This window comes from Paraburkholderia phenoliruptrix, from assembly GCF_902859825.1.
Taxonomy (GTDB): domain Bacteria; phylum Pseudomonadota; class Gammaproteobacteria; order Burkholderiales; family Burkholderiaceae; genus Paraburkholderia; species Paraburkholderia phenoliruptrix.
Window position 1 is genome coordinate 1 of the sequence record NZ_CADIKB010000046.1, and the last position, 41040, is coordinate 41040.

Annotated in this window: 61 protein-coding genes; 16 read left to right on the forward strand and 45 right to left on the reverse strand. The window is 61.1% G+C overall.

The genetic code is table 11. The annotated features are described in order from the left end of the window. Nucleotides 1–192 precede the first annotated feature (192 nt). The 23 genes from HV711_RS28505 to HV711_RS28615 form a co-directional block, all read right to left on the reverse strand. On the reverse strand, nucleotides 193–402 hold the full coding sequence (locus tag HV711_RS28505) for a hypothetical protein (protein WP_035482922.1): 210 nt from the start codon (nucleotides 400–402) through the stop codon (nucleotides 193–195). 140 nt (nucleotides 403–542) lie between these two features. Beyond that, the gene (locus HV711_RS28510) at nucleotides 543–848 is read right to left on the reverse strand and encodes an H-NS family nucleoid-associated regulatory protein (RefSeq protein ID WP_035482924.1); all 306 of its coding nucleotides are present in this window, start codon (nucleotides 846–848) and stop codon (nucleotides 543–545) included. 42 nt (nucleotides 849–890) lie between these two features. Further along, nucleotides 891–1178 (reverse strand): hypothetical protein, encoded by a 288-nt coding sequence (locus HV711_RS28515; RefSeq protein WP_035482926.1) that lies wholly within the window; start codon nucleotides 1176–1178, stop codon nucleotides 891–893. Nucleotides 1179–1218: 40 nt separating this feature from the next. After that, a complete protein-coding gene (locus HV711_RS28520) occupies nucleotides 1219–1656 on the reverse strand; it encodes a MerR family transcriptional regulator (protein WP_035482927.1) in 438 nt (145 codons plus the stop codon). A 1042-nt stretch (nucleotides 1657–2698) separates the two neighbouring features. After that, nucleotides 2699–3118, reverse strand: coding sequence for a hypothetical protein (locus HV711_RS28525; protein WP_175145433.1), 420 nt, complete (start codon nucleotides 3116–3118; stop codon nucleotides 2699–2701). Then, a complete protein-coding gene (locus HV711_RS28530) occupies nucleotides 3115–3498 on the reverse strand; it encodes a hypothetical protein (RefSeq protein WP_035482934.1) in 384 nt (127 codons plus the stop codon). The genes HV711_RS28525 and HV711_RS28530 overlap by 4 nt, the downstream gene beginning before the upstream one ends. 13 nt (nucleotides 3499–3511) lie before the next feature. Next, the gene (locus HV711_RS28535; protein ID WP_175145435.1) at nucleotides 3512–3841 is read right to left on the reverse strand and encodes a hypothetical protein; all 330 of its coding nucleotides are present in this window, start codon (nucleotides 3839–3841) and stop codon (nucleotides 3512–3514) included. A 137-nt stretch (nucleotides 3842–3978) separates the two neighbouring features. After that, entirely contained in the window at nucleotides 3979–4296 is a 318-nt protein-coding gene (locus HV711_RS28540; RefSeq protein WP_035482938.1) for a hypothetical protein, read from the reverse strand. 29 nt (nucleotides 4297–4325) lie between these two features. After that, nucleotides 4326–4607 carry a hypothetical protein gene (locus HV711_RS28545; RefSeq protein ID WP_035482939.1) on the reverse strand — a complete coding sequence of 94 codons (282 nt, stop codon included), beginning with the start codon at nucleotides 4605–4607 and terminating at the stop codon, nucleotides 4326–4328. A 104-nt stretch (nucleotides 4608–4711) separates the two neighbouring features. After that, nucleotides 4712–5242 (reverse strand): hypothetical protein, encoded by a 531-nt coding sequence (locus tag HV711_RS28550; RefSeq protein WP_051224513.1) that lies wholly within the window; start codon nucleotides 5240–5242, stop codon nucleotides 4712–4714. Between the two features lie 67 nt (nucleotides 5243–5309). After that, a complete protein-coding gene (locus HV711_RS28555) occupies nucleotides 5310–5777 on the reverse strand; it encodes a hypothetical protein (protein ID WP_035482940.1) in 468 nt (155 codons plus the stop codon). 120 nt (nucleotides 5778–5897) lie between these two features. Further along, entirely contained in the window at nucleotides 5898–6758 is an 861-nt protein-coding gene (locus tag HV711_RS28560; protein WP_063826567.1) for a slipin family protein, read from the reverse strand. 93 nt (nucleotides 6759–6851) lie between these two features. Further along, complete coding sequence (locus tag HV711_RS28565; protein WP_035482941.1) at nucleotides 6852–7703, reverse strand: hypothetical protein; 852 nt, start codon at nucleotides 7701–7703, stop codon at nucleotides 6852–6854. Between the two features lie 81 nt (nucleotides 7704–7784). After that, nucleotides 7785–8165: a hypothetical protein gene (locus HV711_RS28570; RefSeq protein ID WP_175145437.1), complete on the reverse strand. Its 381-nt coding sequence runs from the start codon at nucleotides 8163–8165 to the stop codon at nucleotides 7785–7787. Nucleotides 8166–8206: 41 nt separating this feature from the next. Next, nucleotides 8207–9184: a hypothetical protein gene (locus HV711_RS28575; RefSeq protein WP_035482943.1), complete on the reverse strand. Its 978-nt coding sequence runs from the start codon at nucleotides 9182–9184 to the stop codon at nucleotides 8207–8209. After that, nucleotides 9171–9653, reverse strand: coding sequence for a ferritin family protein (locus HV711_RS28580; protein ID WP_035482944.1), 483 nt, complete (start codon nucleotides 9651–9653; stop codon nucleotides 9171–9173). The genes HV711_RS28575 and HV711_RS28580 overlap by 14 nt, the downstream gene beginning before the upstream one ends. Then, nucleotides 9650–10132, reverse strand: a complete 483-nt coding sequence (locus HV711_RS28585) for a hypothetical protein (RefSeq protein ID WP_035482946.1) — start codon at nucleotides 10130–10132, stop codon at nucleotides 9650–9652. The genes HV711_RS28580 and HV711_RS28585 overlap by 4 nt, the downstream gene beginning before the upstream one ends. Before the next feature lie 15 nt (nucleotides 10133–10147). Next, nucleotides 10148–10570, reverse strand: a complete 423-nt coding sequence (locus tag HV711_RS28590; protein WP_035482951.1) for a hypothetical protein — start codon at nucleotides 10568–10570, stop codon at nucleotides 10148–10150. A gap of 37 nt (nucleotides 10571–10607) precedes the next feature. Further along, a complete protein-coding gene (locus HV711_RS28595) occupies nucleotides 10608–11018 on the reverse strand; it encodes a hypothetical protein (protein WP_035482953.1) in 411 nt (136 codons plus the stop codon). A 68-nt stretch (nucleotides 11019–11086) separates the two neighbouring features. Next, on the reverse strand, nucleotides 11087–11512 hold the full coding sequence (locus HV711_RS28600; protein WP_175145439.1) for a hypothetical protein: 426 nt from the start codon (nucleotides 11510–11512) through the stop codon (nucleotides 11087–11089). Nucleotides 11513–11723: 211 nt separating this feature from the next. Continuing rightward, complete coding sequence (locus tag HV711_RS28605; protein ID WP_035482956.1) at nucleotides 11724–12161, reverse strand: hypothetical protein; 438 nt, start codon at nucleotides 12159–12161, stop codon at nucleotides 11724–11726. A gap of 37 nt (nucleotides 12162–12198) precedes the next feature. Beyond that, on the reverse strand, nucleotides 12199–12720 hold the full coding sequence (locus HV711_RS28610; protein WP_035482958.1) for a hypothetical protein: 522 nt from the start codon (nucleotides 12718–12720) through the stop codon (nucleotides 12199–12201). A 68-nt stretch (nucleotides 12721–12788) separates the two neighbouring features. After that, complete coding sequence (locus tag HV711_RS28615) at nucleotides 12789–13232, reverse strand: hypothetical protein (RefSeq protein WP_175145441.1); 444 nt, start codon at nucleotides 13230–13232, stop codon at nucleotides 12789–12791. A 125-nt stretch (nucleotides 13233–13357) separates the two neighbouring features. On the opposite strand from HV711_RS28615, the gene HV711_RS28620 reads away from it, so the two are divergent. After that, on the forward strand, nucleotides 13358–13561 hold the full coding sequence (locus HV711_RS28620; RefSeq protein WP_175145443.1) for a hypothetical protein: 204 nt from the start codon (nucleotides 13358–13360) through the stop codon (nucleotides 13559–13561). Between the two features lie 30 nt (nucleotides 13562–13591). Continuing rightward, entirely contained in the window at nucleotides 13592–15115 is a 1524-nt protein-coding gene (locus HV711_RS28625) for a hypothetical protein (RefSeq protein ID WP_035482961.1), read from the forward strand. A 3-nt stretch (nucleotides 15116–15118) separates the two neighbouring features. Here the strand turns inward: HV711_RS28625 and HV711_RS28630 are convergent, their stop codons facing one another. From HV711_RS28630 to HV711_RS28655, 6 genes are all read right to left on the reverse strand, one after another. Continuing rightward, nucleotides 15119–15421 (reverse strand): hypothetical protein, encoded by a 303-nt coding sequence (locus tag HV711_RS28630; RefSeq protein WP_035482963.1) that lies wholly within the window; start codon nucleotides 15419–15421, stop codon nucleotides 15119–15121. A gap of 38 nt (nucleotides 15422–15459) precedes the next feature. Further along, complete coding sequence (locus HV711_RS28635) at nucleotides 15460–15774, reverse strand: hypothetical protein (protein ID WP_175145445.1); 315 nt, start codon at nucleotides 15772–15774, stop codon at nucleotides 15460–15462. Continuing rightward, entirely contained in the window at nucleotides 15750–16376 is a 627-nt protein-coding gene (locus tag HV711_RS28640; RefSeq protein ID WP_051224516.1) for a site-2 protease family protein, read from the reverse strand. The genes HV711_RS28635 and HV711_RS28640 overlap by 25 nt, the downstream gene beginning before the upstream one ends. Before the next feature lie 61 nt (nucleotides 16377–16437). After that, entirely contained in the window at nucleotides 16438–16968 is a 531-nt protein-coding gene (locus HV711_RS28645) for a hypothetical protein (protein WP_035482966.1), read from the reverse strand. Nucleotides 16969–17600: 632 nt separating this feature from the next. Next, a complete protein-coding gene (locus HV711_RS28650; RefSeq protein WP_035482968.1) occupies nucleotides 17601–17891 on the reverse strand; it encodes a hypothetical protein in 291 nt (96 codons plus the stop codon). Nucleotides 17892–17898: 7 nt separating this feature from the next. After that, entirely contained in the window at nucleotides 17899–18192 is a 294-nt protein-coding gene (locus HV711_RS28655; RefSeq protein WP_035482970.1) for a hypothetical protein, read from the reverse strand. A 290-nt stretch (nucleotides 18193–18482) separates the two neighbouring features. On the opposite strand from HV711_RS28655, the gene HV711_RS28660 reads away from it, so the two are divergent. The 7 genes from HV711_RS28660 (at nucleotide 18483) to HV711_RS28690 (ending at nucleotide 23684) form a co-directional block, all read left to right on the forward strand. Continuing rightward, nucleotides 18483–18779 carry a helix-turn-helix transcriptional regulator gene (locus tag HV711_RS28660; RefSeq protein ID WP_279612671.1) on the forward strand — a complete coding sequence of 99 codons (297 nt, stop codon included), beginning with the start codon at nucleotides 18483–18485 and terminating at the stop codon, nucleotides 18777–18779. Nucleotides 18780–18861: 82 nt separating this feature from the next. After that, nucleotides 18862–20316, forward strand: coding sequence for a type II toxin-antitoxin system HipA family toxin (locus HV711_RS28665; RefSeq protein WP_244142753.1), 1455 nt, complete (start codon nucleotides 18862–18864; stop codon nucleotides 20314–20316). 191 nt (nucleotides 20317–20507) lie between these two features. After that, nucleotides 20508–21224 (forward strand): hypothetical protein, encoded by a 717-nt coding sequence (locus HV711_RS28670; protein WP_035482975.1) that lies wholly within the window; start codon nucleotides 20508–20510, stop codon nucleotides 21222–21224. A gap of 39 nt (nucleotides 21225–21263) precedes the next feature. Further along, entirely contained in the window at nucleotides 21264–22016 is a 753-nt protein-coding gene (locus HV711_RS28675) for a nucleotidyltransferase family protein (protein ID WP_035482976.1), read from the forward strand. Between the two features lie 4 nt (nucleotides 22017–22020). After that, the gene (locus tag HV711_RS28680) at nucleotides 22021–22740 is read left to right on the forward strand and encodes a DUF6602 domain-containing protein (RefSeq protein WP_175145449.1); all 720 of its coding nucleotides are present in this window, start codon (nucleotides 22021–22023) and stop codon (nucleotides 22738–22740) included. 160 nt (nucleotides 22741–22900) lie between these two features. Then, complete coding sequence (locus tag HV711_RS28685; RefSeq protein WP_035482979.1) at nucleotides 22901–23308, forward strand: hypothetical protein; 408 nt, start codon at nucleotides 22901–22903, stop codon at nucleotides 23306–23308. Between the two features lie 91 nt (nucleotides 23309–23399). Further along, a complete protein-coding gene (locus HV711_RS28690) occupies nucleotides 23400–23684 on the forward strand; it encodes a hypothetical protein (RefSeq protein WP_035482980.1) in 285 nt (94 codons plus the stop codon). A gap of 134 nt (nucleotides 23685–23818) precedes the next feature. Here the strand turns inward: HV711_RS28690 and HV711_RS28695 are convergent, their stop codons facing one another. The 5 genes from HV711_RS28695 to HV711_RS28715 all read right to left on the reverse strand — a co-directional run bounded on the left by HV711_RS28695 (nucleotide 23819) and on the right by HV711_RS28715 (nucleotide 26922). Beyond that, entirely contained in the window at nucleotides 23819–24394 is a 576-nt protein-coding gene (locus tag HV711_RS28695) for a hypothetical protein (RefSeq protein ID WP_175145451.1), read from the reverse strand. Nucleotides 24395–24629: 235 nt separating this feature from the next. Then, entirely contained in the window at nucleotides 24630–25067 is a 438-nt protein-coding gene (locus HV711_RS28700; RefSeq protein ID WP_035482982.1) for a DUF6166 domain-containing protein, read from the reverse strand. Between the two features lie 31 nt (nucleotides 25068–25098). Beyond that, on the reverse strand, nucleotides 25099–25695 hold the full coding sequence (locus HV711_RS28705; protein ID WP_244142754.1) for a rhomboid family intramembrane serine protease: 597 nt from the start codon (nucleotides 25693–25695) through the stop codon (nucleotides 25099–25101). 38 nt (nucleotides 25696–25733) lie between these two features. Further along, nucleotides 25734–26240, reverse strand: coding sequence for a hypothetical protein (locus tag HV711_RS28710; protein WP_035482984.1), 507 nt, complete (start codon nucleotides 26238–26240; stop codon nucleotides 25734–25736). A gap of 169 nt (nucleotides 26241–26409) precedes the next feature. Continuing rightward, the gene (locus tag HV711_RS28715) at nucleotides 26410–26922 is read right to left on the reverse strand and encodes a hypothetical protein (protein ID WP_035482986.1); all 513 of its coding nucleotides are present in this window, start codon (nucleotides 26920–26922) and stop codon (nucleotides 26410–26412) included. A 435-nt stretch (nucleotides 26923–27357) separates the two neighbouring features. Here HV711_RS28715 and imuA point away from each other — a divergent pair, with 435 nt between their 5' ends. Genes imuA through HV711_RS28740 form a run of 5 tightly spaced genes read left to right on the forward strand, consistent with a single transcriptional unit; the run spans nucleotide 27358 to nucleotide 33533 of the window. Then, nucleotides 27358–28065 (forward strand): translesion DNA synthesis-associated protein ImuA, encoded by a 708-nt coding sequence (imuA, locus tag HV711_RS28720; protein WP_035482987.1) that lies wholly within the window; start codon nucleotides 27358–27360, stop codon nucleotides 28063–28065. Next, nucleotides 27995–29467: a Y-family DNA polymerase gene (locus tag HV711_RS28725; RefSeq protein WP_035482989.1), complete on the forward strand. Its 1473-nt coding sequence runs from the start codon at nucleotides 27995–27997 to the stop codon at nucleotides 29465–29467. Before imuA ends, HV711_RS28725 begins: the two co-directional genes overlap by 71 nt. Nucleotides 29468–29470: 3 nt before the next feature. Beyond that, on the forward strand, nucleotides 29471–32617 hold the full coding sequence (locus HV711_RS28730) for an error-prone DNA polymerase (RefSeq protein WP_035482991.1): 3147 nt from the start codon (nucleotides 29471–29473) through the stop codon (nucleotides 32615–32617). A gap of 19 nt (nucleotides 32618–32636) precedes the next feature. After that, nucleotides 32637–32936 (forward strand): DUF2471 family protein, encoded by a 300-nt coding sequence (locus HV711_RS28735; RefSeq protein ID WP_035482993.1) that lies wholly within the window; start codon nucleotides 32637–32639, stop codon nucleotides 32934–32936. Nucleotides 32937–32993: 57 nt separating this feature from the next. After that, complete coding sequence (locus HV711_RS28740) at nucleotides 32994–33533, forward strand: hypothetical protein (RefSeq protein ID WP_051224524.1); 540 nt, start codon at nucleotides 32994–32996, stop codon at nucleotides 33531–33533. A gap of 160 nt (nucleotides 33534–33693) precedes the next feature. Here the strand turns inward: HV711_RS28740 and HV711_RS28745 are convergent, their stop codons facing one another. From HV711_RS28745 to HV711_RS28785, 9 genes are all read right to left on the reverse strand, one after another. Next, nucleotides 33694–34035, reverse strand: coding sequence for a hypothetical protein (locus tag HV711_RS28745; RefSeq protein WP_035482995.1), 342 nt, complete (start codon nucleotides 34033–34035; stop codon nucleotides 33694–33696). Between the two features lie 11 nt (nucleotides 34036–34046). Beyond that, nucleotides 34047–34322, reverse strand: coding sequence for a hypothetical protein (locus HV711_RS28750; protein WP_035482997.1), 276 nt, complete (start codon nucleotides 34320–34322; stop codon nucleotides 34047–34049). Nucleotides 34323–34333: 11 nt separating this feature from the next. After that, nucleotides 34334–34546: a hypothetical protein gene (locus HV711_RS28755; RefSeq protein ID WP_035482999.1), complete on the reverse strand. Its 213-nt coding sequence runs from the start codon at nucleotides 34544–34546 to the stop codon at nucleotides 34334–34336. A 13-nt stretch (nucleotides 34547–34559) separates the two neighbouring features. After that, nucleotides 34560–34991: a hypothetical protein gene (locus HV711_RS28760; protein WP_035483001.1), complete on the reverse strand. Its 432-nt coding sequence runs from the start codon at nucleotides 34989–34991 to the stop codon at nucleotides 34560–34562. 64 nt (nucleotides 34992–35055) lie between these two features. Next, nucleotides 35056–35403 (reverse strand): hypothetical protein, encoded by a 348-nt coding sequence (locus HV711_RS28765; RefSeq protein ID WP_035483003.1) that lies wholly within the window; start codon nucleotides 35401–35403, stop codon nucleotides 35056–35058. 86 nt (nucleotides 35404–35489) lie between these two features. Then, nucleotides 35490–35912: a hypothetical protein gene (locus HV711_RS28770; RefSeq protein WP_254604920.1), complete on the reverse strand. Its 423-nt coding sequence runs from the start codon at nucleotides 35910–35912 to the stop codon at nucleotides 35490–35492. Nucleotides 35913–36138: 226 nt separating this feature from the next. After that, the gene (locus HV711_RS28775) at nucleotides 36139–36771 is read right to left on the reverse strand and encodes a hypothetical protein (RefSeq protein WP_035483006.1); all 633 of its coding nucleotides are present in this window, start codon (nucleotides 36769–36771) and stop codon (nucleotides 36139–36141) included. Nucleotides 36772–36803: 32 nt separating this feature from the next. After that, complete coding sequence (locus HV711_RS28780) at nucleotides 36804–37442, reverse strand: RES family NAD+ phosphorylase (protein ID WP_082201526.1); 639 nt, start codon at nucleotides 37440–37442, stop codon at nucleotides 36804–36806. Continuing rightward, nucleotides 37442–38077, reverse strand: coding sequence for a hypothetical protein (locus HV711_RS28785; protein WP_035483008.1), 636 nt, complete (start codon nucleotides 38075–38077; stop codon nucleotides 37442–37444). The genes HV711_RS28780 and HV711_RS28785 overlap by 1 nt, the downstream gene beginning before the upstream one ends. A 225-nt stretch (nucleotides 38078–38302) precedes the next feature. Here HV711_RS28785 and HV711_RS28790 point away from each other — a divergent pair, with 225 nt between their 5' ends. Next, a complete protein-coding gene (locus HV711_RS28790) occupies nucleotides 38303–39115 on the forward strand; it encodes a DUF5677 domain-containing protein (protein ID WP_035483010.1) in 813 nt (270 codons plus the stop codon). A 212-nt stretch (nucleotides 39116–39327) separates the two neighbouring features. Here the strand turns inward: HV711_RS28790 and HV711_RS28795 are convergent, their stop codons facing one another. Then, complete coding sequence (locus tag HV711_RS28795) at nucleotides 39328–39711, reverse strand: hypothetical protein (protein ID WP_035483011.1); 384 nt, start codon at nucleotides 39709–39711, stop codon at nucleotides 39328–39330. A gap of 795 nt (nucleotides 39712–40506) precedes the next feature. On the opposite strand from HV711_RS28795, the gene HV711_RS28800 reads away from it, so the two are divergent. After that, complete coding sequence (locus HV711_RS28800) at nucleotides 40507–40797, forward strand: class I SAM-dependent methyltransferase (protein ID WP_175145453.1); 291 nt, start codon at nucleotides 40507–40509, stop codon at nucleotides 40795–40797. Here HV711_RS28800 and HV711_RS28805 read toward each other — a convergent pair. Next, nucleotides 40764–41040 (reverse strand): ATP-binding protein (locus HV711_RS28805; RefSeq protein WP_175145455.1); only part of this gene is annotated, 277 nt, incomplete at its 5' end. The genes HV711_RS28800 and HV711_RS28805 overlap by 34 nt on opposite strands.

The following is a 41040-nucleotide window of genomic DNA, read 5'->3' on the forward strand; positions in this document are numbered from 1 at the left end:
GCCGCCCTGAAGCGTTCGCCCTCGAAATCCAACATTGACCATGATCGCAAGGTCGCATAATCTATGCCGCACCCGCCGTCCCAACCTTCAACTGTCTGTGGGACATTGCCCAATTGAATGCCACGTGGGCGCCGTCATTCATCCAAACCCAATGTCGGGATGAATGACGACGCCAGCCAGGTTTACCCAGCCTTAAACGCTCGCGCGCAAGTTGCTGAACCACGCCGCGAAGTCAGCGGCATCCGTAAAGACATTCGTCAACGCCCCTTCGTTGCTGATCCCCACCGGGTAGCCGTCGTTGAGCAGGCCAACGATGTGCGTTTCAAAGAGCGCAGGATTCCCCTGTTTCGTGAGGGCATCGCTGATCGTTTCGACAGAAATGGTGACTACGGCAGTGCTCATGGTTTCCTTCGTTCGTTTTTTCCCGGCGGCCGGCCGAGTGCGGAGCGCTCACTGCGCCACTCTTTTTCGGGCATCCACGGCTGGCGCCGACCGGATACACCGTGTCCTCGGTCTATTCCGCGGACGGGTGCCAGACTGATCTACCGGAAGAAATCGAGTTGACGCGGGTCAATCTTCGGACCGTCGGCCGGCGTTGACTGAGTTTCGGCGATCCGAAAGAAGTCCGGATTCACGCCAGCGTTGCGCGCTGCAGTCAGCCAGCTCGGCATCACTCCCTCTCCATTCCATTCGTTGCCGCGTGCATCACGATACAGAGGCGGATGGTCAAGGTCGTGCTGGATCGATTCCGCAAGTGCCTGCGTGGTAATACCAAACTCTGCCATGCGCTTCCGTATCCAGATAATCAGCCGTTCGCGGGCCTCACCATCTGCAATTTTCCCCTTCATTTCAGTGCTTGTCCTTTTCGCCGGCTCAGCCGGTCTTCCCTGTCAATTGACGTTCTGTTCCTGCGCACCATTTTCTGGCCGACACCGGCGACCGAATCGCCTGCGAGCCAGCGCGATACGAAAGCGGCCGACCGTCATCCCGAAGACCGTATTATCGTGCCAGTGGCTAAACGAATACGAGACCCGCTCTTTGCCCCCTTCGTCGAGGTAGCGATTGCTGCTAATCTCGACGCGATAATGCGGCTCCGCCGGCGAGCGTCGCACCGAGATCCAGAGTGCGCACAGCGCAATGGCGAGTGCGATTAGGGAAATGATCGTCGTCGCATTCATGACCGGTGACATACCCACTGACGCGCAGAATGACTCAACCCTAACTGACCTCGTACCCGCCAGCCTGGGCCTGTCGGAAAAGATCTACAAACCGCATGGCAGTGCGCTGAACGTATTCGTCCGTCCGCCCGAGCGACACCATGCGAGGCCGTCTGCCGATCGAGACGACTTCCGCGGATCGGTCAACGATCCGCACCGCTCCTTGGGTAGCGAGTGTCTCGGACGTTGCGGGTTCACGCAGCGATTGAACATTAGCTACCTTCACCGCGCGGCGCAACATCTCCGCGAGCTCGCTTATTGCCCAGGAACCGCATTGATCGGGCGCGACACCGAAGGCCTCGAGCATTGCAAACGCATTGCTGTCGACCAGCTTGATCTCCGGCAGCAGGGAAACCTCTTCGGAGTACCCTTCGTACCCGTCCGGCTGATGAACTACTGTTCGCCTCGGCGCTGACGGCGCCCAAAAGGTGATGCTCACGTAACTTTCCCTCGCTGTTTCGCGCCTATCTCGTGCTGATCTGGCGGCTCGCTCGATCGCGGCGATGGTGAGCCTCCGGCCCTTCAGTTGTCAGCGTGCGAGCCACATCCGTTTGCACTGACGGCGACGATATGATCGTGCCGATATACGCACGCAACCAGCGCCGGGGCGTCCGGGTGCTCGGCGTGATATGCCTTGCTCACACGCGTGAACGCGTCGCTAAGTGTGCTCGCAGACTCCAGATGCGCCGTTTCATTGAGGCGCACGGCGTCATGAATGACGGGTGGCTTCGCACCAGTCTCCCACCGGGCCTGAAGGCCATTCGTTGCCGCCCACCGGGCGACCAGAGTGTACAGCGTGTCGTCGCTAGAGGTAGCCGCGTAAGGTGCAGCAGCACGTTGCTCCCGCCACTGCCCGTTTGCGCAAATGAGCTGATGGTTCGCGCCGCTTTGCGCTGTTACTCCATTGCTTTCACACGGCGACCCAGCAACGTGAGGACCCGCTTCGGCGTGGGCCAACGCGCTGACTGCTGCAACCGTTAGTGCAAGTACCAGTTTTTGCATTCTCGTAGACCTTTCTTATTGGCTTCCGTTACCAGTCGTATCGTTGAATGAAACGGGAGCCGGCACGCCGTCGCGAAGATCGTTCACAAAACCTCGCGTGTCTAGCACATAGCCCAAACTGTTCGAGACGCTTACGTTTCTCGCTTGAGAGTAGACCGTGTAGGTCAGTCCGGGCTTGGTATCAAACTTGATGTAGTAGTACTTTACGCAAAGGCCGCCTCCGCCTCCGTTGCAGACTCCAACTGTGTGGCTACCCGGCGCCACGTTGTACTCTTTCGAGAACGGACTTTTATGTCCGTCCACATTGCCAGTCCCGTCTGCCAGGACGATCTTTGAGCTTCCCCCAAGATCGCTCTGGGACGAGTGACCGCCCGTCGCGGCACATCCGGCGATGCAGGCAACCATAGTTGCTGCGAAAAATAACCTCGTCATACCACCCCCGCGAAAGAACGCATTGCACGCAACTTGGTTCCGTCTGCTCATGGCGTCGTTAGGAGGGTACGCCGGCGAGCAAACAACGTGACGAAGCCAAAGACGCTCATGCCCGTGAAGCCGGTCATCATCGCGCAGCCGACTTGCCAGCCGGGCGTGTCGTTCAGCGCCCCCGCCATACCCCACAATCCGGCGCCTGTTCCAACGATGAAGCCGAGGACTCGCACAGTATTGACCAGCCACGAGAACTGCCGCTCGACAGCGAGCGACGCGATGATGAGAGCGATGGTCGCCGCCAGTGCTCCGGTCAAAACCGCGAATAGCGCAACGCCCCCCAACACCTTCGCCAGCACGCTAAAGTGGTAGATGGAGCCAACGTCAACCACGAATGCGTAACTGGTATACGCGCCGAATATGGCGGCGGCGACATACGCCGCAGTTGAAATCTTTGTCTTCATTGCTTTCATGAGCGAAGAACCAGGCCAGCTTCGCGAGTAGCAGCACCGATCGAACCACGAATCCATGTCAGGTCACCGTCTCCGGGCATCATCGCCACGATGCGGGCCGCTTGTTGCGCGGACAGATCGGCCGCAGAGCGAAGGCTGCCGACCAGCTCGTCGAATCGTTCGCGCTGCGCCGCGGTCAGGCTCGCCTTCTCGAACGAGGAGCTTGTCCGAACGAATGCCCCCAGCCAACCCGGCCACTTGCGGAGGTCCACGAAGCCATTCGCTTCTGGCTGCTGCTGCTTCACCCATGCGTCCAGCGATCGCCTTTCTTCGTCGCTGAGGCGACTCAACATTGAAGCGGGTTCTGCGCCTGTGATAAGGCCCAAAGGGTCGTTCGTCATCGTCTTTTCGCCTTTACAGGGCCTTTTCCTCGTTCAGTGCGAGCACCGCCTTCACGCACGCGCGCTCAGGGCTTTCTGCATCGGCAGTTACGGTAGTGCCATAGCCTGCTGCATTCCTGATGCGGACCAGACATTCCCAGTTCTTGCCTTCCTTGAGTGCCAACTGGAAATCACCCGTCTTTCCAATGGGCAGAGCGTTCTGAATCAACTTTTCGGCGAACTGTTGCCCAGCCTGCATCTGTAACGTCGCCTCGCGCATATGGTCCTGCGCGAAGGCTGGTCCAGCCGATCCGATCAGCAAAGCCATGAGGATCGATGTCATATTTCGTGAACTACTGGCCATGTCTGGCTCCCTTTAACGCCCCCGTTTGGAGAGGGCGGTCCGGCTTACGCTCCCTGCCGGTTGCTTGCTGCCGACCGGCTCTGCGGCGCTCGCCCTCTCCAAACGCGGCGGGTTACGCTACCCGCCGTTCCGCGTGGCTACAGCATCTTGATCCGAGCAAGCTGCAGCATTGCTTGCACGCAATCGCGCTTCGGATCGGGGCCTGCTGCTTCGAGCTGGAGATCCCTATCGCCAACCTTGACACCACACTTCCAGTCACCGGCCCATGTCACCGTCGCTTTGACCTTCGCGTGACTCTTGTCTGCGGTTGCGGCGTCCGCGAGCGTATCGGCGAACTGTTGCGCTGCCTTCATCTGTTCATCGGTCGGTGCTGCCTTCGTATCCTGTGCATCCGCAATGGACGCCATGCCGAGTGCTGCGGAGGCTATCGCGATGGCAATGGTGAGCTTGATCATTTTTAAATATGGATCGTTGAACTTTCTGGTTATTCCGGGATGCGACCCTTCGCGCAATCCAGTGCGTTGACTCGCCAACCGTCCGGATTTGCAACGAAGTCCCGCTTGAGCTCGACCCTGCACTTCTGGTCTGCAACTTGCGCGTAGACAGTCGCACCCTCTCCGTGAACGTCGGGAGCGCCCATCACAATAAACCTGCGGGCGAGGAACGATTCGGCAACGCGCCCCGCACTGCCTTCCCCGTTTTCGTCTGCCGCGATCGCCCCAACCCACACACTCGCCAGTGCGAGCAACACAACCAGCTTCTTCATGCGATCATCCTTGTAGTCGTATCTGGTGTCCCTGCACCTGTTCCACCCATTCATCCTTGCCGTTTGGCAAGCGTTTCTATGCCCATTGGATCGCGGTCCGTCGCTCAGTAAATGTCGGGTTCGCTTCGCACCACGAGCACGCCGTCGCGAAAGGTAAACTCCATGTCCTCGAAACATCCGGGCGATGTCTCCAGTTGGAGGTATCCCCAGACGCCCCCATCCGCCTGCCGCCGCGCTGACCGGATCGCGACGACGCGCACGCGTACGGTTCTTCCGCTCGTGGTTCGCACGACCTGAAAATCGGTCGTCGCCGGCAACCCCGCCGCCTCGAGCATTGCCTTGACCTGATTTCGCGCCTCACTCGCGCTGTCGCGCAGGCATTGAGCCATACGCGCTTTCAGCGCCCGCCTCGCTTCCAGATAGCTGGAGATGAGCTCGCCGGACCCGTCACCCATCGCATTCCGGAGCTTCGCGTGGGTCACGTCGTCGGCGCCGCTCTCGTCGAGGAGGAGGCTCAAAAGGATCGAGGCGTGGAGATTCCGCTCATTTCTCGCGACTGCCGCGACCATTTCCCCCGGATCGAAATCCGCGGTTACAGGCTGCGTGACTGGAACGGCATCGGCGTCGGTGATCATTCTGTCCTCGGTGTTAACGGCCGGAATTGCCCGGCCTTGACCCACTCTATCAAGAGGAGGCCTTGATTCAAGCTGCCACGGACTGGCGTAGCTTGGACCGCGCGTATTCGGCCCAGGACTGGACCATCACGACCAGGACAATGGACTGAGCGGGCGTATCGCAGTTGTGAGGCGTGTAATCCACCTCGGGACCGATCCAGTCGAGCCGATCTGGTCGCTGCAGCCGGCTGAACGTCTCCGGATCGGCGCCCAGACTTCCGCCGAACATGGGATCAGAGACAAACGCCCGTGGGCACGCCGTTCCTTCGACGAACAGGATCTCGGCCTGCTGGCCAGCTTCGTGTGCGGAACCGCCCACCCTCACAATTCGCTGGTGGATACCGGACATCAGCCGCTCGAGTTCGATGGTCGGCACCTGAATCTGGATCAGATCGGCCAGCGCTTGGGTTGAAACGGAAAAGCAGAAACCGGCCGTCTTGTTGCCCGGCACGAGGTACAGACCGTCGATGCGATAGAGGAAGCGGTGTTTGTCCATTGAGCAGCCTCGCGCAAACTAAGCTTGTCGCGGTCGTTCGGGCGGGTCTCGCAGGTGCCCGCGCCGCCGCGAGCGTCAACTGTGCCGCACGGATAGCCGCATGGTCTTTCGTCCGCCCGATCAGCTCGCGGCCGGCGCCGAGTTCTGCCCTGCCGGCTGGGTTGGGCGGCTCGCGTGCCCCATCTGGTCCGCCAGCGCTTTCGCGATCGCGGCGGCGCTCAGGCCGCTGCTGTTGGTCGGCAACAGGGTTTCCTGCGCCACCGGGAAAATTATTACGCTGTTCTGTTCCGCACCGATTTCCTTGAGCGTAGCGAGGGTGCGCAACGTGATTGCGGCCGGGTTCTTCGCGAGGATATCGGCCGCCTCGCTCAGCTTCTGTGCTGCCTCGAACTCGCCCGAAGCGGTGATCACGCGGGCGCGGCGGCCTCGCTCGGCTTCCGCTTCCTGCGCCATCGCACGGATCATCGTCGCGTCGAGATCTACGCTGCGGATTTCGACGTGATCCACGCGGATGCCCCATTCCTTCGAACGATCTTCGATCGTTGCCCGGAGCGCGTCGTTGAGCTTCGCCTGCTGGGAGAGCAGTTCGTCGAGTTTGTGTTGACCGATCGTCGAGCGCAATGTGATCTGCGCCAGTTGGCTGATCGCGCCTTCGTAATCGCGCAAATCAAGCAGCGCCTTCCGTGCGTCCGTTACCTGATAGTAGGTGATGGCGTCGACCTTGACCGATACGTTGTCGCTGGTAATCACGTCCTGCGGCTTGATGTTTGTCGCCGTGATGCGGACGTCCACCTTCGTCATCCCCTGGAGCATCGGGATCAGAATGGTCAGCCCGGGTTCTGCGACGTGGCTAAACTTGCCGAGCGTCAGGACGACGCCGCGCTCGAATTGTCCCACGACGCGCAGACTGTTCACCAAGAACATGATTATCGCCACGACGGCGATGATCCACCAAAAATTTCCAGCGATAAATCCGAACATAGGTTCCTCGATACTCGTTTCAGAGAAATGGTTTGTACTTGTCCATGCGAATCTTTTGCGGTCCGCCACTCCCGCTACTGCTACGCCAAGCGACTAAGCGGGCCGCGGCGGAGGCGATACGATGTCGGTATCCGGCTGGTCCGTCCAGTGCGTAACGCGCCCGTACCGACGATAGTGCTCGGGCTCATAGCCGTCATACATGTCGGCGCGAACCCACCCTTTCCAGCGGTACGAGTACTTCCACGCCCAGATTGAGCAGACCACCCGACCCTCTTCCGTTTCCAGACGAACGAGCACGGGTTTCGAATGCTCGTCCCCGTAGAACTCGTCGCTCTGAACCTCTGGCAGTCTCTGCTCGACGCTGGTCCACCCCGGGTTTCCGACACATTCCGTCCTGGCGGTCGGCGCCCGAGATCTGGTCAAGTCGTTGAATGCGATGAAGTGATCGTGCCCTCCGTTTTCGGGCCGGCAAGCGCACGCGCGCCGCGGTGTATGTGCGCAGCTCACGCCCGCCATAACCAGCGACGGGGAGCAATGCACCCACTGCCCAGCGGGCGCCCCCGGCAGCGCATTCGCGTCGACGAAAGGACGCACCATCCAGTGCGTTGCGGCGCGACAGACTTCTGGTTGATCGTCCGGCGATTCGTACGAGTTCTCGTTGAGCGAGTCTGCACTCACGTCGAAGAATTGCTCGCCGTTGAAGTCCACACCCTCGGTGTAGATCAGTACGCGGGGATACCTGTCGGCATCCGGGAGGCTGTCCGTCAGGCGACGCCATCCTGCGCTCAACGTACGGTCCGGATCTTCGCAGACCGTCTCCGGCGCGGTGCTCTCATAAACTTCGAGCGCGCGGGCGCGTAGCTCGTGATCGTCATAGGTCTTTGCGATCGCGTACAGCGCACTGCGCGCCTTGGCGAGCAGCGACACAATATTGCCGTTCGACATAGTGTTCCTTGCAGGGAGTTGAGACTGCACCGGTTTTGAGTTCACTCTACTGAACGAGTCTTCCGATTCAAGTCCTGGCGCTCAACTGATCTGCCTCGCACGACCGCGCCGGCAGAGCTTGGCTGGCTTTCTGTCGGCAATCGTCACACCGTCCCGCTCGAGTTCACAGCGCGTCTTTCCGGTGTCGAGGTCGGTGACCAGCCATTTGCCGCGGGACAAAGCCGTGACGCGCGTGCGCGGATACCGCGCCTCGATCGCAACACGGCGGCGCTCGGTCCGAATCATCATGTAGGTGACAACGGGTCTCGCCGCAATTGCGATCAGGAGAAAGAGCGCAAACGGGCCGACGAGGAAACCGACCGCGATTTCCAGAGCCGATTTTGCGGACTGACCCATGTACGTGGCGACGCCGTAAGTAGCAACCGTTTCTGCGAGCCACCACAGCCCCACGAATCTATACATGCCGAATCCAACCATGCTCGACCTCCTGATGGACAACGGCCTCAGACCGCGAACACGTCATGCTCAGCCAGCCTTTCGAGACCGACCAGCGAGTAATAGGCCTCGTCGACCTCGGAGGCTTCAAGCCCGATGTCCCACGCTTCGCTCCCATCGGCTGCGTAGAGCTTGGTGCCGCCAGTGCCGTCGTCCTTGTTGAATCGACGGCCGCGGTAGAAGCATCCAAGAACCGTCGGCATCCCCGGATGTTCAAAGAGCGCATAGCTGGGCCAGCTATGGAGCTGATCGGCCTGCGCCGCCGGCTCTTCCGGATCGCAGGCGTTGAAGATCCGGTCCGTCTCGTTCCAGACGTACAGACGCACGAACCCAGCCTCACGACTGCCTTCCGGCGCATTCCGGTTCCACCACTCACAGAGATAATGGACAGCAGGATGGGCCTCATAGTCCTGCTTGTCGGAAGACCGCAGCAAACTTTGTTCGAGCAGGTCGATCGCGACCTCGAGCACCTGGTAGGGACCGGCGAGCGTCTTGTTTGCCCGCACCGAATCAAGACCCGGTCGCACGTCTCGTTTGGCGGCCGATACACGCGTGCCATGGAAATCCGCAACACTGCGGAGCTCCACGCCCGCCAGGTGCTTGAGAACTTCGCTGCGTTTCGGATGCTCCGGGTTGTTCCAGATTCCCCACACCCATTCGTTGCCCCGATACAGAAACACGAACTTCTGGCCGACAGAGCTTTCCGGGCTCGATGCGATCGCGTCGTCGAGCGAGGCCGCGTCGATGTCTAACTCCTTCTTCCATGTCCCGTATTTGTCGTTCTGCCCTAGCCGGCGCAGGATCTCGATACCCCGTTCGACCTCTTCAGGCTCGGTGAATTTGTCCGCGAAGGTCACATGGAACGAGGAGCGCATTTCGCGCATGGCAACGCCCGTCACGCGCCCGTCCGGCAATTCGCGCAGAACGAGTTCCGGATAGCCAGGAAATTCTTCGGGAGCGCTGGTCGGCGTATTAGTTTCCTGCATGGAATTCTCCAGTGGAGGTTTGGGGTTGCGACAGGCTGGACGGGGTATCGTGGGTTTTCCAGCGAGCCATCGGCGCCTTGTCCAGATCCGCTCGCACGTCGAACATGTTGGCGAACAGCGCATCGGCCAGCTTCCTGCGGAAGGTATCCGGGAAACCGTGCCAACCATGCTCCATGACGGCTTTCTTGAGGGCCAGCTCGGGCGGGTATCCCACTGCCCCGTTCTCGATCCGACCGTCATGGAAAACAAGCGCGATGCTATGCATCCGTAGGTATCGGAGCATCTCGTTGATGAAGTCCGGCACCAGATCCACCAGCGCCTCCTGCCTCAGACGATTCAACTCTTCGGCGTTCAGGTCCCGACACGGATCGGCGAGCCTCGCGCGAATCGCAACGTTCAACCGATTGCGCTCCTTGACCAGCTCGTCGAGGGTCTGTTCCGGAATGGATTGCTCCGCGCTCCCAGTCATGCGTCGCTCCCGTAGTAGCCGATCGACTCGTCCATCTTCGGCTCGATGACGGGCTGCCAGTAGCCGCCGTAGACGTCACAGTCGATCGCCGTAGTGATGCCGTATTGACCGATGCCGACGAAGCACTTTTTCGTACTTCCTGACCAGAGCACAGACAGCGGCACCGGTCGGGCGTCGAGGTCTCCGTTCCAGTGCCAGTACCGGCCCTGCTCGCTGGGCGGTTCCTTCGTCCAGGCGAACGCGGGCACATCGGCGCTCGCGGTCGCGCGACCGAACTGGACGCCGCGCGAAAAGCCTGCGCCAAAATCGACTTCGGCGGAGTCGCCCGGCTTTGCGCCGAAGTCACGGAGCGCCATCTTCTGCGCGTCATCGTCAGAACGGACCACGCCGGTACGGGTGAGCCCCCACGAGGGCATGAGTTGCCCGACAGCAGGCAGTCGTTTCACTTCCGACTCGTTGCTTGCTTCGACATTCGACATCGCACTCTCCTTCCTCTAGCGACTGCTGCTGGTTACGACGGCTTCGATGTGCGCCCGCATGCGGTCGAGCAGAAGTCTTGCGTTCTTATCGCCACTCATCTTCGACGTCGACATGTACTCGTCAGGAACGTGGAGATCTTTCTCGTACACTTGTCCGAACCAGCCGCCTGGGTATGTGGCGTAGCCAGAAGCGCGGAGTCCATCGGTCCCGGCCGAAATCTCCACCGCCTGACTGAACCTCTGCGGCGTCTCGCGCGTAAGGAGCCAGCGTCGCGCGCTCAGGAAGTTCGCCGGCGCTTCCTTGAGCCCAAAGCCTTGCCCTAGGAAACTAATCGTGAACTGCAGGCCGAGGATGTGCTCGGTCGAGTAGTCCCATCGACCGAGCGCGACGCGCCGCGCGACACCGCGCGGGCTCATGTTGTGCAGAACGTGTTTCATGACCGTTGCTCCGACACCGTGACGATAGCCCTGCGTACTACTTCGGGCAGGTAATACGCCCGCTGCCTTCGATCTTCACGCCTTCGATCGCGCAGTTCGGCTGCGCGACCAGGATCACTTCACGCTTGCCCTGTTCGAGGAAAATCGTCGACGGCGTCCCCGACAGCAGGTATTCCAGTCGGCCCTTTTCGGTCGAAGCGTAGAAGTCGACCGGCTTCTCGCGGCCGTCGTCGTCGAGCGACGACACCGCTGGGAAGGTGTCCGGATGCGCGAGATCGAACTGCCCGGGGCGGAACGCAAGATGGACGTGGCCGTCAGCGATGTTGGCGTCAACTGGCTGCAGGTCCGCAGCGCCCGTCGCCATGTAGTTCCGCTGGACCACATGGCCTTCGTCGGCGTGAGCGGCACAGGCAGCCGCGATCAGTGCAAGAGTGAGGATTTTTTTCATCGGAAGAATCCGTTCAGGAATGAGGGTTAGCCGGATCAACGGCGCGGGATCTCGATTTGCGCTGTCAGTCAAGCAGTCGAATTTCGGGTGGACAGGCGACTCTCGTTCACTAGCCCGGCGAGCAGACTCCAGCCGATCCCTGCGCATCCAAGCAGCCACAGGAGGTCGCCTGCATACATCCACACGACGACCGCATGAAGATCCGCCTGCATCCGACTGTCGTCGATGGGGACCGGTGTTTCGCCGCACGGCACGTCCTTGCCCGCCCGCGCGTGGGGCGTCAGGTCCGCAAACGATGTGCGCCATTTCACGTCGTTGGCCAGCAAGCGATCGCGGGCTACCGACCAGGTCATCTGATCTGTCTTTTCGACGTTCCAACGGCATACGACCTGGTAATCCGTGACCGTCTGGAGAGCGCGGAATGCAGTTGGCACCGTGATGCTGGGAACCGCGAGCGTCGCGTGGGAAGTGACATACGCGCCGAGAAAGAACATGGTCGATGCGAGGAAAGCAATGCCAGCGCGTCGCTTCGTATTCGCAGGCATTGACCGGGCCTGGTTGAGTACTCCTGCATATGCAAGAAGCGGCCCGAGTATCATCGCGACGACGGCAGTCAGATTCAGCGACAGCAGGCGCGGCCCGTGGGCCAGAACCGTCCAAAAGTTGTGCATGTGATTTCTCTCTCTTTTCGATTCCTGACCGGAATTACGCCGCCTTGCGGGCAGACTTGCGCCGGTCTTCTTCGCTTCGTTCCCTGACCCACGCTTCGATCTTCGGCAGCAGCGTTGCGAGGTCATCGCCGTACAGCCAATCCGTTCCGTAGTGCCCCCAGCTGAACGCGTAGCTGTTGCTGTCATCGCTCTCGGCGTACTCGCGCACGGGCGTCGCGACGTTGACGAGCAGCCCCATCAGATTCTTGTCAACGACGTACTCGACGAATTCGTCGGCCTCCATCAGAAGCGCTTTCTTGCCGGGAATGCCCACCGCCTTGGCGATCTCGACCAGTTCCTCGTCGATCGCATCGCGGAATGCCGGCGGAAGTGAGTCGTGCTGGACGATCGCACCGAGGTGGAATATCCCTTCGAACCGCCACCCATTTTCACGGGCCGATTCGGTAATCTGCTCATTGATCTTCTTGGTCATCGTCGTGCCTGCGCTTCGGATGGAGTCTCGTGGCCGCTTACAGGCCGCCGCTCTGGATCAGATACTTCAGAGCGTCCTGGTTGCCGGCGGCTGCCGCGCGACGCATGAGCTCGAACCCCTTCGCCTTCACCTGGGAAGCGGACATCGACGGATCGATTTTGATCGCGCGTTCCGGATGATCGACACGACTCATCAGGCGCCCGATAAGGAACATTGCCGTCGGCTCGCCCGCGTCCGCTTCCTGCTCCAGAAGAGCCGGGTAGTCTTTCCGGTAGTGCAGGGCGAGCCAGGTGCCCGCCGCACGATTGCCTGATTGCATGGCGGCCTCCATGGCTGGCCGCATGTGACGGTACTCAAGCGACCGGATCAAGCCCTGAACCGGACCGCCAGAACCAGTGACCGCGAACACCGCTGCCGCTGCGCCTATCACCAGCGCGAGATGCTTGAGCTTCTTGCGCACTACCGGATCCGGATTGAGCAGAAAGAGCGTCTTCGCCGGCCAGGTGATCGCTTTTGCCGCCTGTCGGCGTGCGAGGAATAGTTCATTGCCGTGGTCCATCGTTTCCTCCATGGGAGATCAGGGTTGTCGCGCCGCCGTAGCCAGCAGCCTGCGCGTGTCGAAAGTCATCAGAGGAGATCGTCAGCGCGCCGCCCGCGGGCTTCGCGCAGCGTCTCGACCGGATAGGCGACGGTCTTGCGATCGACCGACGCGAGCCACGCTCGAATCAGCCTCGTGGCGATCTGCGCGTCGTGCACGCTGATACCCTCGTAGCGGCCGGGATCGACTGCGTCCTCGAAGACCGCCTCGCGCGGGCCCGACGCCCACAGCAGCGTGGACTTGCGCTCACAGGCGAGCCAGAACGTCCAAACCTCGCCTTCTGCTTCCGCCACTCCGAATTGCGCACAGATTCCGGCAGGGAGTTCCGTGAGCGCGGCAGTCAGGTCTGTGACTGCTGCGTCGAATGCTTCCATCGCCAGTCGGCGGGCTTGCTCATAGACGTAGGCAGGCTCCATCGGCTGGATGATCCTGCTCCACGCCTGTTTCAGTTCCTGACGGGAAATTCCCGGCATGATGCTCTCCAAGGCTGGATACACCGGCGCACGAGCGCGCAGACGACTCGGCAGGCTGGCCATCGACCCTTCTCTGCCTTGTAGCCGATCATTCTATGGAGCGCGCTTCTTGTCAGGAACCTGAAATGGGAAGCTATCAGGGCGGTCTTTCCGTAGGATTTGAGAAAAAATTCCCGCTGCGCATCAATCTGGCGTTGACGATTGCGACAATTCCCCCTACTCTTGCGCCAATGGTGCCGTCGCCCCATGCCGCCCACGCTGGCAGTGCTCTCCGAGCCGACGTCTGCTTTACGTCACACCCGGTCGATTTTCTTGATTCGACCGCATAGTGGGCATGTGGTCGATTACGGAAAATCGCCATGCGCATCTTCTTCTGTTCTCTCACTCGCCCCAAGCGGGTTTCCAAACTGCATGCCCGTCTGACCGGCCTGAAACTCGGCGCCGCGCAGGACGAGCTCGCTTTCGTGCTCGGCTATTCAAGCTGGAACGAACTCCATCAAGCCGCCGGCGTGGCTGTCACTCAGCCATCGCCAGATGACGAAGATCTTCCGCCTCACGAACTGGCGACGCGCCTCGAATATCAGGTCGCGCGATTGATCCGATACCGTGCGCATGCCGGCTTGCCTACCCTATCGCGCGTTGCCGCTGAGCGAATCATTCAGGAAATTCGTCCGTCGGCCCGGAGCCGCAATGCGCTGGCCCGCCAGAATGGCGCACCCACTCAGAATGCCCTCCCCACGGAACTGCTGTCGCTGCTTGCCGAAGCGGAGGTGGTCGGCGGGCACAAGATCCATATCAAACGGGGAACGCGGGAATCGAGTGTCTGGTACCGCGTGCACAAGCGACTGGTCAAAGGCCAGCCGCGCACGCTGGCAGAGGTCAGCGATATCTTTGAATGGCTGTCCAGCAAGGCGCAAATGAGCCACAACGAGGACGACACAACAATGGGCTTCGTGCGTGGGCTATCGCCGTCGACCGGGCAACCGGTTGATCTTGAGTTTGCCTGGACGGATGAGGCCGACTACGCCGGCGCCCGCGACATCGTGATTGCTATCCGCCCGCTCAATCAGGCGCGCCGCCTCGAGGAGATGGGATTTCTCCCTGATCAGGTCCGGCTGCTCCAGCAAGCGACGCGCGGCGGCGGTTGCTGCATCGTTTCCGGCGCGGCCAACAACGGCCGGCACACGACAACGAGGGCGCTGACCGCCCTCGACCCGGAGGTCACGCTTCATGGCGAGGTATCAGCCAGCCTGCGCGAGCCGGAACAAGAGCTGGTCCAGAAGACCATGCGCGGGATTGTGCTGATGCAGTCGATGGGTGCCTTCGCCGTGGCGACGACCCTTCATTGGTCGCTGCCGGCATCGCGCTGGAACGAGCTCGTGCGCGGCGACGGGCCACCGTTGATCATCAGCCACCAGCACCTGTTGCCGATCCTGTGCCAGAACTGCCGGATTCCCGCGCGGAAAGCGCTGGCGGAGAGCAAGGCGAGCGAGATCAAAGCAGCCTTCGGCCTCGGAGTCGATCGGATGTTCGTGCGGAATGCGCAAGGTTGTCCGAATTGCGCGGACTCCCCGAACGGGACAACGTCTTCGCTCGGCTATCAGGGTCACCGAGTTGTGGCCGAAGTCTTCGACCTTCGCGGCGCGACCGCAAGATTCTTCGACCGTACCGGACACAGCGAGGTCTCAGCGTTCCGCGCCCTACGAACGGCGCCCTATGACTCGCCGGATACGACGGGCAAGCTCGCGATCGAGGTCGCGATGTACGGCGTCGCCAGCGGGTGGTTCGACATCCGCGACGTGGAAAACCACATCGGAAGGATCTCGTGGTTCCTCGGCGTCGATCCTCCTGAGTACCCAGTCAGCCCGGAAGAAACGGTCTGAGCCTCAGGCCGCGAGCGCGAGGACTCTGGCGCCCCAGAGCGGGTTTGCGATGAAGGGGGGCGTTCGCTCCATTGGACTCAGCATAAGGATCGCGCGGCGCGCGGCGATATCGAGAGCAATGCTCTTCGAGAGCTGGATGCCCCAGCCCATGTCACGGAACAGTTCTTCGCGATCGGCAAGATGATCCGTGCGGATCGCGACGATGCGCGCCATCTCCTCGCCGATGTCCTTGCGCATCCACTGGAGGGCGTACCGACCGTTATCACGGAACATACGGCGGGCGATGCGGTACTGGTTCTTGTTCATGGTCGGGGCTCGCTGGAGAAGATCGTACCGGTGTGCGATCAGGGATGCGCAGTCGCGGCGACACGGGCGGCGGTCTTGTACGCGCCGAAGGATTCCTGCAGGTTGGCCTGCCAGGCGCCGGCCGCGCGGCCTTCGCAGAAAGCGATACCTTGTGCGACGGCATAGCTGAAATGCGAGCCGAGCACGCGACGGGCGATCTCTTCGCTCATTTCGTCGTGCCAGTAGCAGACCTCTTTGGACATCGCTGTTTCCCCGTGATTGGCAGCAACTGTGCTTGCATGACCAATACTAGCGATGTCGCCCTTCGTTTCAAGCCAGCACGTATTCGCTATGCGGTCGTCGAGTACTTCCACAGACCTCGAATCGCCTCGCCGTCCGACCACCGGCCGGTGACCTTGTCCGGGTGACGCTCGAAGATGTTTCCCAGGGCGGAAAAGACGACAACCAGCAGAACTCCACCCTGATAGGCAAACTGCCCCCGGAACGGGAAGGCACAGACCACGATTGCGGCAAGAATCGTGGCGCCCACACCAGCCCCGTACATCGCTATACGGCGGCTACGGGACAACGGCAGCCATCTAAATTCCACATGGCCCGTGACGGGAAGCCATCCGAGGATGAGGCGGAAATTCGTCCCGAATGGGATGACACGACGATTCTTTCCGCCGCCAAGCCTCACCTCGGTCACCGGCACCCCAAACGCCAGCCCCATCAGCAGATGCCCCAGCTCGTGCACGACCGTCGTGGCCGGAATAGACGGGTAGAAAGTCACGATCACCTTGAACAGCGCACCGAAGAATCGTTCGGTGTAGTAGGGGTAATGATCTACCGCGGCAACGCCCACACAGGTAAGCGCGACGATCAGCGTCACGGCAACGAAGTGGCGCAGCGGTAACCGAAAACCGAGCAGTCGTGGATTCATTTCCGTGATTACCTTGACTCGTGACTTGTCCATGCGGGCTTGTTCAATGGTTAGGACGCAGCGGATCAGATCTTCGTTACGTCGAAGACTTCCCTCACGCCTGAGCGTCGGCCTTCGGATCACGGCGGAAGCTCAGGACGAAGAACGCGAGAGCAGCGACGCCAAGGACTACCGCAACCTGATTATGGCCGCTGAAGTGTTCATACAGTGCTCCAGAGGTGGCCAGCCATGCAGCAACGCTGATGAGAAATTTTCCGGCGCTCCCACCAAACAGGTCCAGTCGGTAGCTCCCTTGGAGCGGACCATAGATTCCGAACAGAGCTGAAAGCGGAATGGAAATGGCGGCTAGGCATCCGACGAACCAATCCGAGTCCAGGAGGGAAAGCGTCTCATATTGCGTGCGCAGCAGGTCGGCCACCCCGGGTTGCCGGAACACTACAAACTTCAGCAAGGCTGCACTCGCGAGCGCGATGGCGATGCTGATCGTGCGCGCGTCTCGTGACACCGCAAACGAGCCGACTGCTATAACCAGAGCGCACACGACCAGGACCAACAGCCCCGGCATCCCCAGCCAAATAGCGCCGCCACCCGCGAGCAGCGTTGCCGGAACAATCGCGATTCCCATAATTGATATCCTTGTCGGCTACCGGCCGGTACGGAGCGCTCACGCGCCGAAGTCGTCACAGCATCGTCGTTAGCGCTCGCTCCAGGTGCTGCGGCGATCCGTCCTTTACAGCGTCATCGACGAGTACCTGCTCCAGCGTGCGGAAACAAAACTCGCAGTGCCCTTTCCCCCATCCGCAACCGCTCCAGCGATGGCGCTCGCCAACTCGCTTCCCGGTCTTTGGGCTGCGGCCGCCGAGCGCACCGCAGGACAAAACGTGCTTGCCCTTCATCGTTGTCGTTCCCTATTCGAGCGTCCTGCTCTCTGGATCTCTAGCGCCACAAGTCCCACCGAAATCCCGGCGGACGGCAAAGCGTTGACAATGCTGCTGCCATCGCCTTCCCTGGCCAGCGCTTCCGTCTTCCATCTATTCAGCAACATGCTTTTCCCTGTTCGACGGAACCAGCTTCCACCCACTGCACTGGTCCATCAGTAGATCATTCGCATGCGCGCTGGCCTCCGGGGTCAGCAGTTGCATGCGAATAGTGCCCGGGAGCGGAATCCGCACCTGGCATTCAACGGTGTCGCTCACTCTGGCGAACTGTGTCAGATCCATCATGCCTCCGGGTCGAGAAGACGTTTGTGACCCATCGTCAGGCTGCCTCGCCGGCGAGCGCCCAGCCCTTGGACGTCGACCGGATCTTCTCTGCCTTGCGAAGCGCCTGCAGGCGTCGATCAATGATGCGCCAACCCGGCGCGCTGCTTTTTCCCTGTCTAGCTTCGGTCTTTTCGATCTGCGCGAGGCGTTCACTTTCGGTGCTTATTGCTGGATTCGCGCTGATCAGAAGGAACGGCACCGGCGCGACCGGCGTCAAAAGCCCAGGTGCAGGCGTTGCGCCGATCCGCTCCAGAATGAGTTGGTCCAGTTTTTCGTACTTGCTCATGCAATCCTCAGGCGTCGCCCCGCGAAGTCGTTCCCATCAGGGCGGCAATCGCTTCGTCCTTCGATTTGAAGCCCGGTCCCAGAAGCAGGGCCGCACGGGTGCCTCGACCCAGCGTAACCCTGCTGCCAGCCTGCTTCGCAAACCAGCGCCACCGCTCGGCCGTGACCCGCGGCGCCGTGATCTTGCTAACGACGACCTTGACTTTCTCGCGCCAGATTTCCCCGATGGCGAGCTCGTCCGCATGGACCTGTTGGTGCGCGGGCTTCTCGCTCCGGGCAATTTTCGTCAATCTCGTGGTCATCGTTTGCCGCTCTCCTGCTCTCCTGTCCAGCCCCAATTCTATCGACGCCGCCTAACGCTTCTAGCCCTCGCGGACACCTTGCTGAAGGGCTGATCGTGAGCTGCGCGATTCCACTCCGGAATTTCTGGCTCTTTGTTGAATATCGGCGTTTGCTTCGACAAATCCAGTCTGGAATCTTCTTCTGGCGCCCGCCGCCCGGTGGCATGGCAATCATAGCAACCACTGTGGCCGCTTGGCTACTTTGCTAACCATGCTATTATGGTAGCCATCCAGCCATTTTGGTTACTATGATGACCACATCCGCCACACTTGGATCCGATATCCGGAAGGCACGCGAGGCCCGCGGAATGAGCGCCAGCCAACTCGCAGACCGCGCATCAGTGAACCGCCTTACGCTCCGCGAACTGGAAACCGGAACGGGAAACCCCCGCCTCAGCACGCTGCTGGCGGTTTGCCACGTCCTCGATCTGGATCTTAATGTCCTGCCGCGTGGCTTGGCGCCGATGGTCGGTAGCGATACGAACCTGCGCAGCGGCGCGCTCAAGCGGCTTCTGGCCACGCGGCGGGATCGCACCTCCAAGGAATAGGTCATCAACGATCTCAAAACCCAATTCGCACTGAAAAAAACGATGAGTGAACGATTCAGCAAGGCGAACTTGATCGCAGCCCTTGGGCGTCGAGCCGAGTCGCTGCAGAGAAAGCACGGGTTCAACCCGAAGCAAGCCGCAGTCGCCTACGGGGATTTCCGTCCGACCCTGGATCGCATCCAGTGGATCGAAGACGGCTCCTTCTTCCGCCGCTGAGCCGCAGGAGCTGTCCATGAGTCTTGTCCGTTCCCTGCGCATCGTCATCGACACGGTCAACGTCGGATCGCTCTTCGAGCTCGATGATGGCCGCAGCTATTTCCGCTTCGACGAGGCCTACGCGATGATGCCCGAGGCAGAGCGCCCGGTGCTCTCGCAAGCCTTCGAAGCGGAAACCGAAGCCCAGACGCGATCACAACTGCTCGACCCGGCGCTCGAAGAAACACGCGGTGACGGCAAGCGCGGCCTGCCGCCCTTCTTCGAGAACCTGCTGCCTGAGGGTCGGCTGCGCCGCCAGTTGGTCGAGATGGCCGACATCGAGGAGCGCGATAGCCTCGGTCTGCTCGCTTACTGCGGCTCGGATCTGCCCGGCAACGTGCAGGCCGTGCAGGAAACGCTCACCGAACAGGAGCTCGGCCGCCTCCTCACACAGGGCAACGACAGCTTTGAGATGAGTTCCGCACAGATGCCGGCGCCCGAATCGACGTCGATCTCCGGCGTGCAGCCGAAGGTCGCGCTCGTGCGCGAGCCTGGCGGGCGGTACGTCATGCGCTCGAAAAATAACGGCGGCCACTACATCGGCAAGCTGCCAGCGTCCGACTTTCCGCAGATGCCCGAGGTCGAACACGCTTCGCTGAGTCTTGCCCGCGCAGCGGGAGTTACAACATGCGAGCACGAACTGCTGCCACTCACGGAGATTGCTGGCCAGTTGCACGAGGCCATGCGGGAAGATTCCACCCGCTTCCTGCTGGTGCATCGCTTCGACCGGGACGCCAGCACACCGAACGGCCGTCTGCACGCGGAGGACATGGCGCAGGTCACGTCAACGCTGCCGCAGAACAAGTACTCGCTTTCCTATGCGGATCTCGGTCTGGTCCTGCTCGCACGCTCGACGAGCGGCGAGGACGACGTGCACGAACTGCTGCGCCGACTGACCGTCAACGAACTGCTCGGCAACCCCGACGCACACCTCAAGAATTTCGGCCTGCTGTATACGACTCCGCGTACTGCCGCGCTTTCACCGGCTTACGATATCGTGGCGTACAGCGCATGGAACGGCTCGACCGGGCACGGCCTTAAGCTGGTCGACGGCATCAAGGCTCGCGAGATTTCTCCGGCCGTCGTACGCCAATGGGCGAACCACTGGGATCTGCCAGAAGCCGCTTTGTCGAAGACCATCACCGAGACCGTAGACGCGGCGATGCGCACGTGGGAAGGCGTCCTCACCGCAGCCACATTGACCGACCAGCATCGGGCCCGCATCTGGGATCATGTCCGTGCTACAAAGCTGGCTGCGCGCTGGCTGAAACGCCACGGCTAAGCGCCACGCCGCGTCTGTTCGTTCCGCAATGCAGTTGAGATCGCCAGCGCCGTCGGCCGCACAGACAGGGCTGAGTCTTGTGGCCGGGAGGGGGCGGTGATGCGTATAAGTCGCTACACTGCCTTGGTTCGCGACCCAACCGGCGCTGATGCAGAAGGCAGCTCTCTCGTGGCGGCCAGAAAGGAGCTCAAGTGAGTATCGAAGAATTTTCCCACATCGAGCATCAAATGGTCTTGAGCGCCGAAGAGCGCTACGGCGACTATTTCACGACCGCGCGAGATGTCAGCCTGCTGCTGTCGAACATCATTTCATGGCCCACAAAGGATTGCGACATCTTCCTGCGCTTCCTCTCTCAGATGAAGAAGTCCCACACCCTTAGCCTGATGTCTCTTGTACGTCAGCACCGGATTCAGGCAAAGATGGTACTCCGCTACTTTCTCGAGTCGACGGTACACGCCGCGTTTTCGCTGGGTCACGTCGATACCACGAACTATTTCGATACCGCGGACAAGAAGCACGACCCACAGAAGGCATCGCGAGCTGCCTACGCCTGGATAGGCAAGCACTTCAAGACTCACTCTGACGAGATCAGGCGGGTAAAAGATTTAATCAACGAGCAGACGGCCCACGCCAACGTATACAACAGCTTCCACAACTTCGAATTCGTCGGCGGCAAAGACGCGGCCATTTACACGACCTATTTCGACTTCGACGACGATCATTGGCTGAAAGTAGACCTGTGGGAATGCGCGCAGGCTGGATTGGTGGCGGCTGACTTGATTCTAGCGATCCGCAAGGTACATGGTGGATTCATACCGTCAAGGGACGCGGAGAAGCTGCCTGAACTGATCGAAGCGACCGACCGCCTCTCCGTTCCGTTCGGGAATGCGGAAAAGCGCTCATCGTGACGAACTGCGCCCCATAGACCTCAATCACACGAGATCACCATGGCTGACGCTTACCTTGCCGGCTTGCTGAACAAGTACGAAGTCGGGCAAGCACGCGTGCAGGCCGTGGCAAGCCAGATCATCTACCCGCGCATTGCGCACTGGGCAGGGGCCTACCTCGTGGAGGCGACCTATTCCGGTTCGATCGCCAAAGGCACGGCGAATAGCTGCTCAACGGATATGGACATTTTCATCTCTCTCAGCTCGCAAACGCCGGAGACGTTGAAAGAGATCTTCGGCAAGCTGTACATCGCTGCCCAAGGGTGGGGCTGGGCCCCGCGACAGCAGAATGTCTCGATTGGTGTCACTGTCGACGGCCTTTCAGTCGACCTTGTTCCCGGTCGGAAGCAAGCGGGTTATCAAAACTGGCATTCGTTGTATCACCGGCGCGGCGATAGCTGGCGCCAGACAAACGTCTCGATGCACATCGACACGGTGCGCAACTCGGGCCGTACGGGCGAGATCCGCCTGGTCAAACTTTGGCGGCACTTGGCCGGCCTGAATTTTCCGTCCTTCTATCTGGAACTCTGTGTGCTGGAGGCTCTGTCTGGACGCCGGTACGGAGAGCTTGCCGCGAACCTCTCGCTTACCCTCGAATGGCTGCGCGCGAATCTGGAGACACGCCGGATAATGGACCCTGCGAACACCGCGAACTGCATCTCGGATGACCTGACGCAAGCGGAAAAGCGAGCGGTCGCGCAAGCCGCTGGTATCGCGCGTGCGCGGCCTTATTACAGCGATTTTGTATGGTGATGCCGTGTCAAATCAGATTGACCTGAGAGTACTTTTCGCCGACCTTCAGTCGTCACTCGCCGGCGACCTCGCACTCGCACGCAGTGCTATCAACCACCCTGGTGACAAAGGGGCCGCGGTTGAAGCGAACTGGCTGGGAATGCTGGCCAGACACCTGCCGGAGCGCTATCGCGCCGACAAGGCGACCGTGATCGATAGTCGAGGCAATTGCAGTGATTCAATTGACATCGTGGTCTACGATCGCCAGTACAGCCATCTCGTGCTGAAGCATCAGGACTTCCTGTACGTGCCTGCTGAAGCGGTCTATGCCGTGTTCGAAGTCAAGCAATCGCTCGACAAGAACCATCTCGGATACGCGGCGGACAAGGCCGCTTCTGTGCGCGCGCTGCATCGGACCAGCGCGGCAACGGTCGACATTCGAGGGGCGACACCGTTGAAGCAACCGATTCCCATTCTGGCTGGGCTGCTGTGCACAGAGAGTGGGTGGTCGCCGCCCTTCGGAGAAGCGTTTTCCGAGGTCATGGCGGGCTTGACCGGAGCGCGTTCTATTAACCTTGGGTGTGTCGCGCGAGCTGGCGCGTTTTCGAACGAGGCATCTGAACTGGTCGTCAGCGGCGCCGACAACGCGCTAGCCTTTTTCCTGTTCACCCTACTGCAGCGTTTGCAGCAAGTTGGAACGGTCGCGCCGATCGATTTCAGTGCGTACATCGCCTATCTGAAGTGAAACGCGCCGGGCGATCGCATGCCCGCTGCATCTCGCTTTCGCTGCGTGTTGGCCGCGGTAGCCAGCACCTGTCTGACTTGCGCGCGCTCACTTGATCGAGCCCGCTTGAAACGACGTGCCGACATGGCAGTCTGGTCTCTCCCCAACAGAGCGCCAGCCCATGACTTACGTTGCCTACGAAACCGCCCTTGCCGACCAGCCGCGCGTCAGCTTACCGCCGGCCGCACCGCATCTACCCTTTGACAGCGCCGCGTTTAACGCTGCCCGCACGAGGACCATCCATACATCGCGGCAGGCGGGAAATATCCATCTGGATCAGCTTCCCTGGTATGTCGAAACGATGCGGGGTCGCGAGATTTTCTGCGTTCACGATCCGAAGATCCGCGGCGTCATCCGAACCGTGAGCAACAACGGAAGCCTCTACGTCGACTGGGCGGACGCCTATTCGGCGGAGAAAGAGCTGGCTTCGCCGGCTCCGGACGGCAACAAGACCGTTTTCCGCTCCTCTCTCGGCCCGAGCGACTTCATGGACTATGCGCTTTTGCAGCCCGCGGAACGGCCGCAGTAGGCGCGTATAGATGGCTTCGTAGCTTCTGCGTACAATGCCGGCACCAGGCCGTCCGAGAACAACGAGGCGACCTGCTTTACGGGGATATCCGATGAGAGTCTTGGGCGTCACCATCCGCAGGCCGGACACGCAGGGCGTGCTGATCCATCTTGGGTCCACCGGCTTGGTGTTCGCGTTCCTGATCGCAATCGATCACATGATCAACAGGCATGTGGACCTGACCTTCATCGGTCTGATTTTCACGATCATGATCTGGTACAGACTTTCCGAACTCATGGGGATCAGCCCGAAAGCGGCTGGCTGGAAGGGCTTCGTGCTTCAGGTCGCCAGCAGCCTACTGATCTTCATCGTCTACGCGTTCGCCACCATGCAGTGATTGAAGAAGCACAAATGCGAAACGGCCCGCCAGCGCTCCAGGGAGCATGCAGCGGGCCGTTGCGCTCTGGTCTCCAGTCATCGTCGATCATTTCGAGAGTCGACGGCCAGGGAGAAGATAGGCACTGGCGAAATTCAGTTCCCCTCGCTTACTCGATACACTGGCGCCCCGTCAGTTCCGGCTACGAGGTTGAACGAATACGTTCCGGAATCCGTGGTAACCGTCAGGCGACGGGGGCCGCTTATCGTTGGTCCACCGATCATCGGCGCATACTTCAGCGCGACGTAGTGGTGATCGATCACCGCCTGAACCTGAAGCGCGAGCGGGCGCGTCCACTCGACCCGCTTGACCTCGCCGGGAAATTCAAGGACAGACACTCTCACCGGCGCGAGTTCGAGCGTTCCATTGTTCGGCATGATCCGCCGATCGGTGTCCAGCTCCACTCTCCCGTCCCTTGCGATGTCGTAGGTCGCGAGTCCGCCCGGCGTCACGAAAATCATGTTGGTTGCTGTCGCATACCGCGCGTTTCGCATGACGGTGACCACTCGACGATCGTCATGGACGCTGACGAGCCATCCGATCGAGTTTCCGATGAAAACCTCGCCTATCGGGGTGTCCGACTGCACACGGAACGGTTGATCCGGGGCGCCGGCATGCGCTGCGGCCATGGACGTGACGGCGATCACCGCGGCCGCGGAGCGAATGATCATCTGGATAGCCTGTCTCATCTTCAGAAGAGATTCGATTGGGCAAATTGAGGGCACCCACTCGGTACTTTTGACCCAACCCACTTATCGTGCTCTCCGAGAATCATGGGCACGTCGACATTCAGTTCGACGCATCGTGAATGAGGCTCCCGGTTCCACGCTTGACCACCGGGCGCTGTGTAGAGGCAGCCCCGGCATCCGTGACATGTGATTTTATTCATGAGTGGCTGGTCTGGCTTCATAGTGCTCGATGCTCGTTTATCCATTCGAGAATCGACTGGATAGGGACGTATCCGCCCTCCGCGGGCATGGTCGCGATGAATGCTTCCTTGAAACGTTGGTGAAGAACCATTGCGAGGTTGCTGACGCGCACGCGGTCCGGGCCCACGCATTCGGCCCATCGCGCCGGATTGTTGATCGCTTCGTCGAATGCCGCGCCGACGAGCTCGTATTGCTTCTCTTCTTCCTCGAGCGTCAAGGGAGGCAACAGGGCATGCAGAACGGACAGGGCGAGGTCCGCTGGCCCTGAACCGAGATACCCGCACTCGTACCCGGACGGCGAGTGGTACCGGACGTGCGGGACGTTCGCTCGTATCGAGTCGGTTGTGGTCCGCTCGACAATCAGGCCATGCCTGCGTAGCGAATCGGTCGTATCCAGCAACTCAGCAAGGTTCATGGGGTTCCTTGAGCTTCCTGATCAGATTCATTTACGTGCGCTCACCACGGGCGCTGCGCGCTGCCAGAAATCCGCCGAACGCGCCGCCAAGATGACTTTGCCACGAGATTCCGGGATAGATCGGCAGCACACCGAGCAGCATGCTCAATCCATACGTGCCGGCGACGAATAGCGCCACCACGACCGCGAGGACGTTGCGCGTATAGATCCCCCGCCCGACGAGATATCCTGCGAATCCGAACACGACGCCGCTCGCACCGATATGGTCGGACCAAGCCGATCCGAAAAGCCAGGCACAAAGCCCCGCGCCCAGCATCGAGCCAAGGAGCGCTTCGTAGAAGTTTGAGATGCGCGGCCACATGGCCAGCCAGCCGAGGATCAGCAAGCCGCCTGTGTTGGCCATGATATGCCCGAGGTTGGCGTGCAGCCAGGGGGCGAACAGGATGCCCTGCAGTCCGCTCAGCGTGCGCGGAACGACGCCATGCCGGGTGAGATGCAGCGCCGGTACCGCGGCGGAAAGGAAGAATGTCAGCCACATCGAGCCCACGAACATGGCGAGCAACACGACACGAGCCTTGATCTGCTCGCCGGCGGACCGCACGGCACGGGTTACGGAATAGGTGTTCAATATCATTCGGTCTCTCGCCTGCGGCGGGGTGTCTCTGTTCAGCCGGAGATCGAGAGGTAGGCCGAGCCGACCTCGTCGCTGTCGGGGCGGTTGAAACGCGCCGCAATGCGGTCCATGTGAGCGTCGATGCCCACAAACAACTGCGGCAGGTCAGCGTCGCGGGCGCCGCAGGCGTTGTCACATCCGGTCAGCTCGCGCATATAGCTGTCGAGCGCCTTCAGGACCACATCGCGGGCGCCGTCACGGAATTCGACGGCCGTGATTTTCTTCGTGTGGGGCGTTGCAAGGGCATCGGGGAGTTCCACGATATCGAAATCGGAGCTGGTGACGGATTCCCCGTTGGGGTCCCAGTAAGCTGAGTGATCCGGCTTGTGGAAGGCCTCGCCCGTGTATTCCTCTGGGTTGGCCGGCCGATAGACAACCTTGCAGTACTCGCCATTGCGCATGCATACGAGCACTTCGCCCTCGGCCTCGCAACGCGCCTTGAGTGCGAGCGTGAACGGATTAAAATCCTCTCTCGTGGCCAGTACGGTCGTGTTCCGCATCAAAACTCTCCCTCTCGCTTCGAAGTCCTCATTCTATTGACTCACGGCTCCGCTTCTAGAGGCATCATCGAGGCTGCGCCGTGCTCCAGAATAGAAATGGCCCGCTCGCGCTTCTTTACGAAATGCGTCGCGGGCCGCTTGAGAAACAACGCTTGATGTCTGGAAGCTGCTAGCGGCAGACCAGATAATCGGGGTCTGCATTACCAGATTTCACCGCCAACATTCTTTGCATCGTGACGCTCAAAATATCGAACGGCACAACCAGCGTTAACGTACGGCCTGCGGCCAACATCTTCCCGACTACCCGGCCACGATCCGCTTCACCGGCGGCCTTGCCAAGCGCCACATCGCCAGCACCCTTCACGTGCTCACCGAACGCTACGAAATAGCCGCTCATGCCTTCGCGAATGAGATCGCTCATGCTACTCACAGTGCCTGCCGGTAACGCCTGCGCTTTGTGATGCAGAATGCTTGCGACCGCCTTCTCCATCCAGCCCTCCAGTTCCGTCAGGTTGACGATCCGCAACGCCGTCTGGCCGACCGCTTCCAGCGCGCCCATCACGTCTTCGTGGGACGCGCCAATCCAGACCTCCACGCGGTCGGTCTGTGACTCGGTGATCAGGAAGAAGATCCGGTCACCAGACGCGAAGCCCTTAGTTTCCGTCCCGCTCTCTACCATCATGTGTGCTCCTCGGCTCCTGGACCGCGATGCGTTTTCGGCCTTTCCTCTCTGGAATCGGCCGATCTCGCAGCCCAGCCAGCATGGCGACCCTGCGCGGATTCGGATAGATTCCCCGCGGCCACGGCAAGAGCGATTGTAGGGGGAGCGTTCGCTGCGCAGAACTGCGAAACAGCGCGCATGCGGGCGGCTTTCCAATTGCGGCCGGGCTATGCGCCCCTGCGCAACCGGGGGAACCGACAATCATGCGTCGGCGAAATGGCAGTCAGGGCTCGAGCACGGGGTAGACATCCGCCCTTCCGCGCTGGGACGAAGTTACGCGCCGGCTTTTCTCTTCGCTCGACGTCGTCACACGACTATCGGCCTCGCTCGCGACTGTGCGGCGCGTTCCAGCCAGGATATACTGTTTTTTTATACAGTGTTTTGGTGGAGAGTGCCATGAACGCCGTATTGCTTCCTGAAGCGATCCATCCCGATTTATGGAAGGGAAACCAGCTCGCCCGTCCAGCGGCGCGGGTCGTTCATTGCGGCGACAAACTTCTGGCGGCTGAACTGCCCGGCGGCGGCTGGCCGCGCGGCGCGCTCACTGATCTGCTTGTCCAGCAGACCGGTTGCGGCGAACTGCGTTTGTTGCGCCCCGCCTTCGAGCGCCTCGGATCCAGACCGGTCATGCTCCTGCAGCCGCCGCACAACGTCCAGCCGACCGCGTTCGCGTGGTGGGGGCTCGATCCGTCGAACCTGATGATCGTGAAAGCACCGAAAACAGCCGACGCGCTGTGGGCTGCCGAGCAGATCCTGCGCGCGGGTACCTGCGGCGCTCTCGTGTTCTGGCAGCAGCACGTGCGGCCCGAGTCGGTGCGTCGGCTGCATCTGGCCGCACAGACGTCCGAGTCGCTCTTCTTCATGGTGCGGCCGCTGGCGACGACACGTGACGCGTCGCCTGCCCCGTTGCGCCTCGCGATTCGCGCGGCGAAAGGCGGTGTCGATGTCCAGTTTCTGAAGCGTCGCGGCCCTGCCCGTGATGAGCCGCTGTTCGTCTCCCTGACACCCTCCCCGATCCTGAACGTAAAACGCCATGCAATTGTGGATAGGCCTCCATCTCCCGTTGGTGTGCCTCGAAGTGTTCCGGCCGAAGTGGTCGCGTGAACGGGGTCACAACGCAGGCCTCGCCGTGCTCGAAAAGGAGCGCGTCATTGCCGCCGACCCGTCCGCACGCGCTGCGGGGGTCTGCATCGGCATGCGCCGCGGCGGGGTCCTCACGCTGGCGCCCGACACCGTCATGCGGGAGCGCGACGGTACGGCGGAAGTCAACGCGGTGCGCGAGATCGCGACCGGATTGCTAAACCTTTCACCGCAGGTCGCGATCGCCGAGGAAAGTACGGTGCTCGTCGACGTGTCAGCGAGCCTGCGGCTCTTTGGCGGCATCCGGTCGATGCGCCGCATGGCGCGCCGAGTCGCCGACGCGATCGGAGTAACGGCCACGATAAGCGTCGCACCGACGGGGCAAGCGGCATGGCTGCTCGCGCGGTACCGCGGCGGCGTCGCGCTGTCGCACGCCTCGCTCGTACGCTCCCTCTCCGGACTGCCCGTGAGCCTGCCAACGCCCGCCCGCCGTCACCTTGACTGGCTGACGGGTATCGGCTGCGAGACAGTAGGACAACTGATGCGCCTGCCCCGGACGGGACTGAAAAAACGCTGCGGCACGGCACTGCTTGATGTGCTCGACCGCGCCAACGGAGTCGCACCCGAAGTGTACGAATGGTTTGAGACGCCACCAACCTTCCAGGCGCGCGTCGAACTGCCCGATCGCATCGAGCATGCGGAAGCATGCCTTTTTGCGGCGCGCCGGCTCGTCGTCCAGCTAACGGGCTGGCTGTCACAGAAGCAGCTCGCCGTCACGCGCGCAGTGCTGCTGCTCGAACATGAGCGGGGCCGGGACGCGATCGAGCCGTCCATGATCGAGGTGTCGCTTGCCGAGCCGACGTGGCGCGAAGACCACCTGCTGCGCCTGTTGAAGGAGCGGCTAGGCCGCGTCGAACTCGCGGCCGCCGTCATCGCACTGCAGCTCGTTGTGCAGGAAGTGAAAGAGGCTGAACCCGCGTCAGATTCCCTCTTCCCTGAGCCCGGCGGCACGGCTGCGGATCACGCGCGGCTGCTTGAACTGCTGGTCGCGCGACTTGGTTCGGAAAACGTGCTGAAGCCCGCCCCAGTCGCCGACCACCGGCCCGAGGTCGCCGCGCGCTGGGTGCCCGTCACGGACAAGACCAAGTACGTGGCGCCGGCGGCGGACACGCCGCGTCCCGCCTGGCTGCTGGAGTCACCAGTCAAACTGCTGATGCGCGGCGAGCGACCGTTTTACGGCTCGCCCCTGCGCACGGTGTCTTCCGGCGAGCGGGTCGAAGCGGGCTGGTTCCAGGGCGAGCCCGTGACGCGCGACTACTTCGTTGCCGAGGCCGACGAGCACATCTGCTACTGGATCTATCGTGAGCGGATCGGCGCTGTCGATGAAGACGAGCCGCGCTGGTACCTGCATGGACTGTTCGGATAAGCCATGCCGCCCGTTTCGTTCGGCCTGCCCGGCTATGCCGAGTTGCAGTGCGCGTCCAACTTCACGTTCCTTCGGGGCGCTTCGCATGCCGAGGAACTGGCCGTGCGCGCGGCGCAGCTTGGGTACGAGGCAATTGCGGTCACCGACGAATGCTCGCTTGCGGGCATTGTGCGCGCGCACGTCGCCGCGAAGGAAGCGGGCATTAAACTGCTGGTTGGCGCGCATTTTCGCCTCACGAACGCCGACGGCTCGCCTGCCCTTGCCTTCACCGCGATCGCCCAGAACCGCGAGGGCTACGGCAACCTCTCCGAACTCATCACGCTCGCGCGCACACGCACGGTCAAGGGCACATATGTCGTGTATCCGCACGATCTCGAGCATCCAGACCCGCCGTACACGCATCTGCGGGCCCTACGCGACTGTTTGATCATTCTAACGCCCGACTTTCCCGCGAAGGACGCGCGCCTCGACGCGCAGGCGCAATGGGCGGCGCAGACGTTCGGCACCGATCGTTGCTGGATGGGGCTGACCCTGCATGCCCGCGCGCTCGATGACCTGCATCGCAACACGGTCTACGACGTCGCCGAGCGGCATGGACTCAGCGTTGTCGCCACCGGCCAGGTGCTGATGCACGTGCGCTCGCGCAAGCCGCTTCAGGACACGTTGACCGCGATCCGCCTGAACCGGCCCGTGACGGAATGCGGATTCGAACTGGCACCAAACGCCGAACAGCATCTCCGCTCGCGGTTGCGCCTGGCCAACGTCTATCCGGCGGACGCGCTCGCGCAAACGCTCAACATCTCGGCGCGCTGCACGTTCATGCTCGACGAGCTTCGATACGAATATCCCGACGAGCTCGTGCCAGCCGGCACCACGCCTACCGCGTACCTCCGGCGCGAAACCTATCAGGGCGCGCAGCGCCGCTATCCTCGAGGCATTCCGCACAGCGTGCAGACGCAAATCGAGCACGAACTGTCGCTGATCGCTGACCTGAAGTACGAGCCCTACTTCCTAACCGTGTACGACATTGTCCGATTCGCACGCAACGAAGGCATCCTGTGTCAGGGACGCGGCTCGGCGGCCAACTCCGCAGTCTGCTTCTGCCTGGGTGTCACGGAGGTCGACCCCGATCGAAGCAGCATGCTGTTTGAGCGCTTCATCAGTAAAGAGCGCGGGGAGCCGCCAGACATCGACGTCGATTTTGAACACCAGAGGCGCGAAGAGGTCATTCAGTACATCTACCGTAAGTACACACGGACCCGCGCGGCGCTGGCGGCCGCGGTGACGACATATCGACCGCGCTCCGCGATCAGGGATTCCGGAAAAGCGCTAGGCATCGATCCGGTAATCGTTGATCGCGTCGCAAAAGAGCATCACTGGTTTGATTCGAGCGCCGATCTTATCCGTCGTTTTGTTGATAGCGGACTCGACCCGGAGACGTCGATCATCCAGCAGTGGGCGACGCTCGCCGCGACGCTCCTCGGCTTTCCGCGTCACCTGAGCCAGCACACCGGCGGTTTCGTGATCGCGCGAGGCAAGCTCTCGCGACTCGTGCCCGTCGAAAACGCGTCGATGCAGGATCGCACCGTCATCCAGTGGGACAAGGACGATCTGGAAGCGCTGGGCCTGCTGAAAATCGACGTGCTCGCGCTCGGCATGCTGTCGGCGATTCGCCGCACGCTCGAACTGGTCTCGCAGCAGCGCGGCGAGCCATTCGAGATGCAGGACATCCCTGCCGAGGACGAGGCGACCTACGACATGATCTGCGCGGCCGACACCGTCGGCGTGTTCCAGATTGAATCACGCGCCCAGATGAGCATGCTGCCGCGCCTTAGACCACGCGAGTTCTATGACCTCGTGATCGAAGTCGCGATCGTGCGCCCTGGCCCTGTACAGGGGGGCATGGTGCATCCGTACCTTCGTCGTCGGCAGGGGCTGGAACCCGTCAGCTATCCGAGTCCGGACGTCGAACAGGCGCTCAAGCGCACGCTCGGCGTGCCGATCTTCCAGGAGCAGGTGATGCAGGTGGCGATGCTCGCGGCAGGCTTCAGCGCGGGCGAAGCGGACCAGCTACGCCGCGCGATGGCCGCATGGAAGCGCAAGGGCGGCTTGCAGCACTACCACGACCGCATCGTCGAAGGGATGCTCCAGCGCGGCTACGACCGCGAATTTGCCGAGTCGATCTTCGCGCAGATCCAGGGCTTCGGCGAATACGGCTTTCCGGAGAGCCACGCGGCAAGCTTTGCGCTGCTCGTCTACGCGAGCTGCTGGCTCAAGCGCCATGAGCCCGCGGCGTTCCTCTGCGCGATGCTCAACAGCCAGCCAATGGGCTTCTATTCGCCATCGCAACTGGTTCAGGATGCAAAGCGTCACGGCGTCGGCGTGTTGCCGGTTGATGTGACAGTTAGCGGCTGGGATTCAACGATGGAAGGCGACGGCAGCATGGCGCCGGTGCGTCTTGGCATGTCCCTGATTCGCGGCATGCGTGAGGAGACCGCGCGGCGCATTGAAGCGGCACGCGCGGTGAGGCTGTTCCGCGACGTCGCGGACCTCGCGAACCGGGCGCAACTGGATCGCCATGACCTGCAGGTGCTCGCGGCCGCCAACGCGCTGAAGCCGCTCGCGGGGGACAGGCGGCAGGCGCTGTGGGCAGCCGTCGCAGCCGTCCCCGAGAAAGATCTGTTGCGCGCGACAGGGCGTGAGGAAGAAGCACCCGCGCTGGTCGCGCCAACCGAAGGGCAGAACCTGATCGCCGACTACCGTTCGACAGGCCTCACGCTCGGCCGCCACCCGCTCGCCTTGCTGCGCAAGAAGTTGCTGGCGATGCGCCTGATGCCCGCCGAAGCGCTCATGCGCTATCGCGACGGCCAGCTCGCGCGAGCGTGCGGCATCGTCACCGTGCGCCAGCGCCCAGGCACGGCGAACGGCGTGATGTTCATGACGCTCGAGGACGAGACGGGATCCGTCAACGTGATCGTCTGGCAGTCGGTGCTCGAGCGCCAGAGGCGCGAGGCGCTTGGCTCGTCACTGCTTGCCGTCTACGGCGTGTGGCAGCGCCAGGGCGATGTGAGGCACCTCGTTGCACAACGACTCGCGGACGTGTCGCACCTCCTCGGCGAATTGCCAACGGCGAGCCGTAATTTTCACTGAACTCTACGAGAGGAAACCGATGGAAAACTACAACGTGCTTTTTGATGCGCAGGCGGCCGTAGAGGCAGTCCTGCCGCATGTCGTCGCGCGGCATCGCGACAAGGGCGTCCTGACGTGGAAGCTGATCCACCAGATCGAGGAAGAGGTGTTGACCGAAGTCCGCGCCGGCGGACTCTTCAGCGCGCGGCTGCTGCAAATGATCTGCGCGCCAGCCGCCCTTTCCTACCCCAACGACGACCGACCTGTTTCGTTTGACGGCCACGACTTCGTGCCAATCGTCTTTTCGGCGATCGATCGCGCGTGGCGACTGGTACATTAAACGTGAGTCGGTGGCACGCGTAATGCTGCACAGACTTCGAGGAGAGGGGGACAGATTATGTGTTACAAAGATCCGGAAAAAGGCATTGCGTTGGTGCTCGAATGCATCGGCCATCTGAAGAGCGCGCACGGCCACTCTCCGCTCGAGGACTTCGACCATTTCTGCGCCTACTCGGGTCTATCCGAGGATGAGGTGGGCCGCCTTCCTTTCCTTTGGACAAAGTACGGGTTTTTATCGGCATGGAAGCCCGCCGCCGCGACAGCTGATGACTCAGGGGCGCCACCAGCGGAGTCTCATCGGCAAGAGGATGACGAGGTCGCAGTCGCGGCGTTCAAGTTGCAAGTCGGGATGCTGCTGCGGGACCTTCCGCCCGGCACAGTGGCAGAACTCGACGGCCTGTCTATCGCGTGGTGGAACGGCAAGGATGTCGTCTTCGCATATTTGCGCGACGACGACACTGAGAAGGTGGAAGAGGAGTTCGATCTCGGGGATTGCGAATGGCAAGATCGCCGAGCAGCGCTCGAGGCTTGGCTGAAGGAACCGAGGTACGGCTTGCGCGCCGAGGTGCGCGACTGGGTATCCCGTCCACGGCAGTGATGAAGGTCAAGTCTCGCCTCTTCGACTGCCCAATGGTGAACTCGGAACCAGCCGGTCGCGCGAACGGATCACCGCATTCTTGCGCGACCGCCGGCCCGCCGGGACCTAGGTAGGATCCTGCCGCGGATCGATAAGTAGCGGGAAATTCCCGGCCTTGGCTTCAGAGTCTGACGACTTGCTCGTAGCAGACCGTGCGGGTCGTCAGGCCGTATTTGATCATGAAGCTCTCCCGAGTGGCCAGCAGCCGCTTCCTGACAGGATCGGAGCGATCTATTTCGTGCATGTCCGCGAAAACGTGGACCGCGCGCTCGTACGCCTCGCGAAAATCCACGTTCTCGACTGAGATGCCGGTCGCTTTGTACTTTCCCGACGCGACTTTCGTGCGGATAGCCACGACAGCTGGCCGTGCGCCGCTTCTGGGCAGGAACGTCACGCCCACGATGCAGCCATCCCTATTGATGAACCGATCGCCTGCCGACGATTCGGCTGAACGGTGCGCCATCTGGCAGGCCTTCAATGGATGTTTCCCGAACTGAGCTTTTCGGCCCATGCCCGATCGATCGAGGCATCACGTACCGTCAGGGCGTCATACGCGCGAGCCTCATTGAGGGCGCGGTCGCCGGCCACAAACTTCTCGTCCGAAAAACCCTCGAGAAATGCCACTTTCTGCACGCTGCCGTCAGGGTAGTCATGTTTCGTTTGCCCCGTGACCCCGTGCTTGCGAAAGGCATCGCGGCCTTCGCGCTTGCAGTCGCCAATCGCTGCCGCCGATGTGCTGATCTGATCCATGGATTCTCCGTTCAATCTCGCCGATGCCCCAAGCATGCACCGTCTGCGCCCTGCCGATCACAGTTGTCGCCGGTAAACACTGTCTTGCCAGCAGCCTTCATGCACACGAGCATTGCCCGCAATTCGACAGCCGTTCCGGGTGACAGGGTGTCGGCCAGTTCAACATCTGACATGGCCAACAAAGTCGCGATCGGGATATGGATGTGATACGTCGTCGAGGCCATGGCGTCTTTTCCGTTAAAGCGGCACCGATACCGAGTTGCTCGACTTCGCACACGCATGCTCAACCTGGTCGGCTTTGCTGACCGCTGCGCCATTGATGCGGACCGGGCCTTTCTCCAGTTGCTTCATCGCCAGCACCATGCAATCCGACTTAGCCAGCGGCCAGGTCGTGATCTCGGTCGGCGTTGTTTTCATGACAGGCTCCGTGGTCACCAGATCCACCTTGACCCCGTCACGGCAGGTGACATCGCCAGTCGGCATAACATGACCGTCGACCGAAACTCGCACCTTCGCCAGAACCGGCGAGGCCATCAGGGCTTGGCACGACGCCTTCGAAAACGCACCGAGGTGGATGTACGAAGTCCCGCCGTCGATGGACGTGGTCACCTTCGCGTGTGCCGTCAAGCACATCGTCAATATCGCTGCAGCGAGCGCTACTTTCTTCATCTGGTGTACCCCGTAGTGATTGGTTGATATCGGGCGCTCGCGCGCAGGGTTTTTCGTTCAATTCTCAAAATCGCTGAAGGGCCGCGAACGCAGCACGCGCGAGATCTTCCGCCGACAAGGTCGCCGGCCTCTCCCCTTCGCGCTTGTCAGACTCGGGCAGGACTCCATCGTCAGTTGGATCGATACGTCCATCCTGCCAAACGATAATCGATCGTCGAGCGTAGCGCGCGTCCGCGCGGAAGAAACTCAACTCAACGTCCGATCCGTCGCCCCGGTCGGTGAAGTAGCGTAGCTCCATGGGCTGTCCCTCAATCTCGACCGGAATAAAGGCTTCGTCCACAACGCCTTTCGGATGGAGGCTCTTCGCAAGTTCGTACAGAGCGGCCGCGCTAAACGAGGCAATATTCGTCAATTTAACCGTCCTTCAATACGTGCGGGTCTGCGAGATTCGGCCGCGTTCCCTTACGATCTGATATTTCGGCTTGGTCGTGCGCATTCTTAGGTGGCCGTGTCACGCATGGCTGCCGTGACGCGCTCCATAAGACCAGCACGCATCGCCAGATGCAACACCGCCCGTGTATATGCCTGCACGTTCGTACCTGCCTCTGAAACCTGCGCCTTGATGAACCGGTTCATTGATTCGGGAACGCCGATCACTACAGACACTAGCTGGTCGAGCGGATCGATGTTGCTGTCGCCTGCCTTCGCACGCCTGCGCGGCTTCGCGGCGGCCACGGCCTCCGCGAGGAGTGATTCGAGGTCGAGTTCGTCCGCAATCGCGTTCGTACTCCCTTCATACATCGGGACAGCGCTTTTCAGCAACGCGTCGAGCGCGGACTTTTCGACTAAAACCTTCATGATTTTCCCGTTCATACGGCAGACGCCGTGCAACCATCTTCTTCCTTTGCCGCCCTTTCGCATTCGACGCACCGTACTTCGTGCGGCAGCGCCCGGAACTCGGCCAACGGTACGAAGGTCGCACGCACACTCGGCCGGGACGTATAGCGGCAGCGTGAACGCCCTCCGGTTTTGGTCGCGAGGTGGATGCGCCTCACCTTCCTTTGAGGCTTGACGGGAAGTGTCATCGAATTTTCCTTCGTCGCTTGCCGAGTTTCCACTCACCACTGTACCGAACAGCGAGCTCGGTTCAAGGTCTGACAGGCGGCGGCCGATGCCCGTAACGCTTTGCCATTTCCCGTTGGGATGAGCTTAAGGCAGGCCACAGGACGTGCACGCGGTTTTCGTCCATCTCCTTGAGCTGGGCCTTAAACCGGTCATGCTTCAGATCGATCTTGAAGAATGTCGGATTGTGGTCGATTTTGTGGATCTTCAGCCTCCAGAGCACCACAAACGCCTGCTTAGGCGAGAGGTATTTATTTTTCTTGAAATAGCCGAGCGCATTCGACAGGATGTCGCTCTCCTCCGACGCGGCAAGGTTCTCCAGTGCTCGAATGCAGGAATCCTGGCGCATCTGATCCATGATCCGATGGAGCTTCCTCTTCGCCTCGTCGTGCGCGAGAACGCGACCGCTCTCGAGCACGGAGACCCCGAATCGGAGGATGCATTGGGAACCGATCCACATGGTGTTCCCGTTCAGGCTGTTGCGGATCTCGAACTGGTACCGCAGTGACTCCTGTCCGCACAACTCGCAGGTCTCTCGCGGGGTCTCGTGGTCGATCACGTCGTCGGTGACACTCCACTCTTCAAATGCTTTCGGAAGGGTATCGCCCACCGACAAGGGCAAGATGCTCTCTCGGACTCGTTGGCTGTAGTGTTCCATGATTCGGACAGAAGATGGCTCAGTGAACGAGGTCAAATGACCGCGATCTTCAGGGTGTCTGCCAGTTGCAATACCTTGCTCCGGAGCGGATCGACCGCCAGTGACTCATCGCTGATAGCGTAGAGACCGGGAGACGACAGTCTTTGACCAAAGAGCATGACACACCGGCCTGCGTCATTCCTGCGGGAGCCGTAGGCGATTCCCTCGGCCGTGGGACACTGATCGTGCGCTGCCTGCGCCCACTGGCGGGTCTGCGCATACATGGCCGGGATGCTGTCTATCAGATCGGCACGCGTCAGTTCCAGAGCGGGCAAATATGGCGTATGGAAGCTGACGCACTGGATCGGGTCGTTCAGGAGCAGCTTCGCGATTCTGAAATGGGTAAGCCGATCCAGGTCGAAGACTCCGGGCGGATTGAGCGTCACATCGTGGAAAAGCGACTCCATGATGGCGCACTCGAACGAGCTCGCTGCGTACCATGTATGGACAGGTGAACCGTCCGGAAGGTTGATTGGGGCAAATCGTGTATTGCCCCAGCCCTCGGAGAACGTCGTTGCCGTCGTACCGTGAGGGTGGGTGCAATACGCGTGATACCACAGGGGCACATCCTCCCTTGTAATGGGGAGGACAGTGAACGGCTCTGCCGCGCCGGGTGCATGGAGGCCGGCCATCAGGCGACGTACCCCCCATGCATATGACGGGCGGCCTCAACGACATCGTCACGACGGTCGAGTGCATCGCGCGGAGCCACCGGCTCGGTTTCATGCGCGCCGCGCCCCGCAATCCATCCGTTCGGGAAATGGAACCAGGCCGCGATCTTCCACGAATCCTCCACTGGCCCGAGCGCCTCGAGGATGTCTTTGATCACCGGCAACGGCTGACACATTGCGTCGAACTGGTACCCCGCGAAGTATTCCTTGCCGTTGAACGTCACGCTAAAGATCCGCCCTCGCCGCTTCCAGTCGCTGGCGGGTTGAGCCTTGTTGGCAGGAGGCGCAGCCTGCAGCGCATTGATCTGTTCCGCAGCGAGCCAATCGCCGCGCCCGAAAACCTCACGCATCGTCTTCTGGCGCCGGATACGCTCCTCAATCAACGGGGCCGCAGGCGCCGACAAGCCCGAGAACGCCCGGGCGATTTCATCCGCACGCAGGAACAGCCCCGTCTCCCATTGAGGTGTAGCCAACACGACGAGCAGCAGCTCTTCGATCCCCTTTTGCAAGGAAGACGCGACAGCCGGATCGGTGCCGCGCGGGAGCGGCAGCTGCAGCACTACGTCCGCGTTTGCGTCATCATGGACTTGGATCATGGCTCCCTCCGTGGATTGTGCGAATCTGCCAACATTATAGTACATGTCGTCAAACTCGCAATTCTCCGGAGCAGCTGGTCAGACAGGCCTCGAACCGACGCGCGGGAGGACCATAACCGCCTGCCTGCGGCATGAAAGGCCCTGTCGCGCCGCGCGCTCGCGAGCAGCCGCCGGCTGGCGGGCCGCTTTGGCGGCTAACAATTGGAACGGTTCCGCGGAGGCTCGATGCCCAGTTTCGACGAGGTCGGATTCTTGTCCGACGAATTAGACCAGTGGAAGCGCGCCGCGCACGATGCGTACTCCGACGCCTTTACATACGCGTACCGGGCGAACGGTATGGCACTGCGACTCATGAAAGCCATCCCGATCAACGGAATATCGGACGAAATGAAATGGGCGGTCGCGGCGTATGCCCGAGCGACCGGTGCGTTTCAATGCTCGATCCTGATGATCGAACGGGGAGCGATGGCTGAGGCAAGAGCGCTGGCGCGCCTGTGCGCGGAGACGGTCATAGTGGCCAAGGGACTCGTCACAGTGGAGGGCACGCTCGATATCCTTCGCGAGGACGATGCGAATCACAGCATGCGTGCCATCACCCGAATCCTCGAGTTGAACGCGGAACACGCTGGAGCCGATGAAAAGTCGCTTGAGCTTTTGAAGGCAAAGCTCGCAGAGTTGGCGGCTGCGTTCCCAAAGCCACGCTCTCTCAATTATCGTGACCTGGCGCAGCGCACAGGCCTGGATCTGTTCTACGAAATCGCCTACCGGTACACATCGGGCGATGGCGCGCATGCCACCCTTGGCGCTTTCGTCCGGCACATGAAAGAGGAGGACGGGCAACATGGCTACTTCTTCGGCCCGGACATCGCCGGCATGGCATCCACCCTCTTAACCGTGGGCGTAGCAATAACGGAGCTGATTGATCTCGCGGTAAGCCGGATGGGCCGCGAAGAAGACGCCGCCGAGCTGCGGGACCTGAAACTGCACTGGATGCTCGTACGCGCGGACCTTGAAAGACAAGCTGCAGCAGAAGGATAGGCTGGAGTCGCAAGCAGCCGCCGCGTCTTCAGACAGATTTCTCAGCGCGTCCACCGCAGACAAAAAAATAGCGTCGCACCTTCCAGCGCGACGCATCGAAATGTTCTAGCCAAATCCGAGGGCCGTGCTAGAACCTGAGAGGAGTTCAGTATGCCATAACTGCTTCTTGATGGGAACTACATTTCCACTTTGTGTTGTCGTGGCTTCATGCGTCAGAGAACCCGGAGACTCGATAGCATGACGTCCCGCGCGTTCGGCAACGACTGATCCGATCCGACACCAGTGCCTTCGCAGGGTTCAGCAAACGCGGCGAGACACACCATCAGTTCTTTTGAGACGCCGAGGCCGATACCAAGCTCCGCCGCATCTTTCAGAAGGAGCGGTCCGCTCATCAGTATCTTTGCCAGATCGCGCACGCTCGCCACAAGTGCGCGGTCCGCATCCGTCCATGCGTCCGGCGGAAGCTGGCGGAGATCGAGCAGTTCTTCCAGTCTTCTCGGCATGGGACGGCGACCGACCCGGGTCGCGTACCCCGACATTGCGGAATCGATGATCGTGGTTCCTACGAGCATATTCCAGAGATGATCGGGCTGCATTGTGGCTCCTGTCGGGAAGTGGGGATGCCTGTGTGCGCGTGGCGGCATGCACAGTACTAACGGTACGTGTCGCAACACCTGAGATGTCGCGCCGACTGTTATCCCGGATTCTATGAAGATAGCTTCCAGACAGGAATTCCGAATGAGCGCCTATTCGCCCTCCATTTCGGAGATAGCAGGCACCGGTCCAGAAGATCGCGGGTTTCGCGAGGAAGTGGCCGGCAAAGGCTGCGGCACTGAGCAAGCTCCAGACGGACAAACGCCCGCACAAGGCGGGCTTCATCCCAGATGTCGATTCGCACTCCAATCTGCAGGCGTCCGCCTGCCGGTTCCACATCTGACTCCACTGGTTCGCAGCCCTCCGAAGAGGCGAGGAATCGACTGCGCGCGGGTCAGACGCCGCGCTGTGAGCGAGTCTAATACATGTCTGGACGTACCCCAAGCGAGATGGGGAGCTGGACAGCGTAAAATACGCTCCCGACCACCGCCAATGTGCGGTTATGCAAATCGCCTACGCACAAAATCGTCATGGGAACAGCAACTACAGTACGGACTACATTGCGCCGCGTCGCGGATGCCACCGGAACCGCATCCGTCATCCGAGCGGCGAGACTTGCGTATCAGGAACGATACTGGCGCACGCGTACTCAACGCGAATGGAATGCGCGCTACACGTCAGCTCCTTTGGTCATCGACGGACAAGGTTCGCCTGAACCGTCTCTTTCTAGTATTACGTCCCAGTTGTGTACGGCATCGCAGTGTCTTGACGACCGTTACCGCCAGTGGTGCAGGGAGATGAAGTCGCCTGCGCGGCTCGCGCGAAAGCAGTGGGAGTTCGTCTATACGCTCGAGGCACTTTCGCAGGCCCGTATGCTCGCGCCGGGCAAGCGCGGCTTGGGCTTCGGATGCGGCGAAGAGCCACTGGCAGCGGTTATGGCAAAGCGCGGCAGCATCGTGACAGCCACGGATTTAGAGACGGTGGATAACGTCAAGCAGGATGGCCGCTTTACCGACAACCATCTTGGCCGGTCGACCGGGTTGATTGTCGGCGGTTATTCAGCCATGTTTGTCGCTCCTTCCTTTTGATTGTCGCTGGATGATTGTCGGCGCCGGCTGTTCTGTTTGTCGCTGGCGGTGCGACGACGGTAGCTTTCGACATTCATCTCGAAGATCGTCGAATGATGGACGAGCCGGTCAATTGCAGCGACGGTCATGCCGGGATCCGGGAACACGTCGTTCCAGCCCGAGAACGGCTGGTTAGCCGTGATGAGGAGGCTACGGCGCTCGTATCTTTCGGCGATCAGTTCGAACAGCACGCTCGTTTCAGCC

Coding starts and splice junctions, on each gene's coding strand:
- HV711_RS28505 (WP_035482922.1), bottom strand. CDS start 402: ATGAGCACTGCCGTAGTCACCATTTCTGTCGAAACGATCAGCGATGCC.
- HV711_RS28510 (WP_035482924.1), bottom strand. CDS start 848: ATGAAGGGGAAAATTGCAGATGGTGAGGCCCGCGAACGGCTGATTATC.
- HV711_RS28515 (WP_035482926.1), bottom strand. CDS start 1,178: ATGAATGCGACGACGATCATTTCCCTAATCGCACTCGCCATTGCGCTG.
- HV711_RS28525 (WP_175145433.1), bottom strand. CDS start 3,118: ATGAAAGCAATGAAGACAAAGATTTCAACTGCGGCGTATGTCGCCGCC.
- HV711_RS28530 (WP_035482934.1), bottom strand. CDS start 3,498: ATGACGAACGACCCTTTGGGCCTTATCACAGGCGCAGAACCCGCTTCA.
- HV711_RS28535 (WP_175145435.1), bottom strand. CDS start 3,841: ATGGCCAGTAGTTCACGAAATATGACATCGATCCTCATGGCTTTGCTG.
- HV711_RS28540 (WP_035482938.1), bottom strand. CDS start 4,296: ATGATCAAGCTCACCATTGCCATCGCGATAGCCTCCGCAGCACTCGGC.
- HV711_RS28545 (WP_035482939.1), bottom strand. CDS start 4,607: ATGAAGAAGCTGGTTGTGTTGCTCGCACTGGCGAGTGTGTGGGTTGGG.
- HV711_RS28550 (WP_051224513.1), bottom strand. CDS start 5,242: ATGATCACCGACGCCGATGCCGTTCCAGTCACGCAGCCTGTAACCGCG.
- HV711_RS28555 (WP_035482940.1), bottom strand. CDS start 5,777: ATGGACAAACACCGCTTCCTCTATCGCATCGACGGTCTGTACCTCGTG.
- HV711_RS28560 (WP_063826567.1), bottom strand. CDS start 6,758: ATGTTCGGATTTATCGCTGGAAATTTTTGGTGGATCATCGCCGTCGTG.
- HV711_RS28565 (WP_035482941.1), bottom strand. CDS start 7,703: ATGTCGAACGGCAATATTGTGTCGCTGCTCGCCAAGGCGCGCAGTGCG.
- HV711_RS28570 (WP_175145437.1), bottom strand. CDS start 8,165: ATGTATAGATTCGTGGGGCTGTGGTGGCTCGCAGAAACGGTTGCTACT.
- HV711_RS28575 (WP_035482943.1), bottom strand. CDS start 9,184: ATGCAGGAAACTAATACGCCGACCAGCGCTCCCGAAGAATTTCCTGGC.
- HV711_RS28580 (WP_035482944.1), bottom strand. CDS start 9,653: ATGACTGGGAGCGCGGAGCAATCCATTCCGGAACAGACCCTCGACGAG.
- HV711_RS28585 (WP_035482946.1), bottom strand. CDS start 10,132: ATGTCGAATGTCGAAGCAAGCAACGAGTCGGAAGTGAAACGACTGCCT.
- HV711_RS28590 (WP_035482951.1), bottom strand. CDS start 10,570: ATGAAACACGTTCTGCACAACATGAGCCCGCGCGGTGTCGCGCGGCGC.
- HV711_RS28595 (WP_035482953.1), bottom strand. CDS start 11,018: ATGAAAAAAATCCTCACTCTTGCACTGATCGCGGCTGCCTGTGCCGCT.
- HV711_RS28600 (WP_175145439.1), bottom strand. CDS start 11,512: ATGTTCTTTCTCGGCGCGTATGTCACTTCCCACGCGACGCTCGCGGTT.
- HV711_RS28605 (WP_035482956.1), bottom strand. CDS start 12,161: ATGACCAAGAAGATCAATGAGCAGATTACCGAATCGGCCCGTGAAAAT.
- HV711_RS28610 (WP_035482958.1), bottom strand. CDS start 12,720: ATGGACCACGGCAATGAACTATTCCTCGCACGCCGACAGGCGGCAAAA.
- HV711_RS28615 (WP_175145441.1), bottom strand. CDS start 13,232: ATGCCGGGAATTTCCCGTCAGGAACTGAAACAGGCGTGGAGCAGGATC.
- HV711_RS28620 (WP_175145443.1), top strand. CDS start 13,358: ATGGGAAGCTATCAGGGCGGTCTTTCCGTAGGATTTGAGAAAAAATTC.
- HV711_RS28625 (WP_035482961.1), top strand. CDS start 13,592: ATGCGCATCTTCTTCTGTTCTCTCACTCGCCCCAAGCGGGTTTCCAAA.
- HV711_RS28630 (WP_035482963.1), bottom strand. CDS start 15,421: ATGAACAAGAACCAGTACCGCATCGCCCGCCGTATGTTCCGTGATAAC.
- HV711_RS28640 (WP_051224516.1), bottom strand. CDS start 16,376: ATGGACAAGTCACGAGTCAAGGTAATCACGGAAATGAATCCACGACTG.
- HV711_RS28645 (WP_035482966.1), bottom strand. CDS start 16,968: ATGGGAATCGCGATTGTTCCGGCAACGCTGCTCGCGGGTGGCGGCGCT.
- HV711_RS28650 (WP_035482968.1), bottom strand. CDS start 17,891: ATGAGCAAGTACGAAAAACTGGACCAACTCATTCTGGAGCGGATCGGC.
- HV711_RS28655 (WP_035482970.1), bottom strand. CDS start 18,192: ATGACCACGAGATTGACGAAAATTGCCCGGAGCGAGAAGCCCGCGCAC.
- HV711_RS28660 (WP_279612671.1), top strand. CDS start 18,483: ATGACCACATCCGCCACACTTGGATCCGATATCCGGAAGGCACGCGAG.
- HV711_RS28675 (WP_035482976.1), top strand. CDS start 21,264: ATGGCTGACGCTTACCTTGCCGGCTTGCTGAACAAGTACGAAGTCGGG.
- HV711_RS28685 (WP_035482979.1), top strand. CDS start 22,901: ATGACTTACGTTGCCTACGAAACCGCCCTTGCCGACCAGCCGCGCGTC.
- HV711_RS28690 (WP_035482980.1), top strand. CDS start 23,400: ATGAGAGTCTTGGGCGTCACCATCCGCAGGCCGGACACGCAGGGCGTG.
- HV711_RS28695 (WP_175145451.1), bottom strand. CDS start 24,394: ATGATCATTCGCTCCGCGGCCGCGGTGATCGCCGTCACGTCCATGGCC.
- HV711_RS28700 (WP_035482982.1), bottom strand. CDS start 25,067: ATGAACCTTGCTGAGTTGCTGGATACGACCGATTCGCTACGCAGGCAT.
- HV711_RS28710 (WP_035482984.1), bottom strand. CDS start 26,240: ATGCGGAACACGACCGTACTGGCCACGAGAGAGGATTTTAATCCGTTC.
- HV711_RS28715 (WP_035482986.1), bottom strand. CDS start 26,922: ATGATGGTAGAGAGCGGGACGGAAACTAAGGGCTTCGCGTCTGGTGAC.
- imuA (WP_035482987.1), top strand. CDS start 27,358: ATGAACGCCGTATTGCTTCCTGAAGCGATCCATCCCGATTTATGGAAG.
- HV711_RS28725 (WP_035482989.1), top strand. CDS start 27,995: ATGCAATTGTGGATAGGCCTCCATCTCCCGTTGGTGTGCCTCGAAGTG.
- HV711_RS28730 (WP_035482991.1), top strand. CDS start 29,471: ATGCCGCCCGTTTCGTTCGGCCTGCCCGGCTATGCCGAGTTGCAGTGC.
- HV711_RS28735 (WP_035482993.1), top strand. CDS start 32,637: ATGGAAAACTACAACGTGCTTTTTGATGCGCAGGCGGCCGTAGAGGCA.
- HV711_RS28740 (WP_051224524.1), top strand. CDS start 32,994: ATGTGTTACAAAGATCCGGAAAAAGGCATTGCGTTGGTGCTCGAATGC.
- HV711_RS28745 (WP_035482995.1), bottom strand. CDS start 34,035: ATGGCGCACCGTTCAGCCGAATCGTCGGCAGGCGATCGGTTCATCAAT.
- HV711_RS28750 (WP_035482997.1), bottom strand. CDS start 34,322: ATGGATCAGATCAGCACATCGGCGGCAGCGATTGGCGACTGCAAGCGC.
- HV711_RS28755 (WP_035482999.1), bottom strand. CDS start 34,546: ATGGCCTCGACGACGTATCACATCCATATCCCGATCGCGACTTTGTTG.
- HV711_RS28760 (WP_035483001.1), bottom strand. CDS start 34,991: ATGAAGAAAGTAGCGCTCGCTGCAGCGATATTGACGATGTGCTTGACG.
- HV711_RS28770 (WP_254604920.1), bottom strand. CDS start 35,912: ATGCGAAAGGGCGGCAAAGGAAGAAGATGGTTGCACGGCGTCTGCCGT.
- HV711_RS28775 (WP_035483006.1), bottom strand. CDS start 36,771: ATGGAACACTACAGCCAACGAGTCCGAGAGAGCATCTTGCCCTTGTCG.
- HV711_RS28780 (WP_082201526.1), bottom strand. CDS start 37,442: ATGGCCGGCCTCCATGCACCCGGCGCGGCAGAGCCGTTCACTGTCCTC.
- HV711_RS28785 (WP_035483008.1), bottom strand. CDS start 38,077: ATGATCCAAGTCCATGATGACGCAAACGCGGACGTAGTGCTGCAGCTG.
- HV711_RS28790 (WP_035483010.1), top strand. CDS start 38,303: ATGCCCAGTTTCGACGAGGTCGGATTCTTGTCCGACGAATTAGACCAG.
- HV711_RS28795 (WP_035483011.1), bottom strand. CDS start 39,711: ATGCAGCCCGATCATCTCTGGAATATGCTCGTAGGAACCACGATCATC.
- HV711_RS28800 (WP_175145453.1), top strand. CDS start 40,507: ATGAAGTCGCCTGCGCGGCTCGCGCGAAAGCAGTGGGAGTTCGTCTAT.